Source organism: Nonomuraea spiralis (assembly GCF_014648435.1).
Taxonomy (GTDB): domain Bacteria; phylum Actinomycetota; class Actinomycetes; order Streptosporangiales; family Streptosporangiaceae; genus Nonomuraea; species Nonomuraea spiralis.
The window spans coordinates 57,672-114,917 of record NZ_BMRC01000021.1; the positions used below are offsets into that span (position 1 = coordinate 57,672).

The following is a 57,246-nucleotide window of genomic DNA, read 5'->3' on the forward strand; positions in this document are numbered from 1 at the left end:
GCGGGCACTGGTGTTCCCCGGCCTGGTCCTGCTGCCCGGGTTCGGGGTCGTCGCCCTCGTCGTGGACGGCCTGTGGTGGCTCGTGGACGGTCACCCGCTCCATGACCGGCTGTCGGGGACCACTGTGAAGCGGGCGGAGAACGATCTACTCTGGCGGTGAGGGAGGCGCCATGACCCGCGAGGCAGCAGAGCCGGACCCCAGGCAACTTCGCCGAGTCGCCATGGCGAGCGCCGTCGGCACCACGATCGAGTGGTACGACTACTTCATCTACAGCACGGCCGCCGCGCTGGTCTTCGGCTCGCAGTTCTTCTCCCCGCTCTCGCCCGCCTCGGGCACGCTGGCCTCGTTCGCCACGCTCGGCGTCGGGTTCCTGGCCCGGCCCGTGGGCGGCCTGGTGTGGGGGCACTTCGGCGACCGGCTCGGGCGCAAGGCGATGCTGGTCGCGTCGCTGCTGCTGATGGGGGCGGCCACGATCGGCGTCGGGCTGCTGCCCACCTATGACCGGATCGGGGTCCTGGCCCCGATCCTGCTGCTGGCCCTGCGACTGTTGCAGGGCCTGAGCGCCGGCGGCGAGTGGGGCGGCGCGGCCCTGCTCGCCGTCGAGCACGCCCCGCCCGGACGGCGTGGCCGCTACGGGCTGTACTCCCAGGTCGGCGTGCCCGCCGGGCTGATCCTGGCGCAGCTGGTCTACGTCGCGGTGACGGCCGGGCTGTCGGAGGCGCAGTTCGCGAGCTGGGGCTGGCGGCTGCCGTTCCTGCTCAGCATCGTGCTGGTCGGGGTCGGGCTGTTCATCCGGCTGCGGGTGGCCGAGACGCCGGTGTTCCGGGAGCTGGCCGCCGAGCAGGCCCGCAGCCGGCGGCCCGTACTCGACGTCTTCCGTGAGCGGCCGCGCGCGCTGCTGATCGCCTCGGCCAGCTTCGTCGCCAACACCGCGATCGGCTACGTGTTCCTCGCCTACCTCCTGTCCTACGGCACGCAGGTGCTGAAGATCAGCCGGAACGTCATGCTCGTCGTCGTGATCATCGGCAGCCTGACCTGGCTGGCCGGGATCGTGGCCAGCGCGATCTGGTCCGACCGGATCGGCCGCAAGCCGTTCTACCTGGCCGGCTCGGTGCTCCTCGTGGTCTGGGCCGTGCCGTTCTTCCTGCTGGTCGACACCAAGGTCACCGCACTGCTGGTGGTCGCCGTGGTGGTGCTCAACGTGGGGCTCGCGGCGACGTACGGGCCCCAGTCGGCGTTGTTCGCGGAGATGTTCGAGGCCCGCTACCGCTACAGCGGCGTCTCCTTCTCGTACGCGGTCGGCGCGCTGCTCGGCGGCGGGTTCGCCCCGCTGATCGCGACGGCCCTGCAGAAGTCGACCGGCACGTCGTTGTCGGTGTCGCTGTACATGGCAGGGGTGGGGCTGATCAGCCTGGTGGCGGTGGTGGCCATGAAGGAGACGCGCACGCCGGCCGCCGTCGGCTGAGGTCAGGCCGTGGCACCGCCGTCGATCACGTGGTCCTGGCCGACGACGAAGCTCGACGCCGGCGAGGACAACCACAACGCCGCCGCGGCGATCTCCTCCGGGGTGGCGACGCGGCCGATCGGCAGGGCGTCCCTCATGCGGTCGTCGCGTTCGGCGGGCGTCTCGCCGGGGCGCATGGACATGGGCGAGTCGATGGGCCCTGGGCTGACGGCGTTGACGCGCACGCCGTCGGCGATGTGGTCGCGGGCGGCGGTACGGGTCAGGTGGCTCACCGCGGCCTTCGAGGCGGCGTAGGCGGCGGCCCCGGACAGGCGCCAGTGGGCGCCGAGGTTGCTGGCCACGTTGACGATCGTGCCGCCGCCGTGCTCGCGCATGTACGCGATCTCGTGCTTCATCGACAGGAACACGCCCTTGAGGTTCACCGCGAGCACGGTGTCCCAGGTGTCCTCGTCGTAGTCGGCCACCGGGGCCAGCATGCCGAAGACACCGGCGGCGTTCAGTGCGACGTCGAGCCCGCCGTACCGGGTGACGGCGGCCTCGACCATGGCGGCGACGGAGGCCGAGTCGGTGACGTCCACGGCGAACCCGGCGGCCCGCCCGCCCTCCGCCTCGATCTCCTTGACGACCTCGCCGAGCCTTCCGGTGTCACGCCCGGCGACCAGCACGGACGCCCCGGCACGCGCGTACGCCAGCGCGGCGGCCCGCCCCACGACCCCGCCGCCCCCGGTGACAATTGCCACTTTTCCTTCAAACACGACAAACTCCTAGAACGATCGGTCTCAAATTTGCACGGCAATCATGGCCTGCTCGACGGCGTCACGCAGCCGGCGTGGCTCGGGATCGGCGCGCCCGAGCACGCGCAACCCCTGGAGCAGCACGAGCAGGAACCTGGCCAGCGCGTACGGGTCCTTCGACGCGGGGATCTCCCCTTGGGCGCGGGCGCGGACCAGGGCGGCGGCGAGCGCGGTCTCCAGCTCGGCCCAGCTCGCCGTCACCCGGCGCGACAGCTCGGCGTCCCGCGAGGCGAACTCCACGGCCGTGTTGACGACCATGCAGCCGCGCCGCAGCTCGTCGGCCAGGATCTCGGCCACGTACGCGTCGAGGAAGGCGCGTACGGCCGGCACCGCGGGCCCCGGCTGGGCCAGCGGCTCGACCACGTTGCGCCGGGCCAGGTAACGCTCCAGCGCCTTGATGTAGAGCTCCCGCTTGCCGCCGAAGGTGCCGTAGATGCTGGCCCGCGCCAGCCCCAGCCGCTCCACCAGGTCGGCCATCGAGGTCGCCTCGTAACCGCGCTCCCAGAACAGGTCGAGCGCCCGGTCCAGGGCGACCTCCGGATCGAATTCCTTGCTCCGTCCCACGCGGCGAAGCTACCACATTCAAGAACGAACGGTCTAATTAGCGAGTGACGGCCCCCGCTACGCGCCCGGTTCGCGGAAGCGCGGGGTCTGGTCGTCGTCGGGCGGGGTCGCCGTCGGGTTGAGGTATTCGAGCGGTGTGTCGTCCTCGATGGCCCGCTCGGCGGCGGGGGTCTCCTCGACCGGCCGCTGCCGGGGGATCCCCAGGAGACCGAGGCTGTCCTGCTCGCCCCGCCGCCTGATGACGCCGTTGATCGCCTCGGCCATCTCCTCCCTGGTGTACCTGCCCTCGGGCACCTCGTTGAGATGGGCCAGCATGTCGGCCGGGATGCGCAGGTGCGCGGAGACCCGCGCGTACACCTCGCGCATCGCGACCCGGTCCCGTCCCTGGAACGCCTCGTCCAGGGCCTGCTGCAGCTCGTCCAGCACGACCTGATCAGCCATTTCCGTACCCCTTCAATAGCTCTTCGACCTGCTCTGGCTCTGCACCGCCAGGTCGAACGCCCGTTCCCGCAGCTCGGCGCAGGTCCCGGCAGGCACCGGGCGGCACGACCAGGCGGTCGCCGATCGCGCTCCCGTCCGCGCCGGTGGTCGCCATCAGCGCGTCGAGGTCCGAAGGCCGTGCATAGCGGCCGGGCTACCCGATAGGGACGGCCCGTAACGTCGAATACGGATGAACCTATAAAGCCACTACGTGGTTGATCAGGGTTTTTGCAGGTATTCGCCCTCTCTGGGGACCCGAGACGAGAAGACGGTCAGCGCGGTCGTCGTCGGCGACGTCATGCTCGACTCCTGGTTGCGCGGCTCGGCCGAACGGCCGGCCCAGGAGGCGCCGGTGCCCGTGACGCGCCTGGAGGCGGTCGAGGACCGCATGCGCTCGGTGCCCGGCGACCTGGACGGGATCAGGCCCGTTCCGCCAGCACGTCCATGACGAGGGCGCGCACCATCCGCACGGCCTCCTCGACCGCCCCGCGTACGGGCTCGCTCAGCTCCGGCAGCACGTCGTCGGTGACCAGCCTGGCCGGCTCGCAGCACAGGACGAGCACCCGGGCGGGCGCCCGGCCGAGCTCCCGCGCCATGCGCAGCACCTTGACCGGGTCGAGGCCGTGGCTCTCGGCCGGGACGCCGCCGGGGTCGGGCATGTCCGGTTCGAGCAGGGTGAGCGTGCCCGGCGGCTCGCCGCGCGGCGCGGCGTCCAGGAGGATCGCGGCCTCGTAGTCGCGCTGGAGCGCGTAGGCCAGGTCGAGGCCGCGGCTGCCGAAGTCGATCACGTCGGCGGGCAGGTCGTCGTCGGCCAGGCGGTGGACGACCTCGACGCCGAAGCCGTCGTCGCCGAGGAAGACGTTCCCGATGCCGGCCACCAGGACGCGCGGCCGGCAGCCTCCCCCGACGGGCTGGAGCTCCTCCGCCGAGTAGAAGAACCGGTGGCACGGCAGCCTGGACTCGCCCAGGTCGCGCAGCGGGTCGGCGGCGAGCGTGACGCCGACGTGGAAGCCGCCGACGTCGTCCCGCTCGACGCTCTCGATCACGGCCAGGCGGCCGTTGAGCGCGAGGTCGAGGATGTCGGCGCGGCTCTTGGGACGCAGGCGCACCCGGCTGCCCGGGGACAGCCGCACGCCGTCGACGATCACCTCGGCGGGGCCGAGCCGATCCGTCTGGGACCAGGTTTCCATGTCACGTCTCCCGCATGGTGCCGTGCAGGCGCATGAGCTCTTCGGGGGTGGGCGAGAGCACGCTGAGCGTGAGGAGCCGGTCGATCTCCGTGGCGTCGAACGTGCCGCTCTCCGGCGCGATCCTGGGATGGTCGTACAGGATGACCGGCGCGGACAACATCGTGTGCCGGTCGCCCTCCTCGCCCACCAGGACGGGCCAGGTGCCGACGTTGTGGCAGCCCGCGGCGAGCGTGCGCAGTCCGTCGGGCGGCTCCATCAGCGAGACGAACCGGCCGCCCGGCGAGCTGACGACGGTGTGCGCGGAGACCAGGGTGTGCTTCATGGCCTCCGCGCGCGAGTCGCCCTGCCAGGGGCTCGTGTTCGCCACCCGTACGGTGAGCCTGAACAGCCCCTCGCACAGGCGCTCGGCGAACACCTCGGCCAGGCCGCTGAGCGCCTCCCAGCCGCGCAGCAGCACGCCCTCGCCGTCGAGCCATTCGGCCCGCTGGCCCGGCGGCACGTCGATCTCCATCCGGACCGGGCCGGACAGCAGGTCGGTCAGCCGCAGGCCGGTCTCGGCCACCTCGCGTTCCTTGGCCTCCTCCCGGGGCAGGTGACGGGTGCCGCCGACGGTCAGCTCGGGCACGGGGACCAGCTCGCCCTCGCGCCGCACGGCCACCTCGCAGGTCACCAGGTGGAGGAAGCGGACATGTACGTCGACGACGTCGTCGCCGTGCGCCTCCAGCAGGCACTGGGTCTGGGTCAGCCACGGGTTGCCCTCGTGCGCCCGGCCGTAGGACTCGGGGTGCACCCCGCCGAACGTCCAGCGCCGCCGGTCGGGGACGGGCGAGCGGCGGTTGGGCCACAGCAGGTAGCCCTCGTAGAGCACGGCGCGGGCGATGCGCCTCACGTGGTCCATCTGCCGGTCCCCACCTTGGGCAGCGGCTGGACGATCTCGACCCGTTCGACCTCCGGCGCCGCGTCGCGCACGGCCCGCCGTGCCGCGTCGGCCGAGCAGCAACCGCCGTCGTCGAGCCGTACGCGGACGAGGTCGCCATCGACCGAGACCACCTCGGCGCCGGTGCCGCGCAGCGCGTCCTCCACCCGGGTGCGTACGTCGATCGGGTGGAGGTCGTGCAGCAGCAGCAGGTGGGCGACCACGTCGTCGTCGGCCAGCCGCGCCGCCAGGTCGTCGTCGGCCGCGGCCATGATCCGCGTCAGGCCCTCGCCGTAGAGGTCTAGCAGGGCCTGGGCCAGCTCGACGGCGGGCGGTTCGGCCCGTTCGAGCAGGCTCTCGATCCTGCCGATGCGTGCGTTCAGCGACATGGTGCCCCCAGGACGGTCACACCGTCGAGCAACCTGTCGTATTTAGCGGCATTCATCGGCCTTAAGCCCCCCAAATGGCCATTGCAGAGGTTTAGCGATGGCGGCACTTGGTAGCCGACCGGTACCTCTACGTAGCGGGCATACCGCGTCGGCGGAGACGGCAAACCACGACCCAGCCCCGCCCGTGTCGCCGGGGCCGCCGGGAGCGCCGTCAGACCAGCCGGACCGGACCGGCGTCGATCGCCACCCGGAACAGCGCGTACGGGTGCCGCCGCAGGTCCCGTCCCTCCTGGAACCTGGCCTGCCGGTGCAGCTGGTTGGCGGTCACGTACAGGTGGCCGTCGGACACCGACAGCGTGTCGGGCCACAGCAGGCGGGCGTCGTGGACCAGGGTGTCGATCGTGCCGTCGGGCAGGCGGCGCAGGACGGCGTTGTGCTCCCAGTCGGTCAGATAGATGCGCCCGGCGTCGTCGGCCTCCAGGCCGTCGGCCGCGCCGCCCTTGTCGCCCTCGTCCCTGACGGTCGCCGCCACGTCGGCGTCGTCCAGCGTACGGTCCACCAGCGCGTCGGTGGAGACGCTGTACCAGCGGCGGGACAGCAGGGGGCAGTACCAGAGCCGCTCGCCGCCGGCCGGGAGCGCGATGCCGTCCGAGCCCATCAGGACCGGCCGCGGCGGGCCGTCCGCCGGCCGTTCCAGGAACGGGCGGCCCTCGGCGACCGGCAGGAAGTCGGGCGGACCTTCCGCCTTGGTGCTCGGGTGGTCGTGCAGCCGCCGCCAAGCCTGCCCGCTGGCCAGGTCGACCACGACGATCGCGTTGGGGCCCTTGTCGGCGGAGTCGGTGAGGTAGGCGACCCCTTTGCGCAGGTCGAACCGTACGTCGTTGAGGTAGGAGGTCTCCAGAGCGGCGCCGCGGTCGAACAGGATGACCTTGACCACGGTGTCGGTCTCCAGGTCCACGCAGACGAGCTTCGGACCGCCCTTCCTGGTGGGCCGGAACATCGGGCTGCCGGTGTCCAGGATCCACAGCCGGTCCATGGGATCGACGACCACGCTCTGCACCGAGACCAGCCACTTCGACGGCTCGTCGGCCTCGTCGTTCCACACCTGGTCGGGGTAGGGCACGACTTTCCCGTCCACCAGCTCGACCACGGTCGCCGGAACGTCGTCACCCCACCTGGGGAAGTTGACGAAGATCCGGCCCGTACGCGAGACCGTGACGCCCGTCGGCATCGGGCCGGATTCGAAGGCGTGCACGAGCTCCAGTTTCCCGATGGGCTCATCGACCGGCTGAACGCCGCCGCGGCCGTTCCCCTTCGCCATGTTCCCCCCGTTCCCCGGACTGCCGGGCAACTGCCCAGGTCAGGCCGGGAGAAACAGCGTCTTCTCCAGCCATGGCCGCAGGATCGGCAGCGCGTTCGCCGACTGCATGGCCCCGGTGTGGTCGAGCCCGTCGAGCACCTCGACGTCCCATCCGAGCGCCTCGATGGCCGCCCGGTCGCGCAGCAGCGGGCCCGCGATGCTCACGTGGGTGCCGCCCCAGCGCTCGTCGTACACGATCTCGTCCTGCGAGCCGGCGAAGCACAGGCGGGGGCAGGACAGGCGCACCTGGCTGTCGTCGAAGCCGCGCAGCGCCTGGTAGAGGCTGAGGAACTGGCGGGCCTGCCCCTCACCCAGCGTCACCTCGGTCGACGACCAGTCCCCCGGCTCGCCCGTCCCCGTGGCGGGCGGCGTGGCGGTCTTCGGCGCGACGGCCATCTCGTACGTCGCCTCGGTGACCCGCAACATCGCCGCGTACGGGCCGTTGAGCGGCGGGAAACCGCCCATGACCAGCGCCGAGAGCCGGTCGGTGCGCAGGGCGAGCTGAAGCCCGCTGAGCGCCAGCCAGGAGTAGCCGTAGTAGGCGAACCGGTCGGCCCCCACCGCGTCGGCCACCGCCAGGATGTCGGCGGACACGTTGTCGGGGGTCAGCGTGTCCGGCTTGGGGTTGGCCAGCACGTGGCCCTCGTAGTCGAAGGCCACGACGCGGAAGGCGTCGGAGAGGCCGTCGATGAGCGAACGGCCGAGCGCGGGGTCGGCGCCCCACTGCCGCATCGCCTCGGCCTGCTCGCCCTCGACCGGCGTCGGGTTGACGGGCATGAGCACGACCGGCCCCGAGCCGTGGACCTCCACCTCGATGGTGCTTCCGTCGTGCAGCGTCGCCTCGGACATCGCCTCTCCTCGAATTCGATACACCGTAAACTGTTTGTCCGGCGAGGATAGCTTATGGCGTAAAGAGTCGCAACGGACTGGGCGCCGGCACGCACCGCATGTCCGCGCCGTCCGCCTCCAGCCAGCGCAGCAGCAGGTTGGCCTTGGCCGGCACGTACGGGTCCGCGAGCAGCGCGCGCAGCTCCTCGGGCTCGCCGAGCTCCCCGGCGCACCCGGCGAACACCGCCCTGGCAGCGGCCCACAACTCGGCCCGCAGCTCCGGATGCCGTTCGGCCACCGCGCCGGCGATCTCGACGAGGTTGTTGACGACCAGGCAGTACAGCAGCCGTTCCCAGCCGTAGGCGGCGCTCACGACGGGCGTGCGGGCGCCGGGCAGGCTGTGGCGGTCCGCGGTCAGCTTGACCCCCTCGTGGTCGCGGAAGATCGCCTGGCCGGGCACACCCCGCTCGTCCACGCCGATGAGCACGTTCTGCAGGTGGCATTCGAGCACCACGCCGTGGCGGAAGTAGGCGTGCAGGACCGGCGGCACGACGTGGTCGAGGTAGTGCCGCCACCACACGAGCGCGCCGTCGGCGTCGAGGCCGTCCAGCGGGTTGCCGGGGAAGCCCTCGCTGACCCCCGCGGCCAGCAGCGCCGTCAGCCCCGGGCGCAGGTGCCCGCCCAGCCCGTCGCGGACGATCACCGCCAGCGCCTCGCCGCCGTCCGACCCCAGCTCCACGCTGCGGTAGCCGCGGTCGCTGAGCACGGCGGGCCGCGGCCGGTGCTCGGGCAGGTCGTCGAACGCCACCCGCAGCAGGTCGTCGATCAGGCCGAGCCAGCGCAGGTCGTGCAACCACAGGCGGCGGATGTCGTTCGTGATGCGCACGTCCAGGCTGAACTTGCAGAACAGGTCCGCCTCCGGCAGGTACACCGTGCGGATCGAGGCGGTCGGCACGGCCGTCGCCGTCGTGACGCCGAGGTGGCGCAGCTCCTTGAGGCCCCCCAGCAGCTCCACCTGCCACGGATGGGCGGGCAGCAGCACCAGGCCGTCGGGGGCGGGCGGCCCGAGCCGGTCGAGCGCGCCCGCGTCGCCCTGCTCGACCAGCGCCTCGGCGGGCACCCCGAGCAGCGGCAGCGCGAAGCTCGCGTGGACCTCCGGCGAGTAGGCCAGCCAGGACTCCGGGCCCGACCCGCCGCGGGCCTTGGGCGCGGGGTGGTAGCGGTGACCGGCGACCAGCGCCTGCTCCGAGCGCAGGTACGGGTCGGCGGGTGGGGTGGCGGTCCGCCGGGCCGTCAGCAGCGTGGCCATGACGTCCCGGCTGCCGGCGATCTCCCCGGCCAGGGACGGGTTGGCGTGGCCGGTGCCCGCCAGCAGCTCGGCCTCGGTCAGCGCCACCAGGTCGTCCAGCGACAGCGGGTTCGGGCCGCCGGAGGTTTGGAGGGAGGGCGGGCCGGGGTAGCGTCCGGGTCCGACGCGCAGCACGTGCCCGGTCGCGGGCAGCTCCCACAGGCCGCCTTCCGCCTCGGCCCCGGACGGGGTCGCGACGGGACGGGCGACCTCGCGGAGCAGGCAGTTGAGCAGGGCCGTCACCGAGAGGGCTTCGGCCTGCTCCGCGGCCTGCCGGGTCCGTACCTCGTGCTCCGCGCCGGTCGGCGGGAGGAGGTCGTCGATATATGCCATGGCGACCTGTCCTACCCTTTTGTACTGATCAGTGTCCACAGGGTTGTCACCGGGGATGTTCCTGGATACGGCGGGGGTCATGCGGCATTCGGTGGAGTTCGCGGCGGACCTGGCCGCCGTGCGCCCAGATCTCTCACCCGGGTACGCCGCGGCCCTTCCCGGCGCACGGGCCGCCGTCATGGGCCGGTTGTGGCGCGGCCTGCTCTGCGAGCCCCTGCCCGGCCTCGGCGAGCGCGTGGCCACGGGCGGTAACGTCCGCGTACGGCTCGCGGACGGCCGCGACCTGACCGGGCCGGCCCGGCTGCCGTACGACCTGGCCGGCGAGCCGGTGTTGCGGCTGGACGGCGTCGCGTACGCCGATCCGGCCGGGCTGCTGGTCGCGCTCGGCCTGCCCGGCTCGGAAGGGCTGGTCGACGACCTGGACAACAGCGTCGCCTCCATGGCGCTCTCCCGCGCGGGCGCGGCCTCCCCCGTCCGCGAGCCGGGCCCCGAACACCACGAGCAGAGCGTGGTCGACGGCCATCCCTACCATCCGGGCTGCCGCAACCGGCCCGGAGTGTCGGTGGCCGAGCAGCTGGCGTACATGCCGGAGCACCGGCCCGTCGTCGCGCTCGACCTGGTGTCGGTGCCCGCCGCCGAATGCCTGGTCACGGGGCCGTGGCCGGGCTCGCTCATGGACGGCGACCGGCTGCTGCTGCCCGTGCACCCCTGGCAGACCCGTCACGTGCTGCCGGAGCTGGGCGTGCGCCCGTACGCGACCGGGGTGCTGCCCTGCCACCCGCTGATGTCCGTACGGACCCTCGCCCCCCTGGACGGCGGCCCGCACCTCAAGACGGCCTTCACCGCCCGGATGACCTCCGGCGTCAGGGACATCTCACCCGGCTCGGTACGCGACTGCGTCCCCCTGTCGGACCTGCTCACCACCCTGTCGGCCCGGCTGGGCGGCCGGCCGCGCATCGCCCGCTACCTGTCCGGGGCCGCGGCCGCCGTCCACGGCGAGCACACCGCTGACCTGTCCGTCATGCTGCGCGAGCCGACCCCGCGCCGGCCCGGCCGCACCGTGCTCCCCGTCGCGGCCCTCGCCGTCCCGCCGGCCGGGGACGGGACCGCCTTCCCCCTCGCCGGGCTGATCGGGACGGCCCGGCACGAGGCGGCGCGCGAGTGGCTGGCGGCCTTCGCCGACGTGGCGATGGCGGCGGCGCTCGGCCTGCTGGCGCTCGGGGTCGCGCTGGAGGCCCACGGCCAGAACCTGCTGGTCGTGCTCGACCGGCGGGGCGCGCCCGTCGAGCTGGTCTACCGCGACCTGGCCGACGTCCGGATCAGCCCGGCCCGGCTGGCCCGCAACGGGTTCGGGAGGCCGCCGGTCAGCGCCCGGCTGCTCAGCGACGACCCGGAGGTCCTGCACGCCAAGCTCTTCGGCTCGCTTGTCGGCACCACGTTCGGCAGTCTCGTCTCCCTTCTGGGTCAGGGGGACCGTACCTCTGAGTCACGTCTGTGGGCCGTCGTGGCGGCGGCGGCGCGGCGGGCCTTCGACGCGCTCCCCGACACCGCGGACGTGCGCGCCGACCGCGACGCCCTGTTCGGCGAGCGGATCCGGGTGAAGGCGCACCTGCTCGCGCGACTGGCCGGCGCCCCGCCCGGCGACAGCTGGACGACCCTGCCCAACCCCCTCACCCAGGGCGCGTCCTGGGCCCTCGCTCACGCACAGTGAGCGCCTGGCTCTTTTCCCGGCCGAGGAGGAGGATGGAGCAAGCCCGCCCCTGCGGCGCGCCGATCTCCGATCACGCAGAGTTCAGGGAAGGAGCGGATCCGGTGATGCAGCTATCCGTACGGCTCGTCCCCGTCGGCGACACCACTCTGGTGATCGCCCTGGCGGGCGAACTCGACTCGACGACCAGTCCCATCCTGGCCGCCTTCCTCGACCCCCTGCCGCGCTCGCGGGTGAAACACGTGATCGTGGCCGCGGGAGACCTCTGGTTCTGCGACCTCAACGGCCTCGAAAAGCTTGCGATCACCCACCGCGCCATGCAGGTGAAGGGCGGCCACCTGGCCGTGGCCGAGGCCCAGCCCGCGCTCCGCCGTCTCGTCGCGCTCATGGCCGAGCACGGCGGCACCGCGATCCCCGTCTTCACCGCGATGCCTGACGCCCTGGCCGGGACCGGCATCGAGATCTACGAGCAGGCCGGGCCGCCCAGGCCGCTCGGCCGGCACCTGCCGCACTTCCGCCGGGCCCGCGACCCCCGCCTCGAACGGCCCCACCGCGCGCGCCCCGCCCGCTGGCCGGCGATCATCCACCGGCTCCGGACGGCCAACGAGGAGCTGGAGAGCGCGAACGAGGAGCTGCGCTCGGCCAACGACGAGCTGCGGCACGCCAACGACGCGCTCACCGCCCGTACGACTGAGCTCGACGAGGTCAGCAGGTTCACCGACTCGCTGGTCCGCGGCCTGGGCGACGCCGTGGTGGTGCTCGACGCGGACATGCGGGTGGTCATCTGGGGGGCGATGGCCGAGGAGTTGTGGGGGGTGCGGGCCGGCGAGGCGGTGGGCCGTCCGCTCGCCTCGCTCGGCACCTGGCTGCCGGTGGAGGCGATCGTCCCGCTCGTCCGCGACACGCTGGCCGGCGGCGCCGGGCGAGCCGGGTCCAGGAGGGTCGCGCTCGACGCCGTCAACGAGCGCGGACGGCCGACGCCGCTCACCGTCGAGCTGTCCCACCTGCGTACGGGCGGCGACTCCGGGCACGGCCTGATCATCGCCATGAAGGTGCCGCGGTCCGGCGACTCACATGATCGCTAGCTGCCCGCCGTCGATCACCAGCTCGGTGCCGTGGATGAACGCGGCGTCGTCGGAGGCGAGGAAGGCGTACCCGGCGGCGACCTCCTCGGCGAGCCCGGCGCGGCCCAGCGGGATGTGCTCGCGTTCGTAGGAGGAGACGAAGTCGCCGGCGAGCCCGGACGAGATGGACGCGTTCAGGGGGGTCTGGATGTAGCCCGGGCACAGGGCGTTGACCCGGATGCCGTGCTTGCCGAGCTCGACGGCCATGGTCTTGGTGAGCAGCAGCACGCCGCCCTTGGAGGCGTTGTAGTGGGCGTAGTCGGCCTCGCCGCCGAGGCCGTTGGTCGAGGACATGTTGAGTATCACGCCGCCCGTCCCCCGTTCCACCAGGTGGCGGGCCACGGCCTGGGCCATCAGGAACATGCCGCGCAGGTTCACCGAGACGATCCGGTCCCAGTGGCCGGGCGTGATCTCCAGGAACGGCTCGCGCCAGGCGGTGCCGGCGTTGTTGATCAGCACGTCGACGCCGCCCAGGGTCTCGATCGCGCCCGTCACCAGCCGGGCGACGTCGTCCTCCGAGCTGACGTCGCCGGCCAGGCCGCCCACCTCGCCGAGCGGCGCGAGCTCGGCGACGGCGCGTTCGACCTCGTCGCCGTCGAGCCCGGTGAGCACCACCCGCGCGCCCTCCTCCAGGAACCTGCGGGCGGTGGCGGCTCCGATGCCGCTGCTGCCCCCGCTGATCAGCACCCGCTTTCCGGCCAGTCCCCGCATGACTCCGTCCTTCCTCAACGCACCGCGCCGCGGGCCGCGACGCGCAGACCAGTGGTGACCTGCCCGTTCTCGACGCCGTGCGCGACATCGAAGAGGTTCACGACCGAGCAGGCGTGACTCGGGATGAGCTGCACGCGCGTGCCGACGGGCAGTTCCCCGGCGTGTTCGGGGTCGAGGCGGGCGACGGCGTGCTCCTCGTTGAGGAACACCATGTGCACGTACGGCCGCCCGGCCACCCTGATCCAGTCGGGCATGCCGCTGCCGTCGGAGGTGAGGCACTTGGTGCCCGCGTCGAACACGACCCGTTCCGGCGTCGGCCTGGCGATCACGGTGGCCAGTACGCGGGCCGCCACGGTCTGCTCGGTGGCCACGCCGAGGCGCATCATCGAGGCGTCGTTGAAGATGTAGGTGCCGGGCCGGATCTCGGTCACCCCGGCCACGCCGGCGACGTGCCGGGCGGTGGGGGTGGAGCCGACGCTGATCTCGCGCAGTTCGATGCCGTCGGCCGCGCACAGCTCGGCGGTGGCCACCAGGTCCTCGCCCTCGCGGCGGGAGGTCTCGGCCAGCTCCTCCGGGGTGCGGGAGTGGTAGGCGTGCCCGGCCAGGGTGAGCAGCCCGATGACGTCCACGCCGGGGATCGCGGCGATCTCGGCCACCAGGTCGGCCGTGGGACGGCCGGGCGGGCGGCCCAGCCGATGCTGGCCGGTGTCCACCTCGACCAGCAGCTCGATCGGCGGCCCCGGCAGGCGGGCGAGTCCGGCCGCCACTTCGGGGGAGTCGAGGCTGACCCGTACCCGGGCGCGCTCGCGGAGGGCGGCCAGGCGGCGCAGCTTGGCCTCGCCCCAGACGGGGAACGCGAGCAGGATGTCGTCGATCCCGGCGTCGGCCATGATCTCGGCCTCGCCGAGCTTGGCGCAGGTGATGCCGGTCGCCCCGGCTTCGAGCTGGGCCAACGCCAGCTCGGGCATCTTGTGGGTCTTGATGTGCGGGCGCAGCCGGACGCCGTGCCGTGCGGCGGCCTTGGCCATCTCCGTGACGTTGCCCCTGACCACGTCGAGGTCGATGACCAGCGCGGGAGTGTCGATCTCGGGGTACATACGTGGTTCGCCCCTCTCGAAGTTCATCAGAAAATAGCACTATTCCGCATCACGCACTAGCGTTCCGCTACACGGAACTGATTGACTGACCGACGACGACAGCGTCCACAGGCGTGCCGTCAAGTCATCGGAACAGCATTCCGTATCAAGGAAAGTAGGGGTGTGTATGAGGCTCGGCACCGTACGGGTCGGGGAGAGCGGCCTCGCGGCCGCGGAACGCGAGGAAGGACGGTACGCCCGGGGCGTCCGTCCGGCGGCCTCCCCGGTGGTCGTGCGATGAGGGCGCTGGTGTTCACCGGTCCCGCCGCGGTCGAGCTGCGGGACGTGCCCGAACCCGCCGTCGGGGCGGACGAGGTGCTGGTCCACGTGGCCGCCTCCGGCATCTGCGGCAGCGAGCTGCACGGCGTCAGGACGCCCGGGTTCCGGGTGCCGCCGCTGGTCATGGGCCACGAGTTCGCCGGGCTCACGTCCGACGGGCGGGCGGTGGTGGTCAACCCGATCCTGTCGTGCGGCTCGTGCGACGTGTGCCGGCTCGGCCTGCGCAACGTGTGCCGCGAGCGGCGGATCGTCGGCGTGCACCGGCCCGGCGGGTTCGCCGAGCGGGTGGCCGTGCCCGAGAGCACGCTGGTCGAGCTGCCCCAGGGCCTCGGCTGGACGGCGGCCGGGATCGTCGAGCCGGCGGCCAACGCCGTCCACGCCTGGTCGCTGGCCGGGGCGCCCGCCGGGGCCCGGGTGGGCGTGTACGGCGCCGGCGCGATCGGCCTGTCCTGCCTGCTGGTCGCCCTGTCGGGCGGGGCCGCCTCGGTGGAGGTGGCCGACCGGTCCGAGAGCCGCGTGGAGATCGCCCGCCGCCTCGGCGCGCGGTCGGCGGGCGCGGCGCTGACCGGCGAGTACGACGTGATCTTCGACGCGGTCGGCGCCGCGGTCACCCACGAGCGCTCGCTCGCCCTGCTGCGCCCCGGCGGCACGGCGGTCTGGCTGGGCCTGGCCGACCCCACGGCGGGGTTCGACGCGACGGCCCTGGTCCGCGGCGAGCAGCGGGTGCTCGGCTCGTTCGCCTACACCGACGCCGACTTCGCCACGGCCGTGGAGACCGTCGGCGAGTGGGACCTGAGCTGGGTGCGCACGTTCCCGCTCGCCGACGGCGCGGAGGTGTTCACGACCCTGATGAACGGCCACGACACCCCCGTCAAGGCCCTCCTCAGCCCGTGACGGGCAGGGGGCGGCCCCGCCGCCCCCTTACTTGCACGGCTTGTACGGCATGTCCTTCAGCGAGTAGTCCACGGCCTTCTTGATCGCGTTGATGCCGAGCTTGGCCGCCTTGGGGCAGAACGTCGCCGGCGCCGTCTCGTACTCGACCTGGAACACCGGCTTGCCCGCCTTGACGAACACGCTCAGCTCGCCGCACTCGTCGAACTGGAAACACTCCTCGTTGACGGCGTAGTCGAAGCTGGAGACCAGCTCGCCCGCCTGGCTGAGGTCGTTCTTGAGCGCCGCGGACAGGCCCTTGCGGTGGGCCAGGTCGGCCAGCGCCCGGTTGTAGACGAGCTGGGTGGCGGGGCTGACGGTCCAGCCGGTGACCGTCTTGCCCTCCTCGTGGGCGTTGACGACGTCGAACTCGACCCCGTCGAAGCCCGCCTGGGCACACTTGTCGACCCGGGCCGCCATCATCTTCAGCAGGAAGTCCCGCTGGCCCTGGTCGTTGTTGATGTTGGCCCAGCGCTCGTTCGGGAACTCCTTGCTGAACGGCTTGCCGAGCAGGGAGTTGCCGTGGCTCTTGTGCCAGTCGACGAACTGCTGGTAGTCGGGCCGGTACTCCTCGATCGAGCCGGCGTCGACGTAGCAGATCGCCTTCGCGCCACGGGCGTGGACGGCCTTCACGGCGGCGGTGTTGAGCGTGGTGTTGTTGCCCACCACGTCGCCGTCGGCGTACAGGTCGATGTCGAACACGCTCGGTCGCACGCACGCGCCGCCCGACTGGGGCGCCGCGCAGATGTCGACGTTCACGCCGCCGGTCGCGGCATATTTGGCGTTGCCTTGGAGCTGGTACTGCCAGCGGCTCTGCAGCGGCGGCTTCCACGGTCCCGCCTGCGCCGTCGCGGGCGCGACGAGTGCCGCGAGCGGCGCGCAGCCCAGTGCCGCGACCACTGCCAGCCGGGTTAAGAGCGTCCTGGTTCGCACGTTCACCTTCATTCCGTCTAGTGGAACTCTAGTCTGCATCGTGGATGCGTGACTATACTCGCCGCACGCAGCGGGCCGCCACGCCCGCCGTGCTCTGTGGAGGGAACCCCATGGCACGAGTCATTCACAACATCCGCGAGACCGGCCGATGAGGCCCGGTACGACGCTCGCCGTCGTCGCCCTGGCCCTGGCCGTGGCGAGCTGCGGCGGCGGAAGCCAGGAACAGGCGACCGGCCCGGTCGAGATCACCATCTGGCACGGCCAGGAGGACACCTCTGCCAAGTCGATCGAGAAACTGGTCTCCCGGTTCAACCAGAGCCACCCCGACATCAGGGTCAGCACCGAGTCCGGCGGCGCGACCGCCGACGGCATGCTACCCAAGATCACCGCCGCGCTCACCTCGGACGCCTACCCCGACATCGCCTACCTGTACGGCTCCTGGGCGCCCAACGTGGCCAGGAACCCCAAGACCGCCGACCTCACCTCCTACGTCAAGGACCCGGCCGTCGGCTGGACCGACTTCTGGGCCAACGAGCGCGAGGCGGTCACCGTCCAGGGCAAGGTCATCGGCTTCCCCGCCGTGGTGGACAACATGGTGGTGCTCTACAACAAGAAGCTGCTGGCCAAGGCGGGGGTCAAGGCCCCCGGCCCCGACTGGACCTGGGACGACTTCCGCGAGATCGCCAAGAAGACCACGGACGCGCAGAGCGGCGTCTTCGGCACCACCTGGGCGATCAGCGGCGGCGAGGAGGCCGTCTGGGGCCTGTGGCCGCTGCTGTGGCAGTCGGGCGGCGACATCCTCACCCCCGACCACAAGAAGTCCACGTTCAACTCGGCGGCCGGTCAGCAGGCGCTCGGTCTGATCAGGGACATGGCCGTGGACGACAAGTCGGTCTACCTCGACTCCAGCCCGGCCGAGAAGGGACAGAAGCTGTTCGAGTCCGGACGGCTCGCCATGTTCCTGTCGGGCCCCTGGGTGCTGCCCGACCTCCAGGCGGCCAAGGTCGACTACGGCGTCGTCCGGCTGCCCGGCACCAATGGCAACCACGAGACCGTCTCCGGCCCGGACAACTGGGTGGTGTTCGAGCACGACGAACGCCGGGTGAAGGCGGCGACCACGTTCCTGAGCTGGCTGACGGCCGCGCAGCAGCAGCTCGTGTGGATGAGCGACACGGGCTCCCTGCCCGTTCGGGAGTCGATCACCAAGCTGCCCGGCTACCAGGACTATCTCCAGAAATATCCGGGTATCGAGGTGATCTCCGAGAACCTGGCCAACGCCAAGCGCGTCCGGCCGCCGACCACCAAGTACCCCCGCGTGTCCTCCTTCGTCGCCGAGGCCATCGCGGAGGCGCTGCTCGGCAGGACCGACACCAAGACCGCCCTGGACGAGGCCGCCGCCAAGTCCGACGCGGTGCTGGCGGTACCGGGATCATGAGCAGCGCCACGGTCAGCGCGCCGGCCGCCCGGCACGCCAAGGAACGGCGCAGGCTCGGCGACCACGTCGCCGGCTGGTCGTTCGCCGGCCCGGCGACGCTGATCATCCTCGGGTTCGCGCTGGTGCCGATGGCGTGGGCGCTGGCGCTGTCGTTCACCGACTCCGACCTGATGAAGACGCCCGAGAACGTCGGCCTGGACAACTACCGGGCGCTCTTCCAGGACCAGGTGTTCTTCCAGGCGGTGCGCAACACCGGGCTGCTGCTGGTGCTCTACATCCCGGCCTCGCTGGTCTTCGGGCTGGTCGTGGCGGTGCTGCTGAACAGGAAGGTGCGCGGGATCGGCTTCTACCGGACCGCCTTCCTGGTGCCGTACGTGGCCTCGGCCACCTCGGCCGGCCTGCTCATGGGCTACATCTTCGACCGCGACTTCGGCCTGATGAACGGTGTGCTCGTGCAGCTCGGCCTGCCGATGCAGGGGTTCCTGAGCAGCCCGTCCCAGGCCATGTACGTGCTCACGCTGATCTTCTTCTGGACCAGGTTCGGCTTCGCCGTGGTGATCTACCTGGCGGCCATCCAGGAGATCGACAAGGCGGTGCTGGAGGCGGCCTCCATCGACGGGGCGGGACGGTGGGCCACGTTCCGGCACATCATCGTCCCGTCCGTACGGCCGATCACGGTCTTCCTCGCGGTGTGGGGCGTGATCGACGCGCTGCAGTTCTTCGACCTGGTCATGACCACGACCCAGGGCGGCCCGGCCAGCGCGACCGTGACCATCGTCTACTACGTGTGGCAGCTCGCGTTCCGCTACTCCGCCGCCGGGTACGGCGCGGCCGTTGCGTACACGCTGTTCGCCGGGACGCTGCTGCTGATCGTCGTGGGCCTGGTGGTCGCGCGGCGGAGAGGGGCCGTGCGATGAGACGACGCCTGCCCAGCAAGTGGCATCTGGTGCTCGCGCCGATGTCGCTGGTGACGCTGCTGCCGTTCGTGTGGCTGGTGCTCAGCTCGGTCATGACGCAGGCCGAGCTGAACCGGTTCCCGCCGCCGATCCTGCCCGACGGCATCGATCTCGGCGGTTACCGCACGGTCATGGAACGTTCGGACTTCCCCCGCTGGTTCCTCAACAGCGTGCTGGTGTCGGGCGCGATCGTGGCGGCCCAGGTCGTGCTCTGCAGCATGGCCGGGTACGCCTTCGCCCGGATCAGGTTCATCGGCTCGCGGCTGACGCTGGTCCTGATCATCGCGACCGCGCTGATCCCGTTCCAGCTCACCGTGATCCCGACGTTCCTGATGTTCAGCCAGGCCGGGCTCGTGGACACGCTGGGGGCGCTGATCATCCCGCAGCTCAGCTCCTCGGTCGGCATCTACCTGATGACCTCCTTCTTCCAGTCCTTCCCGAAGGAACTGGAGGAGGCGGCGCGGATCGACGGGTGCTCGCGGGTCGCGCTGTTCTTCCGGGTGGTGTTGCCGGTCGCCAAACCGGCGCTGGCGGCGCTCGCCGTGATCACGTTCATCACGGCCTGGAACGATCTCTTCTGGCCGCTGGTGGTGATCAACTCCGAGGCGAACTACACCGTCCAGGCGGGGCTGACCACGTTCCAGGGCCAGCACCGGGCCGACTGGCCCGCGATCATGGCGGGCACGGTGCTCACCACGCTGCCGGTGCTGGCGGTGTTCCTGTTCGGCCAGCGCCGCTTCGTGCAGGCGCTGACCGGGGCGGTCAAGGGGTGAGACCCCTGTAGGGGTTCGCCGGCAGGCCGGTGTGGGGTGTGCGGCAGCGCCACAACTCCCCGCCGGCGCTGCCGTCCCAGGCGGTGGTCACGTAGAGCACGTCGAGGTCGGGGCCACCGAAGGCGCAGCTCGTGACGTTGGCCGCGGGCACGTCCACGGTCAGGTCGGTACGCCCGTCCGGACGCAGCCGCACGACCGCCCCGCCGCCCCACAGCGCGACCCATACGTGGCCTTCGGCGTCCACGGTGAGGCCGTCCGGGCCGGGCAGGGCGGCGAACTCCCGGCGGCCGTCGAGGTCGCCGGTCTCCGGGTCGTAGTCGAAGACGTCGACGCGGTCGGTCACGGTGTCCACGTAGTACATCAGGCGCTCGTCGGGGCTCCAGCCGATGCCGTTCGAGATCGTGACGCCGTCCAGGACCTTCTCGCACGTACGGGCCGGGCCGAGGCGGTAGAGGGAACCCGCGCCGGGGGTGTCGTCCTCGGCCTTCGTACCGGCGAAGAACCGGCCCGCCCGGTCGCAGGCGCCGTCGTTCATGCGGTTGCCCGGGGGCTCGGGCGGGCGGGCGACCAGTTCGGTTCGGCCGTCGGCGTGGCGGGCGAAGCCGTCCCTGAGGGCGACCATCAGGCCCCCGGCGGCGTCGGGCACGGCCACGCCGACGGGGCGGCCGAAGTCGATCGTCTCCTGTTCGTCGCCGGCCGGGTCGAGTCTGTGCACGCGGCCCTTGGGGATGTCGACCCACAGCAGGGTGGCCGTGGCGGCGTCCCACCTCGGGCCCTCGCCCAGGGTCGCGGGGGGCACCGGGACCTTTTCCAGCTTCATGCTCTGTCTCCTGGTCCGTGATACGGAACGTGGTTCCGCTACTTGCTCGACCGTAGTCGGCTGAGGTCCCTTTGGGGGAGGGGGCGGCACCCGAGAGGGCCGCCGTTCGGAGGGGTCGCCGTCCGGGGGGCCGTCCGGGGGCGTCGTTCGGGGGGCGTCGTTCGGGAGGCGCTGTTCTTGTGTACGGCGGGTCAGACCTCGGTGGTTATGGCGCGGCGGAGGCCGAGGCCGACCTCTTCCAGGCGGGCCACCGACATGCGGTCCTTGATGGCGGTCACGCTCACCGCCGCCACCGGCGCCGTCTTGCCCATGAAGACCGGCGCCGCCACGCACCGCACCCCGGGCTCGTTCTCCTCCAGGTCGAGCGCGTACCCGCGCTGCCGGACCTGGTCGAGGTGGGTGGCGAGCTTGGCGGGGTTCGTGATCGTGTTACGGGTCCTGGTGGCCAGCGGCCCGTAGCGCTCGGCCCACGCCTTGACCGCCTCGTCCGTCGGGTACGTCCAGGCCAGCAGCGCCTTGCCCACCCCCGTGCAGTGGGCCGCGTTGCGCCCGCCGACCACCGAGGTCATGGTGATCGACCGCACCGCCTCCACCTTGTCCAGGTAGACGACCTCGCCGCCGTCGAGCATCGCCATGTGCACGGTCTCGGAGAACTCCTCGCTGAGCCGCAGCAGCAGCGGCCGGACGAGCGTGCGCAGGTCCATGGACTCGTAGAACCTGAAGGCCGTGGCCAGCAGCTCGGTGCCGAGGAAGTACGGCCCGCTCGGCTCCGGCTGGGCGGCGAAGCCGCGATGCTTCAACGCCCCGAGCAGGCGATGGAGCGAGCTCTTCGGCAGCCCCAGCCTGGTGGCCAGCTCGTCGAGCGTCACCCCCCTGCTGTGCTTTCCGATCTCCTGCAGGATCAGCAGGGCACGATCGACGCTCCCCACAGGGGACTGAGTCTCAGCCACTGAACTCTCCCTCGCCTATTCCGCTGATCGGAATGCTAGCGCGTAATACGGAACATCGCCGCACACGCGGTCAACACAGTGGGTGTCTCAGCGTAGTCAGAACAGCCCTGTGCCAGCACTTCCGTGACCGGGAAAACCTATGCGAGGAAAGGCCCGGCGGCGTTCGCGCGGAACTCGGCGACCGGGATGCGCCGGAAGACAATACTCTCGTACGGCCCGAAGTCCCCGGTCTCGAACAGCAGCCCGACCGTGTCGTCGTCAACCCTGACCAGGTCGGAGTAGGCGGCGGGCAACCCCGAAACGGTGTGCGCGGAACGCCAGGTGACGCCGAGGTCGTCGCTCGCCCGTACGGTCATCAGAGCCCGCGCGTCGGGCGCGGCCGGACCGGAGAACAGCAGCACGCCGGGCGGCTCGCACCACAGAACGCTGCCCTCGACCACCGGCCCGGCCAGCCCGGCCTGCGGACGGAAGGGCAGGTCGAGCCGCTGGCCGCCGTCGGAGGAGCAGGCGTCGGCCCGGGTGCCGGGGGCGGCGGAGTCCGTCCTGGCGTTGAGGTAGAGGCGGCCGTCGGGCAGCTCGGTCGCGGTGGTCTCGTTGACGTTGACGTAGCCGTCGGGATTGTCGTCGACGTACCCGATCCGCCAGGTACGGCCGCCGTCGTCGCTGAGCAGCGCGTGGCCGCCGTTGTACTTGCCCTCGGTGCCGTTGTCGGTGCCGGTGGGCGGCAGGGAGTGGTTGCCGGGCACCACGACGCGCCCGCTCCTGAGCCGGACGGCGTGCCCCGGGCCGGTGGCGTACCAGCGCCACTCGGGACGCCTGACGCTGCCGGTGATCTCGCGCGGAGCCGGCCAGGTGACCCCGTCGTCCGCGCTGACCTGGACGAACACCCGCCGCCCTTCGGCCGCCTGCACCTGACCCCGCCGGATCTTCTCCTCCGTCGCCGACGGCCCCTGCCGGACCGTGACGAGGACGATCCGGCCGTCGTCCAGCACCACGGGCGCGGGGTTGCCCACGGTGCCGCGGCGCGGCTCGGTGGCCACCACCTGGAGAGGACCCCACGTCAGCCCGCCGTCGCCCGACCGCCTGAGCACCAGGTCGATGTGGCCCGAGTCGCCGGCGGACCCGCGCCGCCCCTCGGCGAAGGCCAGCAGCGTCCCCGCCCCGGTCACCACGACCGCCGGGATGCGGAAGGTGTGATAACCCTCGGTCGCCGCCCGGTACACGACCGACGTGGGGTAAGGAGTCATGCCGGCACGCTAGGCCCCGCGGGTTAACGTCCGCCGACATTCGGCGGACGTCTCAGTGCCAGCCCGGCGGCCAGGCACGCCAGCGGCACGGCCGGCACGACGTACCGCACGTCGTACCCGTGCAGGAACGGCGGCGCCAGGACCAGCACGGCGGCGGCCAGGCCGGGCAGCAGCGCGTCCGGCCGCCGCCGCGCCGCCGCCACCGCCAGAGCGCCCCCGAGCAGCACCAGGAGCACCGGGTACGGCAGGTACCCGAAGCGCTGGTAGGCACGCAGCCAGCCCGCGTACGGCTCGACGAGCCGCGTGTCCGCCGGACCGCCCTCGTAGGACTCGGCGGTCCCCCGTACGGAGTCGCGCAGCGGGCGTTCCTCGTAGGGGAACCAGTAGGGGTTGGTCTTTCTGGCCGCGACCGTCCAGGCCGTGGTGCGTTCCCAGCGCAGCAACCACCGCAGGTCGCCTCCGACGGCGGCCAGGTAGTCGCCGGGCTGGGCGAGCACGGCCGCGCGGGCGAAGCGGCCGGCCAGGGCGTTCCGGTCACCGGGGACCCCGGCCAGGGTGGGCCCCCACATCCAGTGCGCGGGAGAGGGCCGCCCGGCCACCGGCGTCCTCGGGCAGAGAGGGGTCAGCTCGGGTTCCGGCCTGATGACCGAGCAGTCGGCGAAGGTCATCGTGCGGGCCCACATGAACAGGCCGTCGGCCCTGGTCAGGCCGAAGGTGCCGCTGGTGGCCCACATCCAGGAGGCGTACCCGAGCAGCGGCGCAGCGCCCGCCAGGACCAGGCACAGCAGCGCGCGCGGCCCGGGACGGCGCAGCAGCAGGCAGGCGGCGGCCACCACGAGCACGGCCACGCCGATCGTGCGGGTGACGGCGGCCAGGCCGAGCAGCGCGCCGCCGACGCCCGCCGTGACCGGGCTGAGCCGCCGCGACAACGCCAGGATCCCGGCCGTGACCAGTACGGTGAACAGCGCGTCCGCCATGATCATGTGTTCCAGCAGGATCAGGAACTCGTCGAGGAGCAGCGGCACGACGGCGGCCGTCGCCCCCCAGCCGGGCAGCCCGCGCCGCCGCAACAGGGCGTAGACGGCAACGGCGAGCCCCAGCCCGAGCGCGTGCTGCACGGCGGCCACCAGCGCCAGGCTCTTCCCCGGCCCGAGCGCGGCCAGGAAGAGCGAGTAACCGAGCGGCCGGAACGTCCCGGGCACGGGATCGCCCGCGGCCCTCAGATAGGAGAACGAGTCCGCCCAGAACCACAACGCCGGCCGGTACCCCACCATCGCCAGCACCCGCAGCACGACGGCGGGCGCCAGCGCGACCAGCAGCGCCCGATGCCGCCTCCAGACGTTTCCGGGCAGCACGAACACAGGAGACGGCGCCGGCACAGGGAGGCTCCTTCGCGAGAGTGCCGAACGGGCTCCCGGACGGCGCGGGCATCTACCCGTTCTTGCCGTCGCGCCGCGAAAGGGTTCACGCCCGTGGCCGTCGCGGTCATCACGGGCAGGGCATGAAAGAGTGCGAATCGAGGACGAATATGGGGAGGCAGCGTGGCTGAGGAGTTCGACGTCATCGTGATCGGAGCCGGTCCGGCGGGCGAGAACGTCGCCGCCAGGGCCGTACGCGGCGGGCTGAGCGCCGCGATCGTCGAGGAACGGCTGGCCGGCGGCGAGTGCTCCTACTGGGCGTGCATCCCCAGCAAGGCGCTGCTGCGCCCGGTCGACCTGGCCGGCGAGGTGTCACGGGTGCCCGGCCTCTCGCTCGGGCCGATCGACGTGGACGCGGTGCTCGCCCGGCGCGACGAGGCGGTGTCCCACTACGACGACTCGGGGCAGGTCGGCTGGATCGGCAGTGTGCCGGCGGAGTTCGTCCGCGGCAGGGGACGGCTCGACGGCGAACGCCGGGTGGTCGTCACGACCGCGGACGGCGGCGAGCGCACGCTCACGGCCAGGCACGCCGTCGTGCTCGCCACCGGCAGCACGGCCGCGGTCCCGCCGGTGCCGGGCATGGCCGAGGCGAAGCCGTGGACCAGCCACGAGGTCACCGCCGCGAAGAAGGTGCCGGAAAGCCTGATCGTGATCGGCGGCGGCGTGGTCGCCTGCGAGATGGCCCAGGCCATGCACGGGCTCGGCGCGCGGCACACGACCGTGCTGGTACGCGGCGGGGGGCTGCTCGGGCGGGTCGAGCCGTTCGCCGGCGAGCTGCTCGCGAAGTCGTTCGCCGAGTCGGGCATCGACGTGCGTACGCACACCGACGTGGTCAGGGTCGAGCGGCCCGAGCCGGGCGGCACGGTGACGGTGCATCTGTCGGAGGGGCAACCGCTGGAGGCCGACGAGCTGCTGGTGGCCACCGGCCGCCGGGTCGCGACCCGCGGGATCGGGCTCGACACGGTCGGCCTGCCCGACGACGCGCCCGTCGAGGTCGACGACAGCATGCGCGCCACCGGCGTGGCGGGCGGCTGGCTCTACGCCGTCGGCGACGTCAACGGCCGCGCGCTGCTCACCCACATGGGCAAGTACCAGGCCCGGATCTGCGGCGACGTGATCGCCGCGCGGGCGCACGGCGACGACCTGCCCGCCATGCGCGACATCGCGGACGGCTTCGGCGCGCCGCAGGTGGTCTTCACCGACCCGCAGGTGTGCGCGGTCGGCCGTACGGAGGCCGAGGCCAGGAAGGCCGGTTTCCGGGTGCGCGCGGTCGAGTACGACCTCGGCTCGGTCTCCGGGGCGTACCTGCTGGGCGACGGCTACCGGGGCCGGGCCAAGGCCGTCGTGGACGAGGACAGGAAGGTGTTGCTGGGCGTCACGTTCGTCGGCCCCGGCGTCGGCGACCTGCTGCACGCCGCCACGATCGCGGTCACCGGCGAGGTGCCGCTCGACCGGCTCTGGCACGCCGTGCCGTCGTTCCCGACGGTGAGCGAGATCTGGCTGCGGCTGCTGGAGACCTACGGGTTGTAGGGGCCCGCGGCGAGCATCAGCTCAGCCACGGTCTCCTCGACGCTGCCGCGCAGCTCCACGTGCGAGAGCAGGTCCGTCAGCCGCAACACCGACAACAGGTGCTCCGACGGGCGGACCAGGATGATCCGGCCACTCGACTCCGCCTCCATCCGCCGCATCGCCACACCCAGCACGCCGATGACCGAGGAGTCGTAGAAGACCAGCTCCGCCAGGTCGAAGACCAGGACGGGCCCGGGCGACCAGTCCCACACCGTGTCGAGGTGGGCGCTGAACCGGACCCGTCCGGAGTGGTCGAGCTCGCCCGCGGCGCGCATGACCGTGCACTGGAGGTGCCGGGTCGTCTCGATGCTCAAACGCCTGCCCACCCTTGGCAACTGCCCTCAGAGCGGCGTTCTCACAGGTGATCTCAGGCTTTCTGCGGCCGCGACGGTCCGGGCTAGTCCGAGATGCCGAACTCCAGGGTCGGCAGGACACCCGGACACGGCTCGATCACCACCAGGAACGGCGAGGCCGTGGGGCTGGGCAGGACGAGCTCGGTGACGTTCCCGTGGACGGTCTGCCCGAAGGGGCCCGCCTCGCCGTCCCTGAGGCTGTAGACCCGTTCCACCTTGGGGGCGGCCGTGCCCAGGAGCTTCCTGGTGGCGTGCCGCAACCAGCGCAGCTCGCTGTTGACCCGCCGCCAGGTGGCCGGGATCATGCTCGCCGCCTCCGCCTTCGTGCCCAGCCGCAACGTGATCCGGCCGCTGGAGCCGAACGTGTCGCGCAACACCGGGTTGACCACGAACATGCCCGACCGCAGGACGCGCACGCCCTGCCGGTTGAGGTTGGCCAGGCCGCCGCCGCTGATCAGGGAGGACAGCTCGCAGCGGGAGCCGTCGAGCGTGTCGGGGTCGTAGTCGACCTCGGGCGGCTCCTCGAACACGATCTTGTCCAGGCGCAGCCCGGCCACCCCGTCGGCCTGGACGCGACCGGCGAGCACCGCGCGCACCTCGTCGCAGACGCCGTCGCCCTCCATGACGTCCAGGGCCTCGACGCAGATGAGCCCGTCGTCGGGGATCTCGTCGGGCGTCAGGTCGAAGGCCACGCGGGCGTGCGGGTTGCGTCCGCGCAGCAGTACGCACTGGCGCAGGCGTCCCTGGGAACGGATCTGGATGAACCGGGGCAACGCGAGGTCGGGACCGGTGTTGCCGTTGTGCCAGCCGCTGGCCGACCGCTCGTCCATCGACAACGACATCTGCACCCGCAGCGGCCGCCCCTGCGCGGACACCTTGAAGCCGACCAGCCCGGAGGTCTCGAACCTGCCCACGATCTGGCTGCCCCGATGCAGCCGGTCGGTCACCTGCAACGCGGGGAAGTGCCCGCTCAGCACGTGGACGGGCGGGATCGCGGGCAGGATCACCGGGTCGAGCTCGGTGCTGGGTCCTGTTCCGGTCATCGGGCGCTCCTCGCGGGGGTCAGTGTGGTCCTTGTCAGGTCCTGGAAGTCGAATCGGGTGAGTACGGGGTCGCGGCGTTCCCACATGCGGCGCACCGCGTCGAAGAGTGGGTCGCCGTCGCGCTCCGCGTGCCGCAGCGCGACCGTGAGGGCACGCGGGTAGTCGGGGCCGAGCTCCCAGCGCGGCAGGATCTGGGTCGGCACGTCGGCGGCGCAGCGGCGCAGCCACAACCACAGGCGGGCGCGTTCGCGCTGCTCCGAGCCGAGGATCGTCTCGCCCTTGCCGTGCGTGGCGACCGCCTCGCCGAGCCGGTCACGCAGTTCCTCGGGCGTGCGCACGACGTGCGTGGCCCCGCAGGCGGCGCCCTCCGACCAGCCGGCCTGCACGACCGGCACGCCGAAGGCGGGCAGATCGCTGCCGCCGAACGTGACCGCGACGTCGGTCATGCTCCAGAGGATGTTCGCCGACAGCGCGCCCGATCGGAGGCGGTCGAGGAACAGCCAGTTGGCCGACTCGTCGGCGGCGGCGTACCGCTCGGTCTCCTCGAACAGCTCGGTGTCGCGGCCCGGCATGTGGCCGAACACCGTGATCGTGGGCCGGCCGGCGTCGAGGCGGAGCCTGGAGCAGCCGTAGAGGCGGAGCTGGCGGCGTTCGGTGTCGGTGCGGACCTGGTAGCCCTCCTTGGCCCGCCAGGCCGTACGCTCGGCGCTCGGCGCGATCGTCTCCCTGTTGGGCCAGACCCACTGGTCGAAGAACTCCGCGACCCGGCCGGGCAGGTCCTCCCCGAAGGAGCCGGGGCTCTGCCCGGGGAACAGCGCGTACGCCCGAAGCGCCCCCGTGCCGTGCACGTGCACCACCGGGATGTCGGTACGCACGCACCGGTCCATCCGGCTGGTGACCAGCGCGTCGGGCGGCCCCAGATCGGCGGCGGCGCCGAACGCCTCCGCCAGCGGCCGCCACCGCGGGTCGGTGAGCACGACCAGCCGGGCCGACAGCAGCCCGCACACGGCCTTGGCCACCATGACCGTACGCACCACCACCCGGACGTCCTCGTCGAACGCCTCGGCCACGACGCAGCCCGCGTCGCCGGCACCGTCCCCCCAGTGATCCCTGGCGGCCGAGACCAGCTGATCGACGTGTTCGTCGTCCACGACACGACGCATGAAACCCTCCACCGAGGCCAGGAAGAATCGCCCCGGCAGACGTTGCCAGACCCTCGCGCGCGCACCCGCGCGACAACACGCTTCTTTGCCCGGCGCTGGCCGAATCTCAGCCGGCCGCCACCTGGTCGATGACGAAACGGCTGTTGGGTATGGCCGGGGCCCGCCAGGGCGGCATGCGCAGGTCCTGGGCGGGCACCCGGTACGTCATCCAGCGGGTCAGCGCGGTCACCGCCAGCTTCATCAGGTCGATCGTGAGCCACTCGCCGGGGCAGCGGTGCCCTTCGTAGTGGTCGCCGCCGCCCTGGGGCACGAAGTCGTACTCGCCGCCGTCCCATTCGGCGAACCGTTCGGGGCGGAACTCGTCCGGGCGGTCCCACAGGCGCGGGTCGTGGTCGATGCCGTGCAGGTCGAGCAGGGTACGGCGGCCCTCGGGGAAGTGCTCGCCGTGCCAGGTGAAGGGTCTGGCCACCTTGGCGGCGACGAACGGGAAGAACGGGTAGAACCGGCGTACCTCCTGGACGAAGTGCTCGACGAACGGCTCGTCGCCCTCGCGGATGCGCTCGTAGTGCTCGGGATTGGCGTGCAGGGCCATGGCCGCGAACGTCACGAACCTGGCCACCGCCACCGTGGGCCGCAGCACGTTGTGCAGTTCGACGGCCGCGGTCCTGACCGGGAGCAGGGCGCCGCCGGGGTCCCGATAGCGGGCGATCAGGCCGGTCACCGTGTCGTCGAAGCGGCGGGGGTTGTCGCGGGCGCAGCGGATCAGGCCGGACAACCACAGGTCGCCCTTGATCCTGGCGTACCGGCCGCGCAGGTAGCGGGCGCCGAGCCCGCCCGCGCCCTCGATGGCCGCCTGGATGGTGGCGGTCACGGCGGGCACCCGCGCGGGCGGCAGCGGCACGCCGGTCCATTCGCCCGCCGCCTGGCACAGCAGCCTGCTGACCTCCTCGTACAGGACGACCTGCGGCATGCGCTCCCACTGGCTGATGCGCTCGCGCCAGTGCCGGCCGGCCAGCTCCGTCAGCCGGTCGCGGCCCTCCCTGCCCATCAGCGACATGAACATCGCCTTGCGGGCCAGGTGGATCTCGCCGTCGAGCGCCTGGACGCCGTTCCTGCCGAACAGGGTCACCTGGAGTCGCCGGGGCGCGGCGCCGTGCCGGACGAACAGCTCGGGGTCGTAGAACAGCTCGGCGGCCTCGGCGCCCGTCATGCAGACGGTCCGCCGGAGCATGAGCCGCGTCTCGAAGACGTCGGAGCCGAGCCGCCGCGCCCGGTCCCCGATGAAGCGGTACGGGTCGAGCAGCAGCGGCAGGGTCTCGTCCAGGACCGGCCCCTTGCGGGGAGCGGCGACCGGCTCACGGACCCGCGCCCGCTCGCGTGGCATCACTCGGTGAGTAGTCATGACCTGGCCCTATCCCCACAGACCCGCAGGAAACGATTTCGTCGGGAAGGGCACCGAACCAAAGCCCCTGCCAGGGCGTCTCATTCGGGTAGAGGCATCCACCCGCGGGCCGCGCGCTTCGTCTTTTTACCGAGAGCAGGTCATGGCCGGGTTTAGGATGCAGCCAAAAGCCAAATAGGGAGGTTTTTCCGCATGGGTTCCCGAATGTCGAGCATCGTGCGCCTGACCGGGGCTGCGATGGCCGCGGGAGTGGTGACCGCCGCCATCGCGTTGCCGGCGGTCGGTGGCACCGGAGCGATGTTCGTCTCGGCATCGGAGGAACTGAACATCAAGCCCGAGGACCTCAAGGAACCGCCTCTCGCCGAGAAGACGACGGTCCTCGACGCCAAGGGCAACCAGATCGCGCAGTTCTACGAGGAGTACCGCGAGAACGTCGCCCTCGACCAGGTGGCCGAGATCATGAAGACGGCCATCATCTCCATCGAGGACTACCGCTACTACGAGCACGGTGCGATCGACATCGAAGGCACCATGCGGGCCCTCGCCAAGAACCTCAGCTCGGGCGGCGTCGCCCAGGGCGGCTCCTCCATCACCCAGCAGTACGTCAAGCAGGTGCTGTTCAACTCCGCCGCCACCAAGAAGGAGAAGAACGCGGCCCTTGAGGCCAGCTACGCGCGCAAGCTCAAGGAGCTGCGCTACGCGATGGCGGTCGAGGACAAGTACACCAAGGACGAGATCCTCGGCAAATACCTCAACATCGCCTACTTCGGCGCCAGCGCGTACGGAGTCGAGGCGGCGGCCAAGCGCTTCTTCGGCGTGTCGGCCTCCCAGCTGACGCTGGCCCAGGCGGCCACGCTGGCCGGCGCCGTCCAGGACCCGAACAGCACCGACCCCAACCTGGGCAAGAAGGCCAGCGCGCGGCTGCTCGAACGGCGCAACGTGGTGCTCGACCGGATGCTCGAACTCAAGAAGATCACGCAGGCGCAGCACGACGAGGCCAAGGCCCAGAAGCTCGGCTACAAGGGCACCGCGCTGCCCGGCGGCTGCGGCGCCAGCCCGTACCCGTACTTCTGCATGTACGTGCGCAACGAGATCCTCAGCAACCCGGCCTTCGGCAAGACCAGCAAGACCCGCGCCCAGTTCCTCAACCGGGGTGGCCTGAAGATCCAGACCACGATCGACCCGAAGATGCAGGAAGCGGCCGAGCAGGCCATCAAGAAGCACGTCTACGCCTCCGACAACCCGGTGGCCTCCGAGGCGCTGATCAAGCCGGGCACGGGCGAGATCAAGGCCATGGCCGCCAGCCGCAAGTACGGCAACTCCAGGCGCAAGCACGAGATGTCGTTCAACGTGGTGGCCGACGCGCAGCACGGCGGCGGCATCGGCTTCCAGGCCGGTTCGACGTTCAAGACGTTCACGCTGCTCACCGCGCTCAAGCAGGGCATGAAGATCAACGACGGCTTCAGCGTGGGCAGCGGCTACACCGCCCCCAACTACTGGGCGTTCAAGAACTGCAAGGGCCAGAACGTTGGCGACCCGAGCCACACCGTCACCAACGACGAGGGCGGCGGCGGCTTCAAGTCGCTGGCCACCGGCACCTGGGGCTCGGTGAACACGTTCTTCATGACGCTGGAGCAGAAGGTCGGCCTCTGCAAGGTGGTCGAGACCGCCAAGTCGCTCGGCATCAAGCGCTCCGACGGCAACAAGCTCCAGGAGTTCGAGACGTTCACGCTCGGCATCAACGAGATGGACCCGGTGACCGTGGCCACGGCCTACGCGGCGATCGGCGCGCGCGGCAAGTACTGCCCGCCGACGGCCATCACCAAGATCACCGACCGCAACGGCAAGGTGACCGAGTACAAGCCCAAGTGCACGCAGGCGTTCGACCCCGAGGTGGCCGACGCGGCGGCGAACATCCTGTCCGGCGTCTTCACCAAGGGCACGATGCGCGGGGTCGGCGGCATCGGCCGCCCGGCGGCCGGCAAGACCGGCACCACCGACGACCAGGCCACCGCCTGGTTCGCCGGGTTCACCCCCGACCTGGCCGGCGCGGTCAGCATCGGCGACCCGCGCGGCTCGACGACCCACAAGCTGAACAGCATCACCATCGGCGGCCAGTACTACCCCTCGGTCTTCGGCGCCTCGATCCCCGGCCCGATCTGGAACGCCACCATGAAGGCCGCGCTCAAGGACACCCCGGCGACGGCCTTCACCCCGGTCGACTCCTCCCGCTTCGGCGGCTGCGGCCAGAGCTGCGCGCCCCGCAGGCAGGAGCCCGACGAGGACAGGGGCCAGGGCCTCAACGACGTCAACCCCGACGGCGACTTCGGGCCCGGCCAGGGCTACCAGAACGGCAACGGCAACGGCCACGGGCGCGGCAGGGGCCGTCGCTAGAGAAGGACGTTCGGGGGGTATCCGGCGGGTCGCGGATACCCCCTATCGGCCGGAAAATATGGCGTGATCCACATCCGGCTCAAAAACCTCTGACGGTAACCAGCGCCCCTACCTGAGCAGATTCGGAGCGGGTCCGCACACCCGGACGCACTCCCTGCAAAGGCCCTATTAACAGCGGCGAAACATTGGTAACGTGGGAGCGCTCCCAGGATCTTTCCGCGAGGTGCTCCATGACCGAGCAGCCCACACTGGCACAGGTGGCGGCCGCTGCAGGGGTTTCCCCCGCGACCGCATCTCGAGTCCTCACGGGCTCCGTGCGGGTCAGTACCTCGACCCGCCGGCAAGTCTACGACGCCGTCTCCCGCATGGGCTACGTCCGACAACGCGCGCCCAGGGGAAGTGCCGCCAAGACGCTGACGGACGGCGTCACGGCGGTGATCTGCGACCATCTCCCCCGCCTGTTCTCCGAGCCCTACTACGCGCGGCTCCTGTCCGCCGCGGGCGCGGTGATCGCCGAGCACGGCACCCACCTGCTGGTGACCACCGTGACGCCCACCTCCTCCACGCTCCCCGCGCTGTCGGGCGCCGTCCTCATCGTCGGCGCGAGAGAGCGCCATCCGCTGGCCATCAAGCTGTCCACCTCGGGCATCCCGGTCCGCAACATCGGCCGCCCGCCCCACGACCTCAAACTCCCCTACGCCGACGTGGACAACCTCGACGGCGGCCGGCAGGCGGCCGAGCACCTGCTGTTACAGGGCCGCAGGAACGTGGCCGCCATCGGCGGCCCGCCCTCCCTGCCCGCCGCCCGCGACCGGCTCGAAGGGCTCGTACGCACTTTGCAGACGGCCGGCGCCCCCGACGTGCCCGTGGCGTACGGCGACTTCACCGCGGCCTCGGGCACGCACGCCATGCAATGGCTCTTACGCCACGCGCCGGGCCTCGACGCCGTCTTCGTCGCCTCCGACCTGATGGCGGCCGGCGCGATCCAGGCCCTTCGCCGGGCCGGCCGCAAGGTCCCCTCGGACGTCGCCGTGATCGGCTTCGACGACGCGCCCGTGGCCCGGCACACCGTCCCCGCGCTGACCACCATCCGCCAGCCCGTCGAGGAGCTCGCCACGGTCGCCACCCGCCTCCTCCTGACGGGGGCGACGGGGATCGACCCCGTCCTCCCCACGGAACTGGTCATCCGTGAGTCAGCTTGAGCCGGGGGACGTGCTGGCCCGGCGGTACCTGCTGCTGGACCCGCTGGCCCACGGCGGCATGTCGGTCATCTGGCGTGCCTTCGACCAGTCACTGCACCGGCTGGTCGCGGTCAAGGTGCTGACCGCCTCGCTGCACACCGACCACGGCGAACGCGTCCGGGTCCGCAGCGAGGCCCGCGCCGCAGCCCGGTTCATCCACCGGGACTCGATCGAGATCTACGACTACGGCGAGACCGTCACCGCGAAGGGCGGCGTGGCCGCGTACGTGGTGATGCCCCTGCTCGACGGCACCCCGCTGGCCGAGCGCATCGCCGAGGGGCCGCTGCCGTGGACCGAGGCGGCGGCCATCGCCCTGCGCCTGGCCCGCGTGCTGATGGCCGGGCACGCCCGCGGCCTGGTGCACCGGGACGTCACCGCCGAGAACGTGTTGCTCACCGCCGACGGCCCGAAGCTGCTCGACTTCGGCATCGCGGCCTGGGCCGGCGACCCCGACGACGACCGCGGCACCCCTCCATACGTCGCCCCCGAACGCCTCCTCGGCGCCCCCACCCACCCGGCCGTGGACGTGTACGCCCTGGGCGTGCTGCTGTTCGCCATGATCACCGGGCGCACGCCGTACCCGGAGACCACGTGGGAGGAGATCGAGGCCGCGCGCCGGACCGATCCCCCGCCCCGGGTGACCGGCGTGCCGCACGGCGTCGCCTCGCTCTGCCAGAGCTGCCTGGCGCACCTGCCCGACGAGCGGCCCACGGCCGAGGAGATCGTCGTCTCGCTGACCTCGGCGCTCGGCACGGCCGGGATCGCCCGGCAGGTACGGCGCGGGCTCACGGTCGCGGGGTCGGCGATGCTGGCGCTCTCCGTGTTGCTGTGGTTCCAGCGGCCGGAGCCGGAGCCCGTGTTGTCGCCGCAGGTCACGCCGCCCTCCTCGGCGCCGGCGTCGGCCCGGGTGATGGAGAGCTCGCCGGCCGTCCCGGTCACCGTCGAGCAGGCGGTGGACGGCTTCCACGACTCCCTCGAAGCCGGCAGGACGTGCGACGCGACCGACGCGGACGTGGTCCTCGACCTCAAGCAGGTGCTCGACCACCTGGTACGCGGCTCGGCGGTCACCGACACGGCCGAGCTGCGGCGCAAGGTCGCCGACCGGGCCCGGGAGGGCCGCCTCGCCCCCGCCTGCCGCGCCGAGCTGCTGGCCAAGCTCACGGTGATCGACCGGGCCATGAAGCCCGACTGAGGGGTACGACGGCCTCCCGTACCCCTCATGACGCTGCTCAGGCGCAGGTGTAGCCGGTGGGCACCTGCGTGTCGCCGTCGGGACGGGACGCCTGGAAGCCGAACGTGGTGCTCGCGTTCGGGGCCAGGGTGCCGTTGTAGGGCAGGTTCCGGACGGTCACGGTGCCGCCGCCGACGGAGACGTTCGCGCCCCACGAGCCGGTGATCGTGTGGCCCGGCGGGAGCGGGAAGGTGACGGTCCAGCCGTTGAGCGTGGCGGTGCCGCGGTTGGTGACGGTGACCGGCTGGATCACGTACCCGTTGTTCCAGGCGTTCTGGGTGGTCGCGGTCGCGGTGCAGCCGCCGCCTCCGCCGCCGTTCTGGGTGGTGACGGTGACGGCCGCGGACTCGGGTGAGAGGTTGCCCGCGCCGTCGCGCGCCCTGACGCGGTAGCGGTAGGTCGTGGCGGGGGTCAGGCCGGTGTCGGTGTAGGAGGTCGTGGTGCTCGTGCCGACCTGGGTGAAGGTGTCGCCGGTGGCGCGCAGGACGTCGTACCCGGCCAGGCCGCTGCCGCCGGTGTCGGTGGAGGCGCCCCAGGTGAGCGTGGTGGCGCCGGCTGTCGTGCCGGAGGCGGCCGGGGCGCCCGGCGTGGTGGGCGGCGTCCGGTCGGTCGTGCCGCCGCCGGAGCCGAAGGAGAACGAGCCGACGGCCAGCCCGGCGCCGCCCGCCCACGGCTCGAACCCGGCCTGGACGCTGGTCAGGTACCACGAGCGCTGGGCGTACCCGCGGCTGATCGCGTCGGAGTAGAAGGTGTCGACGGCGAAGTCGAGCGAGGAGGTCGCCGAGGTGCGCACGTAGGAGACGACGTTCCAGCCGATGTTGCCGTACCAGACCTGCCAGGTGCCGCCGGCCAGGTTCGCCGTGCCGACCTGGGAGCCGACGGGCTGGATCGAGCCGCGTTTGTTGAGCCAGATCATCACCTCCGCGCCGGTGTTCTGGCCGTCGGTGCGCGGGGTGGGGTCGAACCAGATGTCGTACGCGGCGTCCCAGGTGCCGGCGTTCGGGTAGGTCATGGTGATGCTGGACCTCAGCGCGCCGAATCCGGACGAGCCCGCCTGCATCGGCAGGCCGCTGCCGGTGGTGCAGGCGGCGTAGTGGCAGCCCGCGTAGATGGCCGGGTAGGCGGCCGGGGCGCCGTTCGTGGCCTTGTTGTGGTCGGCCTGGGTGACGGTGAAGCCGCCGTTCTGGTTGACGTCGACGCACTGGGCGGTGTCGGCGCCCCAGACGTTGTTCATGACGATGTAGCGGCCGTTCTGGACGGTGGTCGAGCCCCACTTCTCGCACAACACCGGGGCGGCCTGCGCCGGTGCCAGGAACAGGCCGGCGCCGAGTAACGCCGCGACGGCCAGGATGATGATCTGCACGCGCCTCATGGCATGTTGCTCCCGCTTCTCTGATCGGAGGGGATGCTGGGAGCGCTCCCATAGTCAGGTTCCAGGCGTCGCCCCTCGTACGGCAAGCAGCCCCGCCTCCGTCCGCCACCTCGGGGCCGGGCCACCAGGGCAACCATGACCAAGATCGGCTGAAAGTTTCACAGCGCGTTGTCGAGGCGACGGCCGCCGTGGTTCAATGCGCTCGCCGGGCGGGCTGATCGTGGGCAGATTCCTGTGTTCCCATGCGCGAAGGAATCCCCATGAAACACTTTCGAACGGCGGCCCTCACCGCCGCCCTGGTCCTGCTGACCACCTTCCTGATCGCGCCGCCGCAGGCGCAGGCCCACGGCGTGTCCATGTTCCCCGGGGCCAGGACGTTCCTGTGCTGGCAGGACGGCCTGCGGGAGAACGGCCAGATCATCTCCTACAACCCGGCCTGTGCGGCGGCCGTCGCCCAGAGCGGCCCGACCCCGCTGTACAACTGGTTCGCCGTGCTGCGTTCCGACGGCGCGGGGCGTACCAGCGGGTTCATCCCCGACGGCCAGCTCTGCAGCGGCGGCACCGGCGGCCCCTACGACTTCACCGCCTACAACGCCGTACGCTCCGACTGGCCCCTGACGCACCTGACCTCGGGCGCGACCATCCAGATGCGGCACAGCAACTGGGCCCAGCACCCCGGCACGTTCGTCTACTACGTCACCAAGAACGGCTGGAACCCCGACGCCCCGCTCAAGTGGTCGGACCTGGAGTCGTTCGGCAGCTCCACCAACCCGCCCGCCAACGGCGGCCCCGGCGGGCTCAACTACTACTACTGGAACGCCCAGCTCCCGTCCGGCAAGAGCGGGCGCCACATCATCTACACCCACTGGATCCGCTCCGACAGCAACGAGAACTTCTACAGCTGCTCCGACGTCACCTTTGACGGCGGCAACGGCCAGGTCACCGGCGTCGGCCCCGGCGGCGGCACGCCGTCGGCCACACCCACCGTCACCCCGACCGTCACCCCGACGGTGACCCCGACCGGCCCCAACCCGGGCGGCTGCACCGCCACCTGGAAGGCCACCGACACCGGCTGGGCCGGCCACTTCCAGGGCGAGGTGACAGTGAGGAACACCGGCTCGGCCTCGCTCAACGGCTGGACGGTCAAGTGGGCCTACGGCGGCGGCCAGGGCTTCGAGGGCGCACCCTGGAACGGCGTCCTGTCCGCCCAGCCACCGAACGTGGCCGTCAAGAACGCCGCCTACAACGGCCAGCTCGCCCCGAACGCGACCACCACGTTCGGCTTCAACGCCACCGGCTCGATCCCGAGCCCCGCACCGGCCCTGACCTGTACGAGCCCGTGACCGCGACACGTCGCGGGCGGCTCGCGGCGGGCGTCGCCCTGGCCGGCCTGGCGCTGGCCGGGGTGACGCTGTTCGCCGTCCACCAGGAGTCGGCGCGGCTCGACCAGGAGCTCGCCGCCCAGGTGACGCTGATACTCGAACGGGCCACTCCGGAGGAGCACCAGGGCCACGGGCACGGGTTCGAGTCGCGGGTGGTGTGCGCGGTGGAGCCGTTCGGCATGGACCCGCCGGACGCCTCCAGCCTGGTCGAGGTGCGCCGGGTCTACGCCCGGCATCTGTGCGCGATCGTCGGCGAGAGCCGCGACTGGGCCATGTCCGTACGGGCCTCGGGGCCCATCGCCGTACGGCTGGGCGTCCCGCCGCGGGTAGAGGTGCCGGCGGCCGGGCCCGGATACCCGGAGCGGGTCAGGAGGCTGATCCCCGAGCGGTACCACGACGAGGCGTTCGCCGAGTTCTCGGACGAGACGGCCATCGACGCGGCCCGCGAACGCTTCGCCCACGCCCTGGACCAACGCTGACGCCCGCCCCGGATCGGGGTGGGCAAACGGACGCGGCCGGCTGGGGGTTCGCCGGCCGCGTCCGTCCCATCCGGGCGGGATGGTTCGCAGGCAGGATCAGCGGGTCGGCCTCACCTCCTCCTTCTCTAGCCGGCGCAGGTGTAGCCGGACGGAACGGACGTGTCGCCGTTCGGGCGGCCGGCCTGGATCCCGAAGCTGGTGGCGGCGTCGGGGGCGAGCGTGCCGTTGTAGCCCAGGTTCCTGGCGGTCACGGTCCGGCCGCTGACGGTCACGGCGGCGTTCCAGAACCCGGTCACCGTGTGGCCCGCGGGCAGCGTGAACGTCACCGTCCAGCCGTTCGTGGTGGTCGTGCCGGTGTTGGTCACCGTGACGGGCTGCAGGACGTACCCGTTGTTCCACTGGCTCTGGACGGTCCCGGCCGCGGTGCAGCCGCCGCCGCTGCCCGGCAGGGTGGTGAAGGAGGCCGTGGGCGAGGCGGCCGACTGGTTGCCCGCCGCGTCCCTGGCCTTCACGTACACCTGGTAGGCGGTCGCGGGCGTCAGGCCGGTCAGGGTGATCGAGGCGGTCGCGGTCGCGCCGAGCGGGGCGCCGGTCGAGGTGTAGACGTCGTAGCCGGTCACGCCCACGTTGTCGGTGGAGGTCGCCCAGGTCAGGGCGGCTCCGGACGCGGTGACGTTCGAGGCCGACGGGGTGCCGGGGGCGGTCGGCGGGGTCGGGTCGGTGGTGGTGCCGCCGTAGACCGTGGCCTGCCTGGCGGTCGCGGCGATGCCGTCGGCGCCGTTGAACAGCCGCCGGCCCCACGAGGTGAGCTGGGTGACGTCGAAGTTCGTGACCTGGTCCAGGTACTCGACGCCGCCGCCGTTGCCGCTCCACGACCAGCCGAGATATCCGACGCCGCGGCTCACGGCCTGGGCCATGATCGTGTCCTCGTCGGGGTTGCCGTCGGAGTGGTTGAACCCGAACTCGCCGATGACCAGCGGCAACCCGGCCGTCCGGAACGCGTCCAGGTACGAGGTGATCTCGGCGGCCGTGTCGTAGACGCCGTACATGTGCACGGAGAAGATCGTGTTCTTGGCCGGGTCGGCGTTGAAGACGGACGCGGCGCTGTCGCGCATGACGTTCTGCCAGTCCTGGCCCCAGGCGGGGGCGTCCACCATCAGCGCGTGGCCGAAGCCGTTGGCGCGCAGTTTCTGGATCGCGGCCTTGGTGGCGTCGGCCCAGCCGGGTGTGGTGGCGTTGTTGCCGATCGGCTCGTTGCCGATGTTGACGACGACGTAGTCCTCCTGGCCGACCAGGGCGCTCTTGACGCTGATCCAGTAGTCGGCGGCCTGGTCGAGGGTGTACGCGCCGCTCTGCTCGCCGTACCCGGTGGTGTCGTGGTCCTCCAGCACGCAGATGAGCTTGTTCTGCTTGCACAGCGAGACCACATCGGCCACGTCGGAGACGGAGTTGGCGCTCCACCGGCCGCCGCTGAGCACGACGCGCACGGTGTTGGCCTTCAGCGACTTGATGTCGGCGAACGCCTTGGTCCGGGTCGGGAACCAGGTGTGGGCGTGGCTGGTGCCGCGCATGACGAACTCCTGGCCGTTGCCTTCCAGGATCTTCGTACCGCTCACGTGGATGCCGGTGGCGGCCCGCGCCGCGGTGCCTGGCACGGTCACGAGGGCGGTCACGAGCGCGGCCACGAAGGCGACGGCGAGGGCCGGCGCGGTGAACAGTGATCGCATGGGCTGCCTTTCACTGAGCCGTGGATCCGCCCCCGCCGCTCCTGCGGCGGGGGCGGGGTCTTCGCTCAGGCGGGGGTGCAGGTGATCGGGTCGGGGGTGGCGGGGGTGCCGTTGGCGATGAAGCCGAACGTGGTCGTGGCGCCGGCGGCGAGCCCGCCGTTCCACGATTCGTTCCTGACCGACACCGCCGAGCCGGTCTGGGTGAGCTTGCCGCCCCAGAGCTGGGTGATCTGTCCGGCGGACGACCAGGCGGCCGTCCAGCCGGTGACGGGCGCGGCGCCGGTGTTCTTGACCGTCACCTCGGCCTGGTACGCGCCACCCCAGGCGTTGGTCACCTTGAACGTGGCCGCGCAACCACCGGCCGGCGCGTCCGCGGTCGTGAACGACGTGCCGTCGGAGGCCGCCGAGCTGTTGCCGGCCGCGTCCCTGGCCACCACCGAGACGGTGTACGCCGTCGCGGAGCTGAGCCCGCCCAGGTCGTACGACGTGCCGGTGGCCGTGCCCACCTTGGTGGACCCCAGGTAGACGTCGTAACCGGTCACTCCCACGTCGTCCGTGGAGGCCGCCCAGCTCACCTTCGCGCCCGAGCCGGTGATGCCCGTGACGGAGGGTTTGCCGGGTTTGCTGGGTAGCGTCCTGTCCTCGGTGCCGGTGGTGGTGAACGTCGTCGCGTCCGAGGCCGCCGAGGTGTTGCCCGCCGCGTCCCTGGCCACCACGTGGGCGGCGTAGGCCGTGGCAGGGGTGAGCCCGCTCAGGTCGAAGGAGGTGCCGGTGGCCGTGCCCGCCTTGGTGGACCCCAGGTAGACGTCGTAACCGGTCACTCCCACGTTGTCCGTGGAGGCCGTCCAGCTCAGTTTCGCCGCCGTGCCCGTGATCCCGGAGACCGCGGGTTTGCCCGGCTTGCTGGGCGCTGTCGTGTCCTGCTCCTCCGGACCCGGGGGCTCACCCCAGATCTTGGTGGCGCCGCTGTAGAGGGTGATGTTCTTCGTCAGCACCGGCGTCGCGCCCGGCGTGGCCGGGATGCCCTTGTACGACCAGTCGTCGGACGGGTCCCAGGAGCCCGCGCTGCTGATCCGGAACTGCACCTCCCTGCGGTGTTGCGACTGCCCGGCCGGGGCGATGGCCTGCCCGGAGCAGTCGATGTTCACGTAGTACACGCTCCCGCCGGCCGGAGCGAGCGTGGGGGCCTTGCACTGCGTGTAGGCCGACGACACGCTGATCTGCGCGGCGGTCGTCGAGCCGTCGAGGGTGAAGTAGTAGCGGAACGAGCCGTCCGACAGGACCCGGGCGGGCCAAGCCGACTGGTTGCGCACGATGGCCTTGATCTCGGTGAAGTTCGTGCCGGAGGCGTTCACGCCCGCCTCGACGAAGATCTCCGGGCCGTCCGGGGTCTCGGCGGGCGGGAAGCTCGCCGCGGGCGCTCCCCCGTACTCCTTGTAGAGCCTGGCCAGGGCGCTGGTGAAGCCCGCGTTGTAGTCGGTGGCGACCTCGTTCATGACGTAGTCGTCGCGCTTGTCGGTGTAGACGTCGTCGGGGTCGGGCGGGCCGCCGACGAGCGCGCCGTACAGGGTGTGGCGGCTGTTGACCGGGTTGGTGATCTGGTCGGTCCACGAGCCGTGCGCCGTACGGTGGTGCGGGTTCTTCGGCGGGTTGGCCCCGAACCCGATCAGGTACGAGGAGTTGCGCGGGTTGTCGCCGAGCGCGTAGTCGATCTGCCGGACCGCGAAGTCGTGGTAGCGGGCCTTGCGCTCGGCGTCGGTGATCGAGTCGCTGTGCACGAGCGCGACGAACGAGGTGTTGGCCGCGTACCGCAGCGACCCCCACCGGTCCAGCACGGCCTCGCCGCCCGGCGAGTACTTGACCTTGGAGCCGTTGACGCCGACCGTCCACCAGTCGAGCCAGCGGTTGGCGTCGTCCAGGTACTTCTGCTTGCCGGTGAGCTTGTGCAGCAACACGTACGCGCCGTACGACTTGTCGTCCCAGGCGATCGTCCACTTGTACGACTTCGTCGTGGTCTGCGGCTCATTGCCAAGGTTGTCGTACCCGGCCTCGGCCTTGGCCAGGTACGCGGCGTCGTTCGTGGCCCGGTAGAGCCAGATCGCGCCCCACACCAGCTCGTCGTTGTAGCCGCTCCAGGAGTTGTAGTAACCCTGGGCGTCGCTGACGCAGTCGCTGTACTTCTTCCTGACCGTGTCGGCGAAGGAGTAGAGCTGCTTGGCGTGCGTCACCAGCGTGTCGGCATATGTCGGGTTGGTCGGGCGGAAGACGATCGACGAGGCCGCCATCGCCGCCGCCGTCTCCCCTGCCAGGTCCGAGCCGCCGCAGGACGCGTCGATCTTGTAGGCGGGCCGGTTCATCTGCATGGCCTCGGCCGGGCCCCACCAGGCGTGGTCGGTGCCGCCGTTGCCGACCTGCCCGTACAGCACGTTGGCCGACGGGTGGGCCTTGATGAAGTAGTCGTTGACGAACTTCAGGTTGTTCAGCAGGTGGGTGAGCTGGCCGGACCCGGCGTACGCGTCGCGGTACTCCACGCCGCCCCACGCCAGCATCGTGGCCGAGAAGGCCATCGGGAAGCCGAACTTGACGTGGTCGCCCGCGTCGTACCAGCCTCCGGTCAGGTCCAGCCCGGCGTCCTTGCCGTCGTTCATGCCCGAGTCGCCGCGCCAGGAGACGCGGTTCCAGCCGGGTAGGTCACCCGACTGCTGGGCCTCGTAGAACCACAACGACTTCTGCAGCGCCTCCCCGTAGGCGAAGGCGGGCGCGGCCGCGTGGGCCGCCGGCCCCACCCCTGCGAGCAGGGGCAGGACCAGCGACGCCGCGGCGATCATGGCCGCCTTTCTCACGGGAAGAGCCGCCCGTACTCGGCCAGGGCCACGGCCACGTCCACCTGCGCCCAGAAGCGGTGGTAGTTGAACGTGGGCGCGGGGCCCGTGCCCTGGAGGTAGGCGTTCACCTTGGGCCAGTCGGGGTCGTTCTTGTAGAAGGACCTGATCGACATGAACGTGGAGCCGGAGTTGATCGTGTCGCCGTTCGGCATCTTGCCGCTCCAGCCCGGGGGCACGTAGACCGGGTCGTTGAGCCGCTTGTAGTCGGTCTTCGTCTCCGGCACCGACACGCCCTTGGCGTCGCGGTTCTTCCACACGCCGTCCAGCAGCGCCTTGGCCATGTTCCTGGCCGCGCTGTTGTTCGCCTTGGCCGCGTAGTACATCAGCGTCTTGGCGTACGAACCGGCCACGCCGACGTCGTTGGTGTAGTCGGCGATCGTCACGTGCAGGCCGGGGTTGGCCGGCGGCATGCCGTTCGGGGAGCTGAAGTCGGCGACGGGCTGACCGGTCCACTTCAGCGTCGACGGGATCTGGTACGTGCCGTCCGCGTTGATCGTGGTGTTGGCCATCGCCCAGGAGACCCACTTGTCCAGCAGCGCCTTGGCGTCGGCGTTGCCCGAGGCGTAGTACAGCTCGGCCACCCGCTCCATGGTCCACGCCTGGAACCCGAACCACTGGTTCGACGGCGGGTCGTGGTAGACGGGCTGCCAGTCGTAGGTCATGCCGTGGAACTTCGGCAGGCCCGTCGGCGGGGTGGCGTAGTGGCCCTCCCAGCTGTTGGTCGCGCCACCCGCGATGGCGCCCTCCGCGGACTGGAGCCAGGTGTAGAACTGGAGCTGGCGGGTGAGGCTGGTGCTCCAGTCGGCCACGCCGGTGCCGCTCTTGGGCTTCAGCTCGGCCACGTTCGCCAGCGCCCAGGCCGCGAGCGGGTTCTGGTAGCCGGAGTGGTTGTGGCTGGAGCCGATGCGCCAGGCCCAGCCCGCGCTGGAGTCGGTCGCGCCGCCCCAGGCGTAGTACCAGGACAGCAGGTAGTTGGAGGCATCCTTGCCGGTGCCCGGGGCGCACGAGGTGCTGGTGCAGCCGGGCTTCTTGAAGTACTTGTCGTACATCGCGTAACGCAGGTAGTCGCCCATCTTGGCGGCCTTGGCGACCGACGCCGAGATCTGCGACTCCTTGCCCTGCTGCTTGGCCCACGTCTGCGCCCAGTACGCGGCCTGCACCGCCCGCGCGTCGGCGTCGGGGGCGTTGGTGTACTTCCACTGCTTGGCGTACGAGCTGTCCTTGATGAACAGGTCGAGGTAGCCGTTCGTGCCGCCGTGCTTGAAGGTGTCGCAGGACGGCTGCGGGATCGTCTCGAAGACCGACTCCTCCGGCCCGCGCTGGTAGGTGTTGATGTAGGCCGGCTTGGTGGTGCCGTCGCCGCAACGGCCGAAGCCGTAGGTGTTGTCGACGTCCAGCAGCCAGTGCATGCCGTAGACGTCGCCGGTCCCGTACGCGCTCTTCAGCTCGTTCGCCAGCGGGTCGGTGCCCACCGAGACGCCGGAGTCGATCTGCGTCGGGTACTGCTTGATGTCGTTGTACTCGGCCGCGTACGTGGCCGGCTTCGAGGGGTTGTAGAAGGAGTTCGTCGGCTGGTCGGCGGTCGAGGGGATGATGTACTTCTCCATCGAGGCCCAGGCGTTGTTGAACTTCGCCCAGTCACCGGTCACCTGCCCGTACGTCGCCTCCAGCCACAGGTAGTAGCTGTAGGCCTCGGACGTGGTCTCGTGCCCCTGGTCGGGCGCCTCGACCATGAACGTCTCCACCGAGTGGTACGGCACGCCCTCGGGCGAGAAGTACCCGTTGGCCGGGTCGTGCAGTTCGTTGTACATCTCGACGAAGCGCTTGACGTACTCGTTGTCGCCGCCGAGGTCGTCGTCGGCCTCGCTGGCGGTGACCTTGACCGGGGTGTAGCCGGTCGCGCTCACCGTGAACTCGGCGGTGCCGCTGGTGGTGTCGGCGTCGTTCGCGGCGGCCAGGGTGACGTTCTGGGCGGTGTTCCAGTTGGCCGGGGTGAAGGTGAGCGTGCCGCCCGAGCCGACGGTCAGGTCGGTGTCGCCGCTGGTCCTGGCGGTGGTGACGGTCACGTTCGCGGCGGGCGCCTGCGAGAGCTTCACGCCGAAGCTCGCGGTCCCCTGCTCCGGCACGGAGATCGTGGCCGGGCTCACCACGAGGGCGGGGCCGGTGTTCTGGGAGACGGTGATCCCGACCGGGGCCGAGGTCGTGGTCGCGCCCCCGTTGTCGGTGGCCTTCGCGGTGATCGAGTAGCTGCCCGCGGGCACGTTCTGCCAGTTGTAGCCGTAGGGCGCCGAGGTGTCGGTGCCGAGCAGCGTGGAGCCCTGGTAGAAGTCGACCTTGGAGACCGTGCCGTCGGTGTCGGCGGCGTTCGCGGCGATGGCCACGGTGGCCGGGGCGGTGAACGTCTGGCCGGCGGTGGGCGAGGTCAGCGCGACCGTGGGCGGGGTGTTGGCGCCGCCGCAGGTCACGCCGTTCACGGTGAACGAGGTCGGGCTCGGGTTGCTGCCCGTCCAGGTGCCGTTGAAGCCGAGCGTCGTCGAGGCGCCGGTGGCCAGGCTGCCGTTCCACGGCATGTTGGTGGCGGTGACGCGCGTGCCCGACTGGCTCCAGTTGGCGCTCCAGCCGGTCGGCGTGTACTTCTGGCCCGTGGTCGGGAAGTCGAAGCCCAGCGTCCACGAGGTGATCGGGTCGCCGGTGTTCTTCAGGGTCAGGTTGGCGGTGAACCCGCCCTGCCCCGGGCCGCTCGTCCACTGGTTGGCCGCGTACGTCACGTCACAGGCGACGGCGGCGTGCGCGGGAAGCGCCGCGAGGGTCGTGGTCGTGCCCGCCGCGAGGACGAGGGTCGTGGCCACGGCGAGCCGCCTCGACAAGCGGGAAAGACGGGAAGGAGGTCTGTACTTCACGGGATCTCCATGGGAGTAGGGGTGTGGGAGCGCTCCCAAGGGGGATTGTGGGTGCCCCTCGGCGTATGTCAACGGAACGGCCGTCCGGCGACCCCCGCGTTTCCTCTCACCAGGCTGCCGGTGATGAAAGTTTCATCCACCTTCCGGGGCATTCGGCGAGCATGCGGCCCGAGGGCGGCCCCGGCGGAGTGCGCCTCATTTACAGGGCTGTGAGGGCGTCTCACTATGGGAGCGCTCCCAGCCAACTGAGTTCTGGAGATGATCGCTAGTGAGACTCCACAGCGGCCCGCGCCGATGGGCCGTGACCATGACCGCCGCGAGCGTCGCGGCTCTCGGCCTCGTCGTCGGCCAGACCACGGCCGCCAGCGCCGCGGTGAACTGCGACGTGACCTACTCCGCCAACTCGTGGACGAGCAGCCCCGGTCAGGGCGGTTTCACCGCGAACATCACGTTGAAGAACACCGGCGACCCGATCACGTCGTGGACGCTGGGCTTCGACTTCCCCGGCACCGGCCAGAAGTACACGCCGACCGGCTGGAGCGCCAACTGGACCCAGTCGGGCACGCGCGTCACCGCGACGAACATGCCCTACAACGGCAGCCTGGCCACCGGCGCCTCCACCACCATGGGCTTCAACGGCACCTGGACAGGCAGCAACAACCCTCCCACCTCGTTCACCGTGAACGGCGTGACCTGCGGCGGCGTCACCCCGACCACCCCCTCGGTGGTCACCTCGGCCAGCTCGGTCGCGGTCAACGAGGGCGGCACCGCCACCTTCACCGCCAAGCTGTCGGCCGCCCCCACCTCGAACGTGACCGTCACCACCCAGCGGACCAGCGGTGACACCGACCTGACAGTCAGCGCGGGCGGCTCGCTCACCTTCACCCCGTCCAACTGGAACACCGCCCAGACGGTGACCCTGGCCGCCGCCCAGGACGCCGACACCACCGCCGGCACGGCGGCCTTCTCCGTCGGCGGCACCGGCGTCACCTCCGCCACCGTCAACGCCACCGAGGTGGACGACGACGCGGTCGTGGAGCAGGCGCTGCTCGTGACGCCCACGTCGGTGACCGTGCCCGAGGGCGGGACGGCGACGTACACGGTCAAGCTGGCCGCGCAGCCGTCCGCGAACGTGACCGTCACCTCGGCGGCGGGCAGCGGCGACGCCGACCTGACCGTCTCCGGCGGCGGCAGCCTCACCTTCACGCCGGCCAACTGGAACACCGCCCAGACGGTGACCCTGGCCGCCGCCCAGGACGCCGACAACGCCAACGGCACCCGTGCCTTCACCGTCGCCTCCACCGGCCTGACCTCCAAGACGGTCACCGCCACCGAGGCCGACGACGACGGCCAGCCGCCCACGGGCCACGTCGAGAACCCGTACGCCGGCGCCACCGGCTACGTGAACCCGCAGTGGAAGGCCAAGGCCGCGGCCGAGCCCGGCGGCTCCGCCATCGCCAACACCTCCACCGCCGTGTGGATGGACCGCATCGCGGCCATCGCCGGCTCCTCCTCGGCCATGGGCCTCCAGGCCCACCTGGACGAGGCCGTGGCCCAGGACGCCCTCAACGGCTCGGCCCCGCTGGCCGTGCAGTTCGTCGTCTACGACCTGCCCAACCGCGACTGCTCGGCCCTGGCCTCCAACGGCGAGCTGCTGATCGCCGAGAACGGCTTCAACCGCTACAAGGCCGAGTACATCGACGTGATCGCGAACATCCTGCGCGACCCCAAGTACGCCAACCTGCGCATCGTCACGATCATCGAGCCCGACTCGCTGCCCAACCTGATCACCAACATCAACAACTTCCCGAAGTGCGCCGAGGCCAACGGGCCCGGCGGCTACGTGGACGGCGTCCGGTACGCCCTGAACAAGCTGCACGCGATCACCAACGTCTACACCTACGTGGACGCCGCCCACCACGCCTGGCTCGGCTGGGACACGAACTTCACCCCCGCGGTGAACCTCTTCTACAACATGGCCGCGGGCACCACGGCCGGCGTGGACAGCGTGGACGGCTTCATCGTCAACACCGCCAACTACTCGGCCACCAAGGAGCCGTACTTCACGATCAACACCATGGTGAACGGCCAGTCCGTCCGCCAGTCCAAGTGGGTCGACTGGAACTACTACGTGGACGAGTCCACCTTCGCCACGGCGCTGCGCACCGCGCTGGTCTCCAAGGGCTTCAAGTCCGGGCTCGGCATGCTGGTCGACACCTCGCGCAACGGCTGGGGCGGCACCGCCCGCCCGGGCGGCGCGAGCACCTCGACGGACGTGAACACGTTCGTCAACCAGTCGCGCGTCGACCGCCGCATCCACGCCGGCAACTGGTGCAACCAGAGCGGCGCGGGCCTCGGCGCCCGGCCGACGCCCAGCCCCGAGGCCGGTTTCGACGCCTACGTCTGGATCAAGCCTCCGGGTGAGTCCGACGGCGCCAGCACCGACATCCCGAACGACGAAGGCAAGAAGTTCGACCGGATGTGCGACCCGACCTACACCGGCAACAACCTCAACGGCAACAACATGTCGGGCGCGCTGGCCGGCGCCCCGCTGTCGGGCCAGTGGTTCTCCGCCCAGTTCCGGGAGCTGGTCAGGAACGCCTACCCGCCCGTCAGCTAGCCCGCTGAGCGGCCGGGGGCTCCGGGGCCCCCGGTCTCCGGCAGAGGGACCCGCCTGACCCGGGCCCCTCGCCTGAACGAAGGGGCCCGGGCCGGAACCCGGGCCCCTTCACCGTCGGCTCTCGCGCCACTCCGACACGACGCTCTCGACGTCGAAGGGCATCAGGTTGAGCGGCGGCCCCGACAGGCCCTTCCTGATCGCCTGCCGGATCTTCTCGTTGACCTCTTCGAGCACCTGCCGCACCTCGGTCTCGGACCTGGCCCCGCGGGCCTGCCGCAGCGCCTCCTCGGCCTCCTTGCGCAGCGCCAGCGTCGGGGGCAGCGGCATGGACAGCCCCTCGCTCTCCAGCTTCTGCTTGATCCACCACATCTCGTCGTGCGGCCGGTCGAGGCCGGGCAGCGGCTTGCCCGCGCCGGGCAGATCGTCGAACTGCCCGCGCTCGGTCGCCTCGCGGATCTGCCTGTCGACCCAGCTCTCGAACGGCATTCCGGGCGGCTTGCGGTCGGTCACGGACGCGGCTCCTCTCACGCCAGATTGTGGCTCGGCGCGACCGGCCCGCGCCAGCCGAGCACGGCCTCGGTCATACGTACGGACGCGACCGTCGCGGCCACGTCGTGCACCCGCAGGATCCGGGCGCCCTTGAGGATGGCGACCACGTTCGCGGCGATCGTGCCCTCCTTGCGCTCTCCCTGCGGGCGGTCGATGGTCTCGCCGATGAAGTCCTTGTTCGACAGCGCGACCAGGGTGGGGTAGCCGATCGCGGTGATCTCCTCCAGCCGCCGCGTCAGCTCAAGGGAGTGGAAGGTGTTCTTGTTCAGGTCGTGGCCCGGGTCGATGATGATCCGGTCGGGGGCGATGCCGGCCTTGAGCGCGAACTCGACCCGTTCGCGCAGGAAGCCGCCGACCTCGGAGACGACGTCGGTGTAGCTCGGGCGGAAGACCCTCTTGCCGGGGCCGCCGAGGCTGTGGGTGACCACCACGCCGGCGCCGGTCTCGGCCGCGACCTCGGCCAGGCCGGGTTCGCGCAGGCCGTTGGTGTCGTTGATGACGTCGGCGCCGGCTTCGAGCGCCGCCCTGGCGACCTCGGGGCGATGGGTGTCGACCGAGATCACGGCGTCGGTCGCGGCCCTGACCTCGGCGACCACGGGGGCCACGCGCTCGATCTCCTCCTCGACGCCGATCGCCGCCTGGGCCGCGCTGAAGGCGAACCCGCCGATGTCCACCCAGTCGGCGCCCTCTTCGACGGCCCGCACGCAGGCCGCGACCGCGCGGTCGAGCTCGTACGTGCGGCCCTGGTCGTGGAAGGAGTTGGGCGTCCGGTTGACGATGGCCATGATGGCGACCTGGTGTTCGAAATCGAACTCCCGCCGCCCGATGCGGCGGACCGGAGAGATGATCTCTGGGGGAATGTTTCCGCCGCTCACGTAGTGGCCCCTTCCGTCTCCTGCCGAGCCTACCCGCCGGGATCAGGAACGCCCGCCTGGGGCGGGACCGCACGCCGGGATCAGGAACGCCGGCCGGTCCCCGTCGCCAGTTCCCTGACCCGGCCGACCGACCCGCTGTCGGGCGCGAGCGGCGGGGTCTCCATGCCGGAGCCGTCGTGCAGGCCGTCGAGCAGCTCGCGCATGGCGTCCCAGGAGGAGTACCGCGGCCGCCAGCACAGGACGTCCCTGGCCCTGGCGGTCTTCATGACGGGGATGCGCAGGGCCAGTTCGAGCAGCCCTGGAGAGGCGGGCACGAGCCGCAGGTGCCAGCCGGCCGCCATGAGCGTCCTGGCCAGCCAGGGCGTGACGGGCATCGTCCGGGTGCCGAGGAGCTTGGCCAGGTCGGCGGGGTCGAGCACGGGCTCGGCGGCCAGGTTGAACGCCCCCGACACCGTACTGGTCACCGCCAGCCGGTACGCCTCGGCCGCGTCGTCGGCGTGCAGCACCTGCAACCGCAGCCCCGGCACGTCCGGCACGAACGGGATGCGGCCCGGCCGTACCAGCCGCCGGGGCAGGAACGGCCCGGCGAACAGCCGGCGCTGCTCGGTGGCCGCCGCCCGCTGGAAGATGAACCCCGGCCGCATCCGTACCACGCGGATCACCGGATGGTCGTGCTCGAAGACGTCGAGCACCCGCTCGACGTACGCCTTCTCCCGCCCGTACGCGGCGCCCGGCCAGCCGTGCGTGGGCCAGCTCTCGTCCACCGGGCGGTCCTTGGGGCCGGGCGAGTAGGCGCCGACCGAGGAGGCGTGGATCAGCGCGGGCACCCCGGCCTCGGCGACCGCGCGGAACACCCGCATGCTGCCCAGCACGTTCGCCCGCCAGGTCACGGCCGGATCCCTGGTCGGCTGGAACAACCACGCGAGGTGCACGACGGCGTCGGCGCCCTCGAAGACGCGCGCGAGGTCGCCGGTGGCGACGTCGGCCTGCCGCCATTCGGTGCGGTCGATGTGCCATTCCGGCAATCGGCGGGCCACGCCCACGATCGACGTCACGCTCTCGTCGGCGGCGAGCGCGCGTACGACGCTCGTGCCGACATTGCCGGTAGCCCCGACCACCACGACTCTCATGCACGCACCGCTGCCCGCCCTCCGGACGGCGAAACCCCAGGTCAGGGCTGGAGCAGGATCTTGATCGCGCCGTCCGACTTCTTCTGGAACATGTCGTACGCGTGCGGCGCCTCGGCCAGCGGCATGCGGTGGGTGGTGAGGTCCATGACGCCGAGCGGGTCGGCGTCGTCGGTCACCAGCGGCATGAGCCGGCTGATCCACCGCCGTACGTGGGCCTGCCCCATGCGCAACGTGACGCCCTTGTCGAACATGCGCAACATCGGCAGCGGGTCGGTCATGCCGCCGTAGACGCCGATGACGGAGATGACGCCGCCGCGGCGGACCGAGTCGATGGCCTGGTTGAGCGCCGCGAGCCGGTCCACACCCGCGTGGGACATCAGCGGCGCGGCAACGGCGCCGGGCAGCAGCCCGGTGAGCGTCTGGGCGATCTTGGCGGCCGGTGATCCGTGGGCCTCCATGCCGACCGCGTCGATCACCGAGTCGGTGCCGCGCCCGGAGGTGAGGTCCCGGATCGCCGCGGGCACGTCGGTCGTCTCGCTCGCGTCCACGACCTCGATGCCGTGGCGGCGGGCCATCTCCAGGCGTTTGGTGACGCCGTCCACGCCGATCACGCGGTGGCCGAGGTGGCGGGCGATGCGGGCGCACATCTGGCCGATGGGCCCGAGACCGAGGACGGTGACGCTGCCGCCGTCCGGGATGTGCGCGTAGGCGACGGCCTGCCAGGCGGTCGGCAACACGTCGGACAGGAACACGAAACGTTCGTCCGGCGGGCCCTCGGGCACCTTGATCGGGCCGAACTGGGCCTCGGGCACCCGCAGGAACTCGGCCTGGCCGCCGGGCACCTGGCCGTAGAGCTTGGTGTGGCCGAACAGCGCGGCGCCCATGCCCTGCTCCTTGACCTGCGTGGTCTCGCACTGGGCGTAGAGCTCCAGCCCGCACATGTGGCAATGGCCGCAGGAGATGTTGAACGGGATGACCACGCGGTCGCCTGGCTTGATGGTGGTGACGGCGGCTCCGACGGCCTCGACGACGCCCATGGGCTCGTGGCCCAGGATGTCGCCCTCGGCCATGAACGGGCCGAGGACCTCGTACAGGTGGAGGTCCGAGCCGCAGATGCCGGAGCTGGTCACCCTGATGACAGCGTCGTTGGGCTCCTTGATGGCCGGATCGGGGACCTCCTCGACCCGTACGTCGCGCTTGCCGTGCCAGGTGACGGCCTTCATGACGCCTCCAGATGGGATTCGGACGGCACAAATGCCGCATACCCCCACATACGACTCCAAACGGCTTTACCGATCGCCGCTGGTCGAGCCCCACCGACGGCCCATAACACCGTGATAGGGGTGTTTTGACACGACCACTCCTCGTATTCGGACTCGTACCGTGCAGACACCCCCCTGTACGCGAGGAGACGTGCAAATGCTCCCCAGAAAGACCGTGACGGCGGGAATCGCGATCGCCGTCACCATGATCAGCGTCCCCGCCCTGGCCTTCGCGGCGAAGGGCGCGACGGCCCAGGACGACACCCCCTACTCCATCGCCCAGGCCGATGCCAAGGCCGTCGCCGGCCCCCCGCAGGGCCTGGTCGACGCCATGAGCCGGGACCTCGGCATCTCCGGTCAGCAGGCCGAGGCCCGCCTCGTCAACGAGGCCGCGGCGGCCAACCTCGAACCCGCCCTGCGCGCCCAGTTAGGCGCCTCCTACGCCGGTTCCTGGGTGACCGGTCCCACCTCCACCCCGGTGACCGCCACCACCGACAGCTCGCAGGTGGCCGCCATCGCCAGGACAGGTGTCCAGGCCCGCGTGGTCGCCCGCTCGCTGGGCAGCCTCGACCAGGTCAAGGCCACGCTCGACGCGGCCTCGACCAAGGCCCCGAAGACCGCGCCCGTCTGGTACGTGGACGTCGTCAACAACACCGTCGTCGTCCTCAGCTCCAGCCCCGCCAAGGCCGCCGCCTGGGTGAAGGCCAGCGGCGCCGACACCTCCGCCGTCCAGGTCGTACGCTCGGCCGAGAAGCCCACCTTGTTCTACGACGTACGCGGCGGCGACGCCTACTACATCGGCTCCGGCACGCGCTGCTCGGTCGGCTTCTCGGTGACCAAGGCCGGCTCGCAGGGCGGCTTCGTCAGCGCCGGCCACTGCGGCAACGCCGGTTCCAGCACGTCCGGCTCCAACCGGGTCGCCATGGGCACCTTCCGCGGCTCGTCCTTCCCCGGCAACGACTACTCCTGGGTCGAGGTCAATGGCCAGTGGACCCCGACCGGCGTCGTGTACGGCTACAGCGCCGGCGTCCTGCCCGTCCGCGGCTCGACCGTGGCCCAGGTGGGTTCGGCCGTCTGCCGCGCCGGATCGACCACCGGCTACCACTGCGGCTCGGTCCAGCAGCTCAACACCAGCGTCACCTACCAGGAGGGCACCGTCTCCGGCGTGACGCGGACGAACGTCTGCGCCGAGCCCGGCGACTCCGGCGGCTCGTTCATCTCCGGTGACCAGGCCCAGGGCGTGACCTCGGGCGGCTCGGGCAACTGCAGCTCGGGCGGCACGACGTACTTCCAGCCGGTCAACGAGATCCTGTCCACCTACGGCCTGACGCTCGCCACCCAGGGCGGCGGCCCCGGCCCGACCAGCACCCCGACCGTCACCACCACCGTCCCGGGCGGCACGTGGGCCGCGGACACGACGTACGCGGCCGGCGCCACGGTGACGTACGGCGGCCAGACGTACCGCTGCCTCCAGGGGCACACCGCGCAGCCGGGCTGGGAGCCGCCGAACGTGCCGGCTCTCTGGCAGCGGGCCTGACGCCCTAGAACGTCCAGGCGGAGAAACCCCCTCCTCAACCTGGGCCGCGCGGCCGGATGATGTCCCACTCCTCCGTCAGGGACATCATCCGGCCCTATGCGTCCGGGCCCTCCCCGGCCCGTCGACCAGGCGGCGCCGAAGCCCCAGCGACTCCAGGATCCCGATCCCGACCTTGACCTCCTCGACCGGAGGCGCGGACAACGAGACCCGGATCGTGTCGCCGATGCCCTCGTCGAGCAGGATCCCGAACGCGACCGCCGACCTGATCGCGCCCTGCATGAGCGGCCCCGCCTCGGTGACACCGAGGTGCAGCGGGTATTCGCAGCTCCGGGCCAGCATCCGGTAGGCCGCCGTCATCACCTGCGGGTCGTGGTGCCTGACGGAGATCTTGATGTCGCGGAAGCCGTGCTCCTCGAACAGCGAGCACTCCCACAGCGCCGACTCCACCAGCGCCGCCGGCGTGGCCTTGCCGTGCTTGCGCAGCAGCCGGGGGTCGAGCGAGCCGGCGTCGACTTCGATCCGGATGGGCACCCCCGCGTCGGACGCGGCCCGCGCGATCTCGCCCACCTTGTCGTCGAACTTCTTGATGTCCCCCGGATTGACCCGGACCGCCGCGCAGCCCGCCTCGATGGCGGCGAGGACGTGACGCGGCTGGAAGTGGACGTCGGCGACGACCGGGATCCGCGCCTTGCGCGCGATGGCCGGCAGCGCGTCGGCGTCGTCCTGGGTCGGCACGGCCACGCGTACGATCTGGCAGCCCGCCGCCGTCAGCTCGGCGATCTGCCGCAACGTCGCGTCGGCGTCGGCCGTCACCGTGGTCGTCATCGACTGCACCGAGACGGGCGCGTCACCGCCCACCGGCACCGACCCCACCATGACCTGCCTGGACGCCCTCCGCGCCCGATGTCGCACCGGCAGTCCGAGATCTACAGCGGCCACCTGTCCAGCTCCTTTCGAACGGTGCGCGAGGCCACGGGCAACGGGGCCGTCAAGACTTCCACCCGGCGGTGTTGCGACGAGTCAAAAGAACAGTTGAAAGGCCCAAGACACTTTACACGCTCTGTATTCAAGTAGTAACTATTGGTAGTGCGTCCCGACCAGAAGGAGCCGCGCGGATGCCGGTGAGCTTCACACAGCACTACCTCGGCAAACGGGTCGAGCAACGCCTGGCCGATTTCCTGGAGACCTGGCGGGCCCCCGTCTCCGACCCCGACGTTCAGGCGGCCTACCGGTTGCTGACCGAGTTCATCCTCGGCGGCGGCAAGCGCATCCGCCCGCTCCTGTGCTACTGGGGCTGGCGGGGCGCGGGCGGCGACGACTGCGACGAGATCGTGAGCGCCGCGGCGGCCCTGGAGTTGTGCCACGCCGGGCTGCTCATCCACGACGACATCATGGACGGCAGCGAGCTGCGCCGCGGACGGGCGACCATCCACCGGAACCTGGCCGACCTCCACGCCGGCCCGGCCGCGGAGTCCTTCGGGCACGCCGGCGGCATCCTGCTCGGCACGCTCAGCCTGGCCTGGTCCGACACCCTGCTGTCGTCGTGCGGCGTCGAGCCCGTACGCCTGCGGGCCGCGCACCACATCTTCGACGCCATGCGCACCGAGGTCATCAGCGGCCAGTACCTCGACATCCTCGCCCAGCTGCGCGCCGGCGCGAGCGTGACGGAGGCGCTCACGGTGATCCGCTACAAGACGGCCAAGTACACCGTCGAGCGGCCCCTGCAGATCGGCGGCGCCCTGGCCGGCGCCCAGCCGGACCTGCTCGACGCCTTCTCCCGGTTCGGCGTGCCCCTCGGCGAGGCGTTCCAGCTCCGCGACGACGTGCTCGGCACGTTCGGCTCCGCGGCCGAGACCGGCAAGTCGGCGCTCGACGACCTGCGCGAGGGCAAGCACACCGTGCTGATCGCCCACGCCGTGGCGCACGCCTCGCCCGCGCAGCTCGACCACCTGCGCGCCTGGCACGGCAATCCGCGCCTGACCGAGGAGCAGGCCGCCGGGCTGCGCGCCATCCTCATCGACACGGGCGCGCTCGACCAGGTCGAGTCGATGATCGACGAACGTGTGGGCGAGGCCAGAGCCGCCCTGGCCCTGGCGCCGATCGGGCCCGAGGCCGGCAGCGCGTTGTCCGTCCTGGCCGACCAGCTCGCGCACCGTACCAAGTAGGGGGCATTCCGATGGGACGCGTACTGCTCGCGGCCCCGCGCGGTTACTGCGCGGGGGTCGAACGGGCCATCCTCAGCGTGGAGGAGGCGCTCAGGCGCTTCGGTCCACCGATCTACGTCCGCAAGCAGATCGTGCACAACACGTTCGTGGTGGCCGATCTGACCAGGCGCGGCGCCGTCTTCGTCGACGAGCTCGACGAGGTTCCGGACGGCGCGCTGGTGATCTTCTCCGCCCACGGCGTCTCGCCCGCGGTCCGGCACGAGGCCGGCCGCCGCGGCCTGCGTACGATCGACGCCACCTGCCCCCTGGTCACGAAGGTGCACAAAGAGGCCGCGCGGCTGGCCGGGGCCGGCTACGAGATCGTGCTCATCGGCCACGCCGAGCACGAGGAGGTCGAGGGCACGGTCGGCGAGGCGCCCGACCGCATCCACGTCGTCGACCCGGCCCGGCCCCACGAGGTCGCCGCGGGCGGCGCGGCGCGCATGAGCTGGCTGTCGCAGACCACGCTCTCGGTCGACGAGACCATGGGCGCCGTCGCCGAGCTGCGCGAACGTTTCCCCCAGCTGGCCGACCCGCCGAGCGACGACATCTGCTACGCCAGCCAGAACCGCCAGGAGGCGATCACCCGGATCGCCCCTCAGTGCGACCTGGTCATCGTCGTCGGCTCCTCCAACTCCTCCAACTCCCAGCGGCTGGTCGAGGTCGCCCTGCACGCCGGCGCCCGCGCCGCCCACCTCGTCGACCGCGCCGCCGACGCCGATCCGCGATGGCTCGGCGGCGTGGAGACGGTCGGGGTCAGCTCCGGCGCGTCCGTGCCGGAAGTGCTGGTCGACGACCTGCTCGACTGGCTCACCGGCCACGGCTACACCGACGTCGAGTCCGTGACCGTGGCCGAGGAGACGCTCACGTTCTCCCTCCCTCTCGAACTTCGCTCCTCTCGCAACCCTGGCTAGACCCCACATCGAGATTGGCGGTGCACCATGACAGAAACGACCGACTCCAGCGTGCCCACGAACGGCAACGGGCAGCTCAGCCTCAGTACAGAGGCCGCCAAACAGCTCGCGACCACGACCAAGACGCCGCCGCAGATGCAGGAGATCACCTCTCGGTGGCTGCTGCGGCTGCTGCCGTGGGTGCAGTGCTCCGGTGGCGTGTTCCGGGTCAACAGGCGCCTGACGTACACGCTCGGCGACGGGCGTATCACGTTCTCCACGACGGGCTCCGACGTGCGGGTGATCCCGGCCGAGCTGACCGAGCTGCCCATGCTGCGCGGGTTCGACGACATGGAGGTGCTCGAAGCGCTGGCCGACCGTTTCCAGCAGCGCGAGATCGAGCCGGGTGAGGCCATCGTCAGGGAGGACGACCCGGCCGACCAGCTCGTACTGATCGCCCATGGCCGGGTTGGCAAGGTCGGACAGGGCGCCTACGGCGACGAGCAGAACCTGGGTGTCCTGGCCGACGGCGACCACCTCGGCGAGCAGGCGCTGGTCGGCGGCGGCACGTACGAGTTCACCGCCACCGCGAAGACGCACACCACCGTGCTCACCCTGTCCAGGCAGACCTTCGAGCAGATCGCCGAGCAGTCGCCCGCCCTGCGCGAGCACCTCCAGAACTGGCGTGCCTCCGGCGACCACGCCCAGAACGCCTACGGCGAGGCCGCGATCGACATGTCCTCCGGCCACTCCGGCGAGGTGGCGCTGCCCGGCACGTTCGTCGACTACGAGCAGTCCCCCCGCGAGTACGAGCTGAGCGTCGCCCAGACGGTCCTGCGCGTGCACAGCCGGGTCTCCGACCTGTACAACCAGCCGATGAGCCAGCTCGACCAGCAGCTCCGCCTCACGATCGAGGCCCTGCGCGAGCGCCAGGAGCACGAGCTGGT

The 57,246-nt window shown here is 71.3% G+C and carries 48 protein-coding genes and 1 pseudogene (2 of these 49 running past the window's edge); 20 read left to right on the forward strand and 29 right to left on the reverse strand.

Going from position 1 to position 57,246, the window contains the following annotated elements:
• Together IEZ27_RS37795 and IEZ27_RS37800 are read left to right on the forward strand one after the other, a co-directional pair.
• On the forward strand, positions 1–160 hold the end of the coding sequence (locus IEZ27_RS37795) for an RDD family protein (RefSeq protein WP_189651670.1). Its footprint begins 749 nt before the window's first position; the window shows 160 of its 909 coding nt (coding positions 750–909); the start codon falls outside the window, past its left edge; it ends in the stop codon at positions 158–160.
• Between the two features lie 10 nt (positions 161–170).
• Complete coding sequence (locus IEZ27_RS37800) at positions 171–1,466, forward strand: MFS transporter (protein ID WP_189651671.1); 1,296 nt, start codon at positions 171–173, stop codon at positions 1,464–1,466.
• A gap of 2 nt (positions 1,467–1,468) precedes the next feature.
• On the opposite strand, the gene IEZ27_RS37805 is transcribed toward IEZ27_RS37800, so the two are convergent.
• The 3 genes from IEZ27_RS37805 to IEZ27_RS37815 are packed head-to-tail and all read right to left on the reverse strand — an operon-like array spanning position 1,469 to position 3,265.
• Positions 1,469–2,206, reverse strand: a complete 738-nt coding sequence (locus IEZ27_RS37805) for an SDR family NAD(P)-dependent oxidoreductase (protein WP_229824717.1) — start codon at positions 2,204–2,206, stop codon at positions 1,469–1,471.
• Positions 2,207–2,245: 39 nt separating this feature from the next.
• Positions 2,246–2,824, reverse strand: a complete 579-nt coding sequence (locus IEZ27_RS37810) for a TetR/AcrR family transcriptional regulator (protein ID WP_189651673.1) — start codon at positions 2,822–2,824, stop codon at positions 2,246–2,248.
• A 57-nt stretch (positions 2,825–2,881) separates the two neighbouring features.
• Positions 2,882–3,265, reverse strand: coding sequence for a hypothetical protein (locus IEZ27_RS37815; protein ID WP_189651674.1), 384 nt, complete (start codon positions 3,263–3,265; stop codon positions 2,882–2,884).
• Positions 3,266–3,515: 250 nt separating this feature from the next.
• Here IEZ27_RS37815 and IEZ27_RS37820 point away from each other — a divergent pair, with 250 nt between their 5' ends.
• Positions 3,516–3,752, forward strand: coding sequence for a hypothetical protein (locus IEZ27_RS37820; protein ID WP_189651675.1), 237 nt, complete (start codon positions 3,516–3,518; stop codon positions 3,750–3,752).
• Here IEZ27_RS37820 and IEZ27_RS37825 read toward each other — a convergent pair.
• The 6 genes from IEZ27_RS37825 to IEZ27_RS37850 form a co-directional block, all read right to left on the reverse strand.
• Positions 3,724–4,494 carry a hydrogenase maturation protease gene (locus IEZ27_RS37825; protein WP_229824718.1) on the reverse strand — a complete coding sequence of 257 codons (771 nt, stop codon included), beginning with the start codon at positions 4,492–4,494 and terminating at the stop codon, positions 3,724–3,726. The genes IEZ27_RS37820 and IEZ27_RS37825 overlap by 29 nt on opposite strands.
• A 1-nt stretch (position 4,495) precedes the next feature.
• On the reverse strand, positions 4,496–5,392 hold the full coding sequence (locus tag IEZ27_RS37830; RefSeq protein ID WP_125641424.1) for a hypothetical protein: 897 nt from the start codon (positions 5,390–5,392) through the stop codon (positions 4,496–4,498).
• Positions 5,380–5,799 (reverse strand): NifU family protein, encoded by a 420-nt coding sequence (locus IEZ27_RS37835; protein WP_189651676.1) that lies wholly within the window; start codon positions 5,797–5,799, stop codon positions 5,380–5,382. The genes IEZ27_RS37830 and IEZ27_RS37835 overlap by 13 nt, the downstream gene beginning before the upstream one ends.
• Before the next feature lie 211 nt (positions 5,800–6,010).
• Positions 6,011–7,120 (reverse strand): L-dopachrome tautomerase-related protein, encoded by a 1,110-nt coding sequence (locus IEZ27_RS37840; protein ID WP_189651677.1) that lies wholly within the window; start codon positions 7,118–7,120, stop codon positions 6,011–6,013.
• 39 nt (positions 7,121–7,159) lie between these two features.
• Entirely contained in the window at positions 7,160–8,008 is an 849-nt protein-coding gene (locus IEZ27_RS37845; RefSeq protein WP_189651678.1) for an alpha/beta fold hydrolase, read from the reverse strand.
• Between the two features lie 52 nt (positions 8,009–8,060).
• Positions 8,061–9,668 carry an IucA/IucC family protein gene (locus IEZ27_RS37850; RefSeq protein ID WP_189651679.1) on the reverse strand — a complete coding sequence of 536 codons (1,608 nt, stop codon included), beginning with the start codon at positions 9,666–9,668 and terminating at the stop codon, positions 8,061–8,063.
• 79 nt (positions 9,669–9,747) lie between these two features.
• Between IEZ27_RS37850 and IEZ27_RS37855 the strand changes: the two genes are divergently transcribed.
• Positions 9,748–11,379: an IucA/IucC family protein gene (locus IEZ27_RS37855; protein ID WP_229824719.1), complete on the forward strand. Its 1,632-nt coding sequence runs from the start codon at positions 9,748–9,750 to the stop codon at positions 11,377–11,379.
• 104 nt (positions 11,380–11,483) lie between these two features.
• Positions 11,484–12,461: an STAS domain-containing protein gene (locus IEZ27_RS37860; RefSeq protein ID WP_229824728.1), complete on the forward strand. Its 978-nt coding sequence runs from the start codon at positions 11,484–11,486 to the stop codon at positions 12,459–12,461.
• On the opposite strand, the gene IEZ27_RS37865 is transcribed toward IEZ27_RS37860, so the two are convergent.
• Both IEZ27_RS37865 and IEZ27_RS37870 read right to left on the reverse strand, forming a co-directional pair.
• Positions 12,447–13,211, reverse strand: coding sequence for an SDR family NAD(P)-dependent oxidoreductase (locus tag IEZ27_RS37865; protein WP_189651682.1), 765 nt, complete (start codon positions 13,209–13,211; stop codon positions 12,447–12,449). The two genes, IEZ27_RS37860 and IEZ27_RS37865, sit on opposite strands and share 15 nt — an antisense overlap.
• A 14-nt stretch (positions 13,212–13,225) precedes the next feature.
• Positions 13,226–14,335 carry an alanine racemase gene (locus IEZ27_RS37870; RefSeq protein WP_189651683.1) on the reverse strand — a complete coding sequence of 370 codons (1,110 nt, stop codon included), beginning with the start codon at positions 14,333–14,335 and terminating at the stop codon, positions 13,226–13,228.
• Between the two features lie 249 nt (positions 14,336–14,584).
• On the opposite strand from IEZ27_RS37870, the gene IEZ27_RS37875 reads away from it, so the two are divergent.
• Entirely contained in the window at positions 14,585–15,520 is a 936-nt protein-coding gene (locus tag IEZ27_RS37875; RefSeq protein WP_189651684.1) for a zinc-dependent alcohol dehydrogenase, read from the forward strand.
• Positions 15,521–15,547: 27 nt separating this feature from the next.
• On the opposite strand, the gene IEZ27_RS37880 is transcribed toward IEZ27_RS37875, so the two are convergent.
• Entirely contained in the window at positions 15,548–16,495 is a 948-nt protein-coding gene (locus IEZ27_RS37880) for an endo alpha-1,4 polygalactosaminidase (protein WP_229824720.1), read from the reverse strand.
• A 142-nt stretch (positions 16,496–16,637) separates the two neighbouring features.
• Between IEZ27_RS37880 and IEZ27_RS37885 the strand changes: the two genes are divergently transcribed.
• From IEZ27_RS37885 to IEZ27_RS37895, 3 genes are read left to right on the forward strand one after another with little or no spacing between them, the layout of a single operon-like run.
• Positions 16,638–17,924: an ABC transporter substrate-binding protein gene (locus tag IEZ27_RS37885; protein WP_189651686.1), complete on the forward strand. Its 1,287-nt coding sequence runs from the start codon at positions 16,638–16,640 to the stop codon at positions 17,922–17,924.
• Positions 17,921–18,841, forward strand: a complete 921-nt coding sequence (locus IEZ27_RS37890) for a carbohydrate ABC transporter permease (RefSeq protein WP_189651687.1) — start codon at positions 17,921–17,923, stop codon at positions 18,839–18,841. Before IEZ27_RS37885 ends, IEZ27_RS37890 begins: the two co-directional genes overlap by 4 nt.
• Entirely contained in the window at positions 18,838–19,653 is an 816-nt protein-coding gene (locus tag IEZ27_RS37895) for a carbohydrate ABC transporter permease (protein WP_189651688.1), read from the forward strand. Before IEZ27_RS37890 ends, IEZ27_RS37895 begins: the two co-directional genes overlap by 4 nt.
• Here IEZ27_RS37895 and IEZ27_RS37900 read toward each other — a convergent pair.
• The 4 genes from IEZ27_RS37900 to IEZ27_RS37915 all read right to left on the reverse strand — a co-directional run bounded on the left by IEZ27_RS37900 (position 19,643) and on the right by IEZ27_RS37915 (position 24,025).
• Positions 19,643–20,473, reverse strand: coding sequence for an SMP-30/gluconolactonase/LRE family protein (locus tag IEZ27_RS37900; RefSeq protein ID WP_189651689.1), 831 nt, complete (start codon positions 20,471–20,473; stop codon positions 19,643–19,645). The two genes, IEZ27_RS37895 and IEZ27_RS37900, sit on opposite strands and share 11 nt — an antisense overlap.
• Positions 20,474–20,664: 191 nt before the next feature.
• Positions 20,665–21,423, reverse strand: coding sequence for an IclR family transcriptional regulator (locus IEZ27_RS37905; protein WP_125641468.1), 759 nt, complete (start codon positions 21,421–21,423; stop codon positions 20,665–20,667).
• Positions 21,424–21,560: 137 nt separating this feature from the next.
• Entirely contained in the window at positions 21,561–22,670 is a 1,110-nt protein-coding gene (locus IEZ27_RS37910; RefSeq protein WP_189651690.1) for a sialidase family protein, read from the reverse strand.
• A 23-nt stretch (positions 22,671–22,693) separates the two neighbouring features.
• On the reverse strand, positions 22,694–24,025 hold the full coding sequence (locus IEZ27_RS37915) for a hypothetical protein (protein WP_189651691.1): 1,332 nt from the start codon (positions 24,023–24,025) through the stop codon (positions 22,694–22,696).
• A 186-nt stretch (positions 24,026–24,211) separates the two neighbouring features.
• On the opposite strand from IEZ27_RS37915, the gene IEZ27_RS37920 reads away from it, so the two are divergent.
• Positions 24,212–25,618, forward strand: a complete 1,407-nt coding sequence (locus IEZ27_RS37920) for a dihydrolipoyl dehydrogenase family protein (RefSeq protein ID WP_189651692.1) — start codon at positions 24,212–24,214, stop codon at positions 25,616–25,618.
• Here IEZ27_RS37920 and IEZ27_RS37925 read toward each other — a convergent pair.
• The 4 genes from IEZ27_RS37925 to IEZ27_RS37940 all read right to left on the reverse strand — a co-directional run bounded on the left by IEZ27_RS37925 (position 25,606) and on the right by IEZ27_RS37940 (position 29,618).
• A complete protein-coding gene (locus IEZ27_RS37925; protein WP_125641480.1) occupies positions 25,606–25,971 on the reverse strand; it encodes an STAS domain-containing protein in 366 nt (121 codons plus the stop codon). The genes IEZ27_RS37920 and IEZ27_RS37925 overlap by 13 nt on opposite strands.
• Before the next feature lie 83 nt (positions 25,972–26,054).
• On the reverse strand, positions 26,055–27,053 hold the full coding sequence (locus IEZ27_RS37930) for a hypothetical protein (RefSeq protein WP_189651693.1): 999 nt from the start codon (positions 27,051–27,053) through the stop codon (positions 26,055–26,057).
• Complete coding sequence (locus IEZ27_RS37935; protein WP_189651694.1) at positions 27,050–28,216, reverse strand: hypothetical protein; 1,167 nt, start codon at positions 28,214–28,216, stop codon at positions 27,050–27,052. The genes IEZ27_RS37930 and IEZ27_RS37935 overlap by 4 nt, the downstream gene beginning before the upstream one ends.
• Before the next feature lie 106 nt (positions 28,217–28,322).
• Positions 28,323–29,618 carry a cytochrome P450 gene (locus IEZ27_RS37940; protein WP_189651695.1) on the reverse strand — a complete coding sequence of 432 codons (1,296 nt, stop codon included), beginning with the start codon at positions 29,616–29,618 and terminating at the stop codon, positions 28,323–28,325.
• 204 nt (positions 29,619–29,822) lie between these two features.
• On the opposite strand from IEZ27_RS37940, the gene IEZ27_RS37945 reads away from it, so the two are divergent.
• The 3 genes from IEZ27_RS37945 to IEZ27_RS37955 all read left to right on the forward strand — a co-directional run bounded on the left by IEZ27_RS37945 (position 29,823) and on the right by IEZ27_RS37955 (position 34,445).
• A complete protein-coding gene (locus IEZ27_RS37945) occupies positions 29,823–32,012 on the forward strand; it encodes a transglycosylase domain-containing protein (RefSeq protein ID WP_189651752.1) in 2,190 nt (729 codons plus the stop codon).
• A 230-nt stretch (positions 32,013–32,242) separates the two neighbouring features.
• A complete protein-coding gene (locus IEZ27_RS37950; RefSeq protein ID WP_189651696.1) occupies positions 32,243–33,214 on the forward strand; it encodes a LacI family DNA-binding transcriptional regulator in 972 nt (323 codons plus the stop codon).
• On the forward strand, positions 33,201–34,445 hold the full coding sequence (locus IEZ27_RS37955) for a serine/threonine-protein kinase (RefSeq protein WP_189651697.1): 1,245 nt from the start codon (positions 33,201–33,203) through the stop codon (positions 34,443–34,445). Before IEZ27_RS37950 ends, IEZ27_RS37955 begins: the two co-directional genes overlap by 14 nt.
• Before the next feature lie 37 nt (positions 34,446–34,482).
• Here IEZ27_RS37955 and IEZ27_RS37960 read toward each other — a convergent pair whose 3' ends face one another.
• Positions 34,483–35,847: a GH12 family glycosyl hydrolase domain-containing protein gene (locus tag IEZ27_RS37960; protein WP_229824721.1), complete on the reverse strand. Its 1,365-nt coding sequence runs from the start codon at positions 35,845–35,847 to the stop codon at positions 34,483–34,485.
• 269 nt (positions 35,848–36,116) lie between these two features.
• Between IEZ27_RS37960 and IEZ27_RS37965 the strand changes: the two genes are divergently transcribed.
• Positions 36,117–37,199 (forward strand): lytic polysaccharide monooxygenase, encoded by a 1,083-nt coding sequence (locus IEZ27_RS37965; protein ID WP_189651699.1) that lies wholly within the window; start codon positions 36,117–36,119, stop codon positions 37,197–37,199.
• Positions 37,196–37,717 (forward strand): hypothetical protein, encoded by a 522-nt coding sequence (locus IEZ27_RS37970; protein WP_189651700.1) that lies wholly within the window; start codon positions 37,196–37,198, stop codon positions 37,715–37,717. Before IEZ27_RS37965 ends, IEZ27_RS37970 begins: the two co-directional genes overlap by 4 nt.
• 125 nt (positions 37,718–37,842) lie before the next feature.
• Here IEZ27_RS37970 and IEZ27_RS37975 read toward each other — a convergent pair whose 3' ends face one another.
• From IEZ27_RS37975 to IEZ27_RS37985, 3 genes are all read right to left on the reverse strand, one after another.
• Positions 37,843–39,444: a cellulase family glycosylhydrolase gene (locus IEZ27_RS37975; RefSeq protein WP_189651701.1), complete on the reverse strand. Its 1,602-nt coding sequence runs from the start codon at positions 39,442–39,444 to the stop codon at positions 37,843–37,845.
• A gap of 65 nt (positions 39,445–39,509) precedes the next feature.
• Positions 39,510–42,272 carry a glycoside hydrolase family 9 protein gene (locus IEZ27_RS37980; protein WP_189651702.1) on the reverse strand — a complete coding sequence of 921 codons (2,763 nt, stop codon included), beginning with the start codon at positions 42,270–42,272 and terminating at the stop codon, positions 39,510–39,512.
• A gap of 11 nt (positions 42,273–42,283) precedes the next feature.
• The gene (locus IEZ27_RS37985; protein ID WP_229824722.1) at positions 42,284–45,178 is read right to left on the reverse strand and encodes a glycoside hydrolase family 48 protein; all 2,895 of its coding nucleotides are present in this window, start codon (positions 45,176–45,178) and stop codon (positions 42,284–42,286) included.
• Positions 45,179–45,497: 319 nt separating this feature from the next.
• On the opposite strand from IEZ27_RS37985, the gene IEZ27_RS37990 reads away from it, so the two are divergent.
• Positions 45,498–47,849, forward strand: a complete 2,352-nt coding sequence (locus IEZ27_RS37990; protein ID WP_379478588.1) for a glycoside hydrolase family 6 protein — start codon at positions 45,498–45,500, stop codon at positions 47,847–47,849.
• Between the two features lie 108 nt (positions 47,850–47,957).
• Here IEZ27_RS37990 and IEZ27_RS37995 read toward each other — a convergent pair whose 3' ends face one another.
• From IEZ27_RS37995 to IEZ27_RS38010, 4 genes are all read right to left on the reverse strand, one after another.
• Positions 47,958–48,359, reverse strand: coding sequence for a DnaJ family domain-containing protein (locus tag IEZ27_RS37995; RefSeq protein WP_189651704.1), 402 nt, complete (start codon positions 48,357–48,359; stop codon positions 47,958–47,960).
• Positions 48,360–48,373: 14 nt separating this feature from the next.
• A complete protein-coding gene (folP, locus tag IEZ27_RS38000; protein ID WP_221762490.1) occupies positions 48,374–49,273 on the reverse strand; it encodes a dihydropteroate synthase in 900 nt (299 codons plus the stop codon).
• 80 nt (positions 49,274–49,353) lie between these two features.
• Positions 49,354–50,403, reverse strand: a complete 1,050-nt coding sequence (locus tag IEZ27_RS38005) for an NAD-dependent epimerase/dehydratase family protein (RefSeq protein ID WP_189651705.1) — start codon at positions 50,401–50,403, stop codon at positions 49,354–49,356.
• A 41-nt stretch (positions 50,404–50,444) separates the two neighbouring features.
• Positions 50,445–51,626, reverse strand: coding sequence for a zinc-dependent alcohol dehydrogenase (locus IEZ27_RS38010; protein WP_189651706.1), 1,182 nt, complete (start codon positions 51,624–51,626; stop codon positions 50,445–50,447).
• 196 nt (positions 51,627–51,822) lie between these two features.
• Between IEZ27_RS38010 and IEZ27_RS38015 the strand changes: the two genes are divergently transcribed.
• A complete protein-coding gene (locus IEZ27_RS38015; RefSeq protein WP_189651707.1) occupies positions 51,823–53,202 on the forward strand; it encodes a carbohydrate-binding protein in 1,380 nt (459 codons plus the stop codon).
• A gap of 129 nt (positions 53,203–53,331) precedes the next feature.
• On the opposite strand, the pseudogene ispG reads toward IEZ27_RS38015, so the two are convergent.
• Positions 53,332–54,141: pseudogene (ispG, locus tag IEZ27_RS38020) on the reverse strand (flavodoxin-dependent (E)-4-hydroxy-3-methylbut-2-enyl-diphosphate synthase); the annotation flags it as partial.
• A gap of 182 nt (positions 54,142–54,323) precedes the next feature.
• Between ispG and IEZ27_RS38025 the strand changes: the two are divergent.
• The 3 genes in view from IEZ27_RS38025 to IEZ27_RS38035 are tightly spaced (at most 27 nt apart) and all read left to right on the forward strand, a layout consistent with a single transcriptional unit that may run on beyond the window.
• Positions 54,324–55,367, forward strand: coding sequence for a polyprenyl synthetase family protein (locus tag IEZ27_RS38025; RefSeq protein WP_229824723.1), 1,044 nt, complete (start codon positions 54,324–54,326; stop codon positions 55,365–55,367).
• Positions 55,368–55,378: 11 nt separating this feature from the next.
• On the forward strand, positions 55,379–56,320 hold the full coding sequence (locus IEZ27_RS38030; RefSeq protein WP_189651709.1) for a 4-hydroxy-3-methylbut-2-enyl diphosphate reductase: 942 nt from the start codon (positions 55,379–55,381) through the stop codon (positions 56,318–56,320).
• 27 nt (positions 56,321–56,347) lie between these two features.
• On the forward strand, positions 56,348–57,246 hold the 5' portion of the coding sequence (locus tag IEZ27_RS38035; protein ID WP_189651710.1) for a family 2B encapsulin nanocompartment shell protein. 511 nt of this gene lie beyond the right edge of the window; 899 of the gene's 1,410 nt are visible here — the first part of the coding sequence; the start codon lies at positions 56,348–56,350; its stop codon lies beyond the right edge, outside the window.

Excerpts from the sequence above, each read along its gene's own strand:
- IEZ27_RS37800 (WP_189651671.1), top strand. The coding sequence starts at position 171 with ATGACCCGCGAGGCAGCAGAGCCGGACCCCAGGCAACTTCGCCGAGTC.
- IEZ27_RS37815 (WP_189651674.1), bottom strand. The coding sequence starts at position 3,265 with ATGGCTGATCAGGTCGTGCTGGACGAGCTGCAGCAGGCCCTGGACGAG.
- IEZ27_RS37825 (WP_229824718.1), bottom strand. The coding sequence starts at position 4,494 with ATGGAAACCTGGTCCCAGACGGATCGGCTCGGCCCCGCCGAGGTGATC.
- IEZ27_RS37830 (WP_125641424.1), bottom strand. The coding sequence starts at position 5,392 with ATGGACCACGTGAGGCGCATCGCCCGCGCCGTGCTCTACGAGGGCTAC.
- IEZ27_RS37835 (WP_189651676.1), bottom strand. The coding sequence starts at position 5,799 with ATGTCGCTGAACGCACGCATCGGCAGGATCGAGAGCCTGCTCGAACGG.
- IEZ27_RS37840 (WP_189651677.1), bottom strand. The coding sequence starts at position 7,120 with ATGGCGAAGGGGAACGGCCGCGGCGGCGTTCAGCCGGTCGATGAGCCC.
- IEZ27_RS37845 (WP_189651678.1), bottom strand. The coding sequence starts at position 8,008 with ATGTCCGAGGCGACGCTGCACGACGGAAGCACCATCGAGGTGGAGGTC.
- IEZ27_RS37850 (WP_189651679.1), bottom strand. The coding sequence starts at position 9,668 with ATGGCATATATCGACGACCTCCTCCCGCCGACCGGCGCGGAGCACGAG.
- IEZ27_RS37855 (WP_229824719.1), top strand. The coding sequence starts at position 9,748 with ATGCGGCATTCGGTGGAGTTCGCGGCGGACCTGGCCGCCGTGCGCCCA.
- IEZ27_RS37860 (WP_229824728.1), top strand. The coding sequence starts at position 11,484 with ATGCAGCTATCCGTACGGCTCGTCCCCGTCGGCGACACCACTCTGGTG.
- IEZ27_RS37865 (WP_189651682.1), bottom strand. The coding sequence starts at position 13,211 with ATGCGGGGACTGGCCGGAAAGCGGGTGCTGATCAGCGGGGGCAGCAGC.
- IEZ27_RS37870 (WP_189651683.1), bottom strand. The coding sequence starts at position 14,335 with ATGAACTTCGAGAGGGGCGAACCACGTATGTACCCCGAGATCGACACT.
- IEZ27_RS37875 (WP_189651684.1), top strand. The coding sequence starts at position 14,585 with ATGAGGGCGCTGGTGTTCACCGGTCCCGCCGCGGTCGAGCTGCGGGAC.
- IEZ27_RS37885 (WP_189651686.1), top strand. The coding sequence starts at position 16,638 with ATGAGGCCCGGTACGACGCTCGCCGTCGTCGCCCTGGCCCTGGCCGTG.
- IEZ27_RS37890 (WP_189651687.1), top strand. The coding sequence starts at position 17,921 with ATGAGCAGCGCCACGGTCAGCGCGCCGGCCGCCCGGCACGCCAAGGAA.
- IEZ27_RS37895 (WP_189651688.1), top strand. The coding sequence starts at position 18,838 with ATGAGACGACGCCTGCCCAGCAAGTGGCATCTGGTGCTCGCGCCGATG.
- IEZ27_RS37900 (WP_189651689.1), bottom strand. The coding sequence starts at position 20,473 with ATGAAGCTGGAAAAGGTCCCGGTGCCCCCCGCGACCCTGGGCGAGGGC.
- IEZ27_RS37910 (WP_189651690.1), bottom strand. The coding sequence starts at position 22,670 with ATGACTCCTTACCCCACGTCGGTCGTGTACCGGGCGGCGACCGAGGGT.
- IEZ27_RS37930 (WP_189651693.1), bottom strand. The coding sequence starts at position 27,053 with ATGACCGGAACAGGACCCAGCACCGAGCTCGACCCGGTGATCCTGCCC.
- IEZ27_RS37935 (WP_189651694.1), bottom strand. The coding sequence starts at position 28,216 with ATGCGTCGTGTCGTGGACGACGAACACGTCGATCAGCTGGTCTCGGCC.
- IEZ27_RS37940 (WP_189651695.1), bottom strand. The coding sequence starts at position 29,618 with ATGACTACTCACCGAGTGATGCCACGCGAGCGGGCGCGGGTCCGTGAG.
- IEZ27_RS37945 (WP_189651752.1), top strand. The coding sequence starts at position 29,823 with ATGTCGAGCATCGTGCGCCTGACCGGGGCTGCGATGGCCGCGGGAGTG.
- IEZ27_RS37950 (WP_189651696.1), top strand. The coding sequence starts at position 32,243 with ATGACCGAGCAGCCCACACTGGCACAGGTGGCGGCCGCTGCAGGGGTT.
- IEZ27_RS37965 (WP_189651699.1), top strand. The coding sequence starts at position 36,117 with ATGAAACACTTTCGAACGGCGGCCCTCACCGCCGCCCTGGTCCTGCTG.
- IEZ27_RS37975 (WP_189651701.1), bottom strand. The coding sequence starts at position 39,444 with ATGCGATCACTGTTCACCGCGCCGGCCCTCGCCGTCGCCTTCGTGGCC.
- IEZ27_RS37980 (WP_189651702.1), bottom strand. The coding sequence starts at position 42,272 with ATGATCGCCGCGGCGTCGCTGGTCCTGCCCCTGCTCGCAGGGGTGGGG.
- IEZ27_RS38005 (WP_189651705.1), bottom strand. The coding sequence starts at position 50,403 with ATGAGAGTCGTGGTGGTCGGGGCTACCGGCAATGTCGGCACGAGCGTC.
- IEZ27_RS38010 (WP_189651706.1), bottom strand. The coding sequence starts at position 51,626 with ATGAAGGCCGTCACCTGGCACGGCAAGCGCGACGTACGGGTCGAGGAG.
- IEZ27_RS38015 (WP_189651707.1), top strand. The coding sequence starts at position 51,823 with ATGCTCCCCAGAAAGACCGTGACGGCGGGAATCGCGATCGCCGTCACC.
- IEZ27_RS38030 (WP_189651709.1), top strand. The coding sequence starts at position 55,379 with ATGGGACGCGTACTGCTCGCGGCCCCGCGCGGTTACTGCGCGGGGGTC.